This window comes from Acidithiobacillus sp. TH-A117 (assembly GCF_057473465.1).
This window is the reverse complement of the sequence record NZ_JBYCKQ010000047.1, coordinates 1-56,646: the sequence shown is the minus strand read 5'-3', so window position 1 is coordinate 56,646 and position 56,646 is coordinate 1. Positions and strand designations below refer to the sequence as shown.

General features: G+C 56.6%; 54 protein-coding genes (1 of these 54 only partly in view). 25 read left to right on the top strand and 29 right to left on the bottom strand.

The features are described from left to right. The 3 genes from AC2VLR_RS11870 to AC2VLR_RS11860 form a co-directional block, all read right to left on the bottom strand. A protein-coding gene (locus AC2VLR_RS11870) for an acetylornithine transaminase (protein ID WP_486882305.1) crosses the window boundary here: on the bottom strand, positions 1-199 show its start. It extends 968 nt beyond the left edge of the window; the window shows 199 of its 1,167 coding nt (coding positions 1-199); its start codon is at positions 197-199; the stop codon falls past the left edge of the window. After that, the gene (locus tag AC2VLR_RS11865; RefSeq protein WP_486882304.1) at positions 199-1,425 is read right to left on the bottom strand and encodes an aspartate kinase; all 1,227 of its coding nucleotides are present in this window, start codon (positions 1,423-1,425) and stop codon (positions 199-201) included. Before AC2VLR_RS11865 ends, AC2VLR_RS11870 begins: the two co-directional genes overlap by 1 nt. 165 nt (positions 1,426-1,590) lie before the next feature. Then, positions 1,591-1,800, bottom strand: a complete 210-nt coding sequence (locus tag AC2VLR_RS11860) for a YgaP family membrane protein (RefSeq protein WP_486882303.1) — start codon at positions 1,798-1,800, stop codon at positions 1,591-1,593. Between the two features lie 220 nt (positions 1,801-2,020). Between AC2VLR_RS11860 and tal the strand changes: the two genes are divergently transcribed. Continuing rightward, positions 2,021-3,112 (top strand): transaldolase, encoded by a 1,092-nt coding sequence (tal, locus tag AC2VLR_RS11855; protein WP_486882302.1) that lies wholly within the window; start codon positions 2,021-2,023, stop codon positions 3,110-3,112. A 31-nt stretch (positions 3,113-3,143) separates the two neighbouring features. On the opposite strand, the gene AC2VLR_RS11850 is transcribed toward tal, so the two are convergent. Next, positions 3,144-3,917, bottom strand: coding sequence for an enoyl-ACP reductase FabI (locus tag AC2VLR_RS11850; RefSeq protein ID WP_486882301.1), 774 nt, complete (start codon positions 3,915-3,917; stop codon positions 3,144-3,146). Positions 3,918-3,940: 23 nt separating this feature from the next. After that, positions 3,941-5,764, bottom strand: a complete 1,824-nt coding sequence (locus tag AC2VLR_RS11845; RefSeq protein WP_486882300.1) for a LysM peptidoglycan-binding domain-containing protein — start codon at positions 5,762-5,764, stop codon at positions 3,941-3,943. Positions 5,765-6,016: 252 nt separating this feature from the next. On the opposite strand from AC2VLR_RS11845, the gene gltX reads away from it, so the two are divergent. The 8 genes from gltX (at position 6,017) to AC2VLR_RS11805 (ending at position 15,159) form a co-directional block, all read left to right on the top strand. Further along, positions 6,017-7,417, top strand: a complete 1,401-nt coding sequence (gene gltX / locus AC2VLR_RS11840; RefSeq protein ID WP_486882299.1) for a glutamate--tRNA ligase — start codon at positions 6,017-6,019, stop codon at positions 7,415-7,417. A gap of 143 nt (positions 7,418-7,560) precedes the next feature. After that, entirely contained in the window at positions 7,561-9,498 is a 1,938-nt protein-coding gene (locus AC2VLR_RS11835) for an aconitate hydratase (protein WP_486882298.1), read from the top strand. Then, the gene (gene icd, locus AC2VLR_RS11830; protein WP_486882297.1) at positions 9,495-10,784 is read left to right on the top strand and encodes an NADP-dependent isocitrate dehydrogenase; all 1,290 of its coding nucleotides are present in this window, start codon (positions 9,495-9,497) and stop codon (positions 10,782-10,784) included. Before AC2VLR_RS11835 ends, icd begins: the two co-directional genes overlap by 4 nt. 10 nt (positions 10,785-10,794) lie before the next feature. Continuing rightward, the gene (sucC, locus tag AC2VLR_RS11825; protein WP_486882296.1) at positions 10,795-11,958 is read left to right on the top strand and encodes an ADP-forming succinate--CoA ligase subunit beta; all 1,164 of its coding nucleotides are present in this window, start codon (positions 10,795-10,797) and stop codon (positions 11,956-11,958) included. A gap of 1 nt (position 11,959) precedes the next feature. Beyond that, entirely contained in the window at positions 11,960-12,304 is a 345-nt protein-coding gene (locus AC2VLR_RS11820) for a hypothetical protein (protein ID WP_486882295.1), read from the top strand. After that, positions 12,301-13,173, top strand: a complete 873-nt coding sequence (sucD, locus tag AC2VLR_RS11815; protein ID WP_486882294.1) for a succinate--CoA ligase subunit alpha — start codon at positions 12,301-12,303, stop codon at positions 13,171-13,173. Before AC2VLR_RS11820 ends, sucD begins: the two co-directional genes overlap by 4 nt. Beyond that, a complete protein-coding gene (locus AC2VLR_RS11810) occupies positions 13,173-14,834 on the top strand; it encodes an NAD+ synthase (protein WP_486882293.1) in 1,662 nt (553 codons plus the stop codon). The genes sucD and AC2VLR_RS11810 overlap by 1 nt, the downstream gene beginning before the upstream one ends. Next, positions 14,821-15,159 (top strand): P-II family nitrogen regulator, encoded by a 339-nt coding sequence (locus AC2VLR_RS11805; protein ID WP_215843800.1) that lies wholly within the window; start codon positions 14,821-14,823, stop codon positions 15,157-15,159. The genes AC2VLR_RS11810 and AC2VLR_RS11805 overlap by 14 nt, the downstream gene beginning before the upstream one ends. A 55-nt stretch (positions 15,160-15,214) precedes the next feature. Here the strand turns inward: AC2VLR_RS11805 and AC2VLR_RS11800 are convergent, their stop codons facing one another. Then, entirely contained in the window at positions 15,215-15,991 is a 777-nt protein-coding gene (locus AC2VLR_RS11800; RefSeq protein WP_486882292.1) for an outer membrane protein assembly factor BamD, read from the bottom strand. Between AC2VLR_RS11800 and rluD the strand changes: the two genes are divergently transcribed. The 8 genes from rluD to def are packed head-to-tail and all read left to right on the top strand — an operon-like array spanning position 15,990 to position 21,711. Then, positions 15,990-16,949, top strand: a complete 960-nt coding sequence (gene rluD, locus AC2VLR_RS11795; RefSeq protein ID WP_486882291.1) for a 23S rRNA pseudouridine(1911/1915/1917) synthase RluD — start codon at positions 15,990-15,992, stop codon at positions 16,947-16,949. The two genes, AC2VLR_RS11800 and rluD, sit on opposite strands and share 2 nt — an antisense overlap. After that, positions 16,939-17,688: a peptidoglycan editing factor PgeF gene (gene pgeF, locus AC2VLR_RS11790; RefSeq protein ID WP_486882290.1), complete on the top strand. Its 750-nt coding sequence runs from the start codon at positions 16,939-16,941 to the stop codon at positions 17,686-17,688. Before rluD ends, pgeF begins: the two co-directional genes overlap by 11 nt. Positions 17,689-17,694: 6 nt before the next feature. After that, complete coding sequence (locus AC2VLR_RS11785) at positions 17,695-18,246, top strand: cupin domain-containing protein (RefSeq protein WP_486882289.1); 552 nt, start codon at positions 17,695-17,697, stop codon at positions 18,244-18,246. Next, positions 18,243-19,415 (top strand): RuBisCO large subunit C-terminal-like domain-containing protein, encoded by a 1,173-nt coding sequence (locus tag AC2VLR_RS11780; protein ID WP_486882288.1) that lies wholly within the window; start codon positions 18,243-18,245, stop codon positions 19,413-19,415. Before AC2VLR_RS11785 ends, AC2VLR_RS11780 begins: the two co-directional genes overlap by 4 nt. After that, on the top strand, positions 19,415-20,071 hold the full coding sequence (locus AC2VLR_RS11775; RefSeq protein ID WP_486882287.1) for an HAD-IB family phosphatase: 657 nt from the start codon (positions 19,415-19,417) through the stop codon (positions 20,069-20,071). The genes AC2VLR_RS11780 and AC2VLR_RS11775 overlap by 1 nt, the downstream gene beginning before the upstream one ends. Further along, positions 20,061-20,684 (top strand): methylthioribulose 1-phosphate dehydratase, encoded by a 624-nt coding sequence (gene mtnB, locus AC2VLR_RS11770; RefSeq protein ID WP_486882286.1) that lies wholly within the window; start codon positions 20,061-20,063, stop codon positions 20,682-20,684. The genes AC2VLR_RS11775 and mtnB overlap by 11 nt, the downstream gene beginning before the upstream one ends. After that, a complete protein-coding gene (locus AC2VLR_RS11765) occupies positions 20,681-21,202 on the top strand; it encodes a glycine cleavage system transcriptional repressor (RefSeq protein ID WP_486882285.1) in 522 nt (173 codons plus the stop codon). Before mtnB ends, AC2VLR_RS11765 begins: the two co-directional genes overlap by 4 nt. Then, positions 21,202-21,711 carry a peptide deformylase gene (gene def, locus AC2VLR_RS11760; protein ID WP_486882284.1) on the top strand — a complete coding sequence of 170 codons (510 nt, stop codon included), beginning with the start codon at positions 21,202-21,204 and terminating at the stop codon, positions 21,709-21,711. Before AC2VLR_RS11765 ends, def begins: the two co-directional genes overlap by 1 nt. Positions 21,712-21,754: 43 nt before the next feature. Here def and rfbB read toward each other — a convergent pair whose 3' ends face one another. The 19 genes from rfbB to leuS form a co-directional block, all read right to left on the bottom strand. Next, positions 21,755-22,882: a dTDP-glucose 4,6-dehydratase gene (gene rfbB / locus AC2VLR_RS11755; protein ID WP_486882283.1), complete on the bottom strand. Its 1,128-nt coding sequence runs from the start codon at positions 22,880-22,882 to the stop codon at positions 21,755-21,757. A 20-nt stretch (positions 22,883-22,902) separates the two neighbouring features. Further along, positions 22,903-23,772 carry a dTDP-4-dehydrorhamnose reductase gene (gene rfbD / locus AC2VLR_RS11750; RefSeq protein WP_486882282.1) on the bottom strand — a complete coding sequence of 290 codons (870 nt, stop codon included), beginning with the start codon at positions 23,770-23,772 and terminating at the stop codon, positions 22,903-22,905. A gap of 110 nt (positions 23,773-23,882) precedes the next feature. Continuing rightward, positions 23,883-24,311, bottom strand: a complete 429-nt coding sequence (locus tag AC2VLR_RS11745) for a hypothetical protein (protein ID WP_486882281.1) — start codon at positions 24,309-24,311, stop codon at positions 23,883-23,885. Continuing rightward, entirely contained in the window at positions 24,311-24,643 is a 333-nt protein-coding gene (locus tag AC2VLR_RS11740) for a DUF3579 domain-containing protein (protein WP_486882280.1), read from the bottom strand. The genes AC2VLR_RS11745 and AC2VLR_RS11740 overlap by 1 nt, the downstream gene beginning before the upstream one ends. Before the next feature lie 63 nt (positions 24,644-24,706). Then, positions 24,707-25,255 carry a dTDP-4-dehydrorhamnose 3,5-epimerase gene (rfbC, locus tag AC2VLR_RS11735; RefSeq protein WP_486882279.1) on the bottom strand — a complete coding sequence of 183 codons (549 nt, stop codon included), beginning with the start codon at positions 25,253-25,255 and terminating at the stop codon, positions 24,707-24,709. After that, positions 25,252-26,136, bottom strand: a complete 885-nt coding sequence (gene rfbA, locus AC2VLR_RS11730) for a glucose-1-phosphate thymidylyltransferase RfbA (protein WP_486882278.1) — start codon at positions 26,134-26,136, stop codon at positions 25,252-25,254. The genes rfbC and rfbA overlap by 4 nt, the downstream gene beginning before the upstream one ends. Next, entirely contained in the window at positions 26,126-27,034 is a 909-nt protein-coding gene (gene galU, locus AC2VLR_RS11725) for a UTP--glucose-1-phosphate uridylyltransferase GalU (protein ID WP_215843784.1), read from the bottom strand. Before galU ends, rfbA begins: the two co-directional genes overlap by 11 nt. A 72-nt stretch (positions 27,035-27,106) precedes the next feature. Further along, positions 27,107-27,796, bottom strand: a complete 690-nt coding sequence (locus AC2VLR_RS11720; RefSeq protein WP_486882277.1) for a DUF502 domain-containing protein — start codon at positions 27,794-27,796, stop codon at positions 27,107-27,109. Positions 27,797-27,853: 57 nt separating this feature from the next. Then, positions 27,854-29,242: a sigma-54-dependent transcriptional regulator gene (locus tag AC2VLR_RS11715; RefSeq protein WP_486882276.1), complete on the bottom strand. Its 1,389-nt coding sequence runs from the start codon at positions 29,240-29,242 to the stop codon at positions 27,854-27,856. 1 nt (position 29,243) lies between these two features. Continuing rightward, positions 29,244-29,768: a hypothetical protein gene (locus tag AC2VLR_RS11710; protein WP_486882275.1), complete on the bottom strand. Its 525-nt coding sequence runs from the start codon at positions 29,766-29,768 to the stop codon at positions 29,244-29,246. Continuing rightward, positions 29,768-31,279 (bottom strand): sensor histidine kinase, encoded by a 1,512-nt coding sequence (locus tag AC2VLR_RS11705; protein WP_486882274.1) that lies wholly within the window; start codon positions 31,277-31,279, stop codon positions 29,768-29,770. The genes AC2VLR_RS11710 and AC2VLR_RS11705 overlap by 1 nt, the downstream gene beginning before the upstream one ends. A 122-nt stretch (positions 31,280-31,401) precedes the next feature. Next, entirely contained in the window at positions 31,402-33,081 is a 1,680-nt protein-coding gene (gene recN, locus AC2VLR_RS11700; protein ID WP_486882273.1) for a DNA repair protein RecN, read from the bottom strand. Next, complete coding sequence (locus AC2VLR_RS11695) at positions 33,082-33,969, bottom strand: NAD(+)/NADH kinase (protein ID WP_486882272.1); 888 nt, start codon at positions 33,967-33,969, stop codon at positions 33,082-33,084. It abuts the gene before it with no gap. Between the two features lie 99 nt (positions 33,970-34,068). Further along, positions 34,069-34,791, bottom strand: coding sequence for a type III pantothenate kinase (locus tag AC2VLR_RS11690; protein ID WP_486882271.1), 723 nt, complete (start codon positions 34,789-34,791; stop codon positions 34,069-34,071). Positions 34,792-34,801: 10 nt separating this feature from the next. After that, positions 34,802-35,800: a biotin--[acetyl-CoA-carboxylase] ligase gene (locus AC2VLR_RS11685; RefSeq protein WP_486882270.1), complete on the bottom strand. Its 999-nt coding sequence runs from the start codon at positions 35,798-35,800 to the stop codon at positions 34,802-34,804. Further along, the gene (locus AC2VLR_RS11680) at positions 35,781-37,037 is read right to left on the bottom strand and encodes a glutamate-5-semialdehyde dehydrogenase (RefSeq protein ID WP_486882269.1); all 1,257 of its coding nucleotides are present in this window, start codon (positions 37,035-37,037) and stop codon (positions 35,781-35,783) included. The genes AC2VLR_RS11685 and AC2VLR_RS11680 overlap by 20 nt, the downstream gene beginning before the upstream one ends. 88 nt (positions 37,038-37,125) lie before the next feature. Continuing rightward, positions 37,126-38,157: a DNA polymerase III subunit delta gene (gene holA / locus AC2VLR_RS11675; protein ID WP_486882267.1), complete on the bottom strand. Its 1,032-nt coding sequence runs from the start codon at positions 38,155-38,157 to the stop codon at positions 37,126-37,128. A gap of 2 nt (positions 38,158-38,159) precedes the next feature. Continuing rightward, the gene (locus tag AC2VLR_RS11670) at positions 38,160-38,678 is read right to left on the bottom strand and encodes an LPS-assembly lipoprotein LptE (protein WP_486882266.1); all 519 of its coding nucleotides are present in this window, start codon (positions 38,676-38,678) and stop codon (positions 38,160-38,162) included. Beyond that, entirely contained in the window at positions 38,675-41,140 is a 2,466-nt protein-coding gene (gene leuS, locus AC2VLR_RS11665) for a leucine--tRNA ligase (RefSeq protein WP_486882265.1), read from the bottom strand. Before leuS ends, AC2VLR_RS11670 begins: the two co-directional genes overlap by 4 nt. 174 nt (positions 41,141-41,314) lie before the next feature. Between leuS and AC2VLR_RS11660 the strand changes: the two genes are divergently transcribed. After that, entirely contained in the window at positions 41,315-42,118 is an 804-nt protein-coding gene (locus AC2VLR_RS11660) for a DNA-formamidopyrimidine glycosylase family protein (RefSeq protein WP_486882264.1), read from the top strand. 72 nt (positions 42,119-42,190) lie between these two features. On the opposite strand, the gene AC2VLR_RS11655 is transcribed toward AC2VLR_RS11660, so the two are convergent. Continuing rightward, positions 42,191-42,658: a rhodanese-like domain-containing protein gene (locus tag AC2VLR_RS11655; RefSeq protein ID WP_486882263.1), complete on the bottom strand. Its 468-nt coding sequence runs from the start codon at positions 42,656-42,658 to the stop codon at positions 42,191-42,193. 291 nt (positions 42,659-42,949) lie between these two features. Here AC2VLR_RS11655 and AC2VLR_RS11650 point away from each other — a divergent pair, with 291 nt between their 5' ends. After that, entirely contained in the window at positions 42,950-43,714 is a 765-nt protein-coding gene (locus tag AC2VLR_RS11650) for an EAL domain-containing protein (RefSeq protein WP_486882262.1), read from the top strand. 212 nt (positions 43,715-43,926) lie between these two features. Here AC2VLR_RS11650 and AC2VLR_RS11645 read toward each other — a convergent pair whose 3' ends face one another. From AC2VLR_RS11645 to AC2VLR_RS11635, 3 genes are all read right to left on the bottom strand, one after another. After that, positions 43,927-44,940: a zinc-binding alcohol dehydrogenase family protein gene (locus AC2VLR_RS11645; RefSeq protein WP_486882261.1), complete on the bottom strand. Its 1,014-nt coding sequence runs from the start codon at positions 44,938-44,940 to the stop codon at positions 43,927-43,929. Between the two features lie 290 nt (positions 44,941-45,230). Further along, positions 45,231-46,343, bottom strand: coding sequence for a ribonucleotide-diphosphate reductase subunit beta (locus tag AC2VLR_RS11640; protein ID WP_486882260.1), 1,113 nt, complete (start codon positions 46,341-46,343; stop codon positions 45,231-45,233). A gap of 20 nt (positions 46,344-46,363) precedes the next feature. Further along, positions 46,364-49,216: a ribonucleoside-diphosphate reductase subunit alpha gene (locus AC2VLR_RS11635; RefSeq protein WP_486882259.1), complete on the bottom strand. Its 2,853-nt coding sequence runs from the start codon at positions 49,214-49,216 to the stop codon at positions 46,364-46,366. Between the two features lie 319 nt (positions 49,217-49,535). Here AC2VLR_RS11635 and tldD point away from each other — a divergent pair, with 319 nt between their 5' ends. The 6 genes from tldD to secG all read left to right on the top strand — a co-directional run bounded on the left by tldD (position 49,536) and on the right by secG (position 56,538). After that, the gene (gene tldD, locus AC2VLR_RS11630) at positions 49,536-50,981 is read left to right on the top strand and encodes a metalloprotease TldD (RefSeq protein ID WP_215843763.1); all 1,446 of its coding nucleotides are present in this window, start codon (positions 49,536-49,538) and stop codon (positions 50,979-50,981) included. A 96-nt stretch (positions 50,982-51,077) separates the two neighbouring features. Further along, a complete protein-coding gene (ftsH, locus tag AC2VLR_RS11625) occupies positions 51,078-53,003 on the top strand; it encodes an ATP-dependent zinc metalloprotease FtsH (protein WP_486882258.1) in 1,926 nt (641 codons plus the stop codon). 53 nt (positions 53,004-53,056) lie between these two features. Then, complete coding sequence (gene folP / locus AC2VLR_RS11620; protein ID WP_486882257.1) at positions 53,057-53,869, top strand: dihydropteroate synthase; 813 nt, start codon at positions 53,057-53,059, stop codon at positions 53,867-53,869. Next, positions 53,866-55,206, top strand: a complete 1,341-nt coding sequence (gene glmM / locus AC2VLR_RS11615; RefSeq protein WP_486882256.1) for a phosphoglucosamine mutase — start codon at positions 53,866-53,868, stop codon at positions 55,204-55,206. The genes folP and glmM overlap by 4 nt, the downstream gene beginning before the upstream one ends. Positions 55,207-55,326: 120 nt before the next feature. Continuing rightward, on the top strand, positions 55,327-56,100 hold the full coding sequence (gene tpiA / locus AC2VLR_RS11610) for a triose-phosphate isomerase (RefSeq protein ID WP_486882255.1): 774 nt from the start codon (positions 55,327-55,329) through the stop codon (positions 56,098-56,100). A 3-nt stretch (positions 56,101-56,103) separates the two neighbouring features. After that, positions 56,104-56,538 carry a preprotein translocase subunit SecG gene (gene secG / locus AC2VLR_RS11605; protein WP_486882254.1) on the top strand — a complete coding sequence of 145 codons (435 nt, stop codon included), beginning with the start codon at positions 56,104-56,106 and terminating at the stop codon, positions 56,536-56,538. Positions 56,539-56,646 lie beyond the last annotated feature (108 nt).

Below are 56,646 nucleotides of genomic sequence, written 5' to 3'. Positions count from 1 at the left end.
ACAGATTGGAAGTATGCAGCAGGGTGCCGGCCTGGGACTGTAACGCCGCCGTGACGGCCGGGTGGCAGTGGCCGAGGCCCACTACGGCAATGCCCGCCAGGGCATCCAGATAACGGCGCCCCTCAGTATCGTAGAGCCAGACTCCCTCACCCCGGCTGAAAGCCACGGGTAGGCGGGCATAGTTGTGCATGAGTGTCATCAGACCGGAGCCTCCCCATCCAGAGCAAAGGCCGCATGCAGGGCACGCACGGCCAGTTCCAGATATTTTTCTTCGATGACCACGGAAATCTTGATTTCCGAAGTGGAAATCATCTGGATATTAATATTTTCCTTGCCGAGGGTTGCGAACATGGTCGCGGCGATGCCCGCATGAGAGCGCATCCCTACGCCCACCACCGAAACCTTGACGATATGATTGTCGCCCCGGACATCTTCCGCGCCCAGTTTGGTGGCCACTTCTGCGAGAATGTCCCGGGCCTTGGCGTATTCATTGCGGTCAACCGTAAAGGTGAAGTCGGTTTTACCGGCTTCGGAAATGTTCTGCAAAATGACGTCCACGTTGATGTTGGCATCAGAAACGGGGCCTAGAATGGAATAAGCGATGCCTGGATGATCAGGAACCCCAATCATGGTGAGTTTGGCTTCGTTACGGGAGAAGGCGATGCCAGAAACGCGGGGAGCTTCCACAGAATTTTCCTCATTGGTAACCAGAGTGCCCGGGCCATCCTGAAAAGAGGACAATACCCGAACAGGAACATTGTATTTCATGGCAAATTCGACAGAGCGCGTTTGTAATACCTTGGCGCCGAGACTGGCCATTTCGAGCATTTCTTCAAAAGTAATGCGGTCGAGGCGTCTGGCCCGGGATTCCACGCGCGGATCAGTCGTGTAAATACCATCTACATCGGTAAAAATATCACATTCATCGGCATGGAGGGCAGCCGCCAAGGCCACGGCGGTCGTGTCTGAACCGCCCCGTCCCAAGGTGGTAATATTACCGTGCGGATCCACGCCCTGAAACCCGGCGACAACGACGATTTTTCCGGCTTCCAGTGCGGACCGGATTTTGTGGTCTTCAATATGCTCGATACGGGCCTTGGTATGGGCAGAGTCCGTCGTAATCGCCACCTGGGTACCCGTAAACGATACGGCGGCTTGTCCCATTCCCTCCAACGCCATACACAATAGGGCAATGGTCACCTGTTCTCCGGTACTGAGCAGGGTGTCGAGTTCGCGCTCGGCAGGGTCGGCTGCCATGGCGCGGGCCAGTTGCAGGAGACGATCCGTTTCGCCGGACATGGCCGAAACCACGACAACTACCTGATGCCCGGCGCGATGGCTGGCCATGACTTTTTCGGCAACCGCACGAATGCGCTCCGGGTTGCCCACAGAAGTTCCACCAAATTTTTGTACGATGAGTGCCATTTGAGTAATTTCAGAAAAAATTAAGGGCAAATGATAAAGCCTTGACGCACTTTCGTACAGGATGGGTAACGGGGCGCATCAAAAGTACCCCTGTGAGCACCGCAGCAGCGTCGAGGAGGAACACCTCTAAGTTGTCGAATGCGGTATCCCCGGATAAGACGGTTATCAGGGTTGCAGTTTGGTCGGATTCCGGCTTTTCTTGAGGAGGCTGTACAGCGGACAATATCCCCAAACACCCGTCGCGATAAGGAGTAAGCCGGAAAAGGTCCACTCACGGTAAGGAAAGGGATTGACGAAATAAATCAGAAAAATAATGGCGCCGAAGTAAATCCGCAGCCAACGCTCGGTGCTGTTCATGTTTTTGGTGATTTTCATGATCTTGCCGTCCTTAAATGAGAGGGCTGGGTATGAATATTAGGCTGCTTCTGTCCTTACCGCAAGCGTTCGAATGGGCACTGAGGTGTCGATATTTACGGCATGATCTCTGGCCCTGGTCTACACTGAATATCAGGGGTTGGGCCATTGCTTGGCCTGAGAGTGGCTGGCCGGGATGTAGCGAGAAAATTTTTGATGAACTGTTCGGGGAGATTGAAGAATGACAACCGATTTGCATGCTTTGCACCAAGAGGTCGGCCAGAGTATCTGGCTGGATAATTTATCCAGGACGCTGATTCATGATGATATTCTCAAGCAGTATATCAACGGGGATGGAGTGAGTGGGGTAACTTCCAATCCGAGTATTTTCCAGAAGGCCATCCACTCCAGTCCTTATTATCGAGATGATTTGCGCCAGTCGGCAGAATCCGCAGAGCGGCTGTATGAGCAGTTGGTGTTGCAGGATTTGCGCATGGCCTGTGATCTTCTCCAGCCGGCCCATCAGGCCAGTGCTGGTGATGACGGCTGGGTGAGTTGGGAAGAGTCTCCGCATCTGGCCAAGGATGAAGCGGCCACAGTAGCCGAAGCCCGCCGTCTGCGAGGTTTGGTGCGGCGCGACAATCTGCTCATCAAGGTGCCGGCTACTCCCCAGGGGATTGCCGCTTTGCGTACCCTGATTGGTGAAGGTGTATCTGTGAATGTCACCTTGATGTTCGGCCTGGATCACGTGCGCAAGGTTTTTTCTGCCTATCAACAGGGACTGGCTCACTGGGTAAAACAGGGGGGCGATCCGCGCAAGGTCAAGGCAGTGGCCAGCCTGTTTCTGTCCCGGGTGGATACGCTGGTTGATCAGCATCTTGAAAAAATCGCGACGCCCGAAGCGCTGGCTCTGCGCGGGCGGGCGGCAGTAGCCATGGCCAAGGTGGCGTACAGTGTCTATCAGGAAACTTTCCATGGAGAGGGATTTGCGGAGCTGGCCAAGGCGGGTGGACGCCCCCAGTATCTGCTCTGGGCCAGTACCAGCACCAAAAATCCCGCTTACTCAGACCTGCTTTATGTAGAACCTTTGATGGGACCGGAAACCATCAATACTCTGCCCGATGAAACCCTGAATAAATTACGGGATCATGGCCAGATAGCGAATCGCATCACGGAGGGCATGGATGCCGCACAGGCGACCATGAACCAGCTCGAATCACTGGGCATTGACATGGACCAGGTCGCTGCACAATTGCAGGAAGAAGGACTTGCCGCCTTCTCTAAAAGCTTTGAAGAAATGCTCGCAGAGGTGGGCAAGGCGGTGGCCGGATGATGATTCCGGCCAAATAAAGGGCAAGAAGCGCCTAAAACCCGACGGTATTGAAGCCGGCATCCACATAAGTGATTTCGCCGGTAATGCCTGAAGCCAGGTCGGAGCAGAGGAAGGCGGCAGTGTTCCCCACTTCTTCCTGGGTCACATTGCGATGCAGTGGGGCATGCTCGGCATAGTGATCGAGGATTTTGCGGAATTCGCTGATGCCGCTGGCAGCCAGGGTGCGAATGGGGCCAGCGGAAATAGCATTGACGCGGATGCCATCACTCCCCAGGGAATAAGCCAGATACCGAATGCTGGCTTCGAGACTGGCCTTGGCCAGGCCCATGACGTTGTAGTTGGCCATGGCCCGCTCGGCACCAAGGTAGCTGAGGGCCAACAGAGCTCCCTGGCGACCCTGCATCAAAGGATGCATGGCCTTGGCCATAGCGGTGAAGCTGTAGGAAGAAACTTCGTGGGCAATGCGGAAGCCTTCACGGGTAGTGGCATCCAGATAGCTCCCGCTGAGTTCCTCCTTGGGCGCAAATGCGGCGCCATGAATACCAATATCCACACCACCCCAAAGTGAGTGGATATGCTCCATGGCGGCCTGCAATTGCTGATCATCCATCAGATCCAGTTCCAGAGGTTCTGGAGCGCCGATTTGCCCGGCCAGCTCTTCCACCCGGCTTTTGGTGCGCTCACCCTGGTAGGTCAGCAATACTTCTGCTCCCTGGCGATGCATGGCCTGGGCAATTCCCCAGCAAATGGAACGATCATTGGCCACACCCACGATGAGTGCCTTTTTGCCTGCCATGAAACCCATAATAGAAACCCCTTGCTTAAATATTAGCGTGTGTAGATGGTGAGCCGGGAACCGGGTTGAATGTCGCTGGCGGAGGCCAGACGATTCCATTGAATCAGGGACTTGGGCTGGACATGATACTGCTGGGCGATCTGCCAGAGGGTATCGCCCTTGCGCACAATATAGGTGGTGGCGCGGGGCTGGGTGGCGGCGCGTTCCTGACGGGCGCTGATGGCGGCCACAGCGGTTTCCGCAGGAATATTCAATACCTGACCGGGATGAATAACCGACTGTGCAGTGAGATGGTTGGCCCGGGCAATGGCATTCATGCCGACACCGGCCCGCTGCGCAATCTGCCAGAGACTTTCGCCGGGACGAACCGTCAATTGGCGATGACTGCGGGCTGCAGTATAGACGGGAGCTGCCTGGCCGCCATTAACCGTGAGTTTCTCGCCGACTTGAAGGTCATTGGCCGAACGGATGTGGTTCCAGCGCATTAGATCCTGGACGCTGACACCGGCACGCTGGGCCAGCCCCGAAAGGGTATCACCGGAATGGACGACGAGATGCTGCTGCTGTGCAGGGGTTGTGTAAGTCGTATTTTCCAGGTGGTGACCCCCATAAATCACCAGTTGCTGACCCACTTGCAGGTCGCTGGCAGAGCGCAGGTGATTCCACTGCTGGATTTGTCTGACACTGACCCCGGCGCGCATAGCGATTTGTGACAAGGTATTCCCGGGATGGACGGTCAAATGGCTGAGTGCCGGAGGTGGCGGGGCAACGGGGCGCGCCACCGGAGTTGCGAGGACAGTGGGTTGCGGACTGGGTAAAGCCTGGGCCGCAGCCTGCTGGGGCATGGTCAATAAGGCGGTTTTCAGGGTGGCGGCTTTGTCCTTGGGAACCACCAGCTGATAGTCGGCGGGCACCATCCCGTAACTGATACCGGCATTGAGATGCTGCAACTCTGTCACCGGCACATTCATCAAATTGGCGGCTACATTCAGGGCGACGGATCGGGGCGTGGTGACTACTTCGACATGGGCGGTATTGGGAATGTAAGGCAGACTGATATGGTAAGCTTGGGCGTTTTTGATGACCTGGGCCAGACCCAGCAGTTCGGCCACATAATTTTCAGTTTGTTCGGGAAGGTTCAGGTCCCAGAAATCCGTGGGTCTGCCGGCGGCCACATTTTGCTGAATGGCGGCCGAAACCGTACCCTGCCCGGCATTGTAGGCCGCAATGGCCAGTAGCCAGTTGCCGCCAAAGTAATTGTACAGATAAGACAAATAATCCAGGGCGGCATGGGTGGAAGCCGTCAGGCTCAGGCGCGGATCACCATAACGGGTATTTTGCAGGCCGAAACTGCGCGCAGTTCCGGGCACAAACTGCCAGAGTCCGGCGGCGGCGGCGGGAGAAAAAGCCTTGGGGTTATAGCCACTTTCGATGGCTGGCAACAGGGCCAGTTCCATGGGCAGGCCCCGCTGGGAAACCGCATTGACCACATAGTAGAGGAAGGGGCGGGAATTACCGAGGATTTGTTCGAGTTTGCCTTGATGCTGTAAAAACCAGGTACGCCATTTATCTACTTCAACCCGGGACACATTACTGAGTCGCAAGCCCTGGTCAATGTTCGTCCAGACGTTACCTGAGCCGCTCTGGTCACCAAATGCGCCTGCCGCTTCAAATTGCTGAAGTGTCGCAGCAAGGCTGTCGCCAGAAGTGTCTGGATTGCTGACAGCAGCTGTGGCAACCGGGGCTGAATTCTGCAAGTCACTTTGTGGCAGGCCTATGATTTGACTGTTTGCCCAAGCCATAGGAATGCTCCCTAGCGCCACTACAGTGGCGATAGCGATAATTCGCTTGTTCATGTTGCTCCTTCCAGGGCGGGTGCAATCCACAATCGGGCGTCCCGCAGACGTTACCCATCACAGATATCATTCATAAACAGCAGCTTGGTATAGGCTTTGCTTGCTGTCTTAAGGGATAGTAAGCAAAACCCGCGTCTCGAGTCAAACAACTTTTTGACGGAAGTCCATCCCCTGTCCGCTGCGCTGAAGGATACCGGATGCAGGGCTGGCCTGTTATGCTTTGGCTTTGCTTATTGCTGCAGGTTGATTGCCATGTCTGTTCGTACCCGTTTTGCACCCAGCCCCACCGGTTATTTACATATTGGTGGAGTGCGTACCGCCCTTTATTCGTGGTTACATGCCCGTCGTTTGGGCGGGCGTTTTGTGTTGCGCATTGAAGATACGGATCTGGAGCGCTCCACGCCCGCAGCAACGGCAGCTATTTTGGAGGGTATGGCCTGGTTGGGGCTGGACTGGGACGAAGGACCCTTTTACCAAACCCAGCGTATGGACCGCTATCGGGAAGTGCTGGCGCAGATGCTGAAAGAGGGCAGCGCCTACTACTGCTATTGCAGTCGCGAAGAAGTGGATGCCATGCGCGAAGAGCAGCGTGCCCGGGGCGAAAAGCCGCGCTATGACGGCCGCTGCCGGACGCGGAGCAGTGCGCGCGAGGGGGTGTCTCCGGTGATTCGCTTTCGCAGCCCGGATACCGGGGAAACGGTGGTCGAAGACCTGATCCATGGCCGGGTCAGCTTCCAGAACAGCGAGCTGGATGATTTGATTATCGCCCGCTCCGACGGGACGCCCACCTACAATTTTTGCGTGGTGGTGGATGACTGGGATATGGGCATCACCCATGTGATTCGTGGCGATGATCATCTCAATAATACGCCGAGACAAATACAGATTTTACAGGCTTTAGGCGCCGAGTTGCCGGTTTACGCTCATGTGCCCATGATTCTCGGTCCGGACAAGCAGAAGCTGTCCAAGCGTCATGGCGCTGTCAGCGTGCTGGAATATCGGGAACAGGGTTTTCTGCCCGATGCGCTGCTCAATTTCCTGATCCGTCTGGGCTGGTCCCATGGCGACGAGGAGGTCTTCAGTCGCGAAGAGATGATCGCTTTTTTCCGGATTGACGCGGTCAACAAGGCCGCTTCGGCTTTCAATCCGGAAAAACTGTTGTGGATCAATGCCCAGCACATGCAACGCCTGAGCCCTGAAGGATTGGCGCAGCATCTACGGCCATATCTGGATGCCCAGGGCGTAACAGAAGCTCTCCTCGCCCATGGGCCGGAGCTGTCAGCGGTGGTTGCCTTGTTGCAGGAGCGGGCCAAGACGCTGGTCGAAATGGCCGTTGCCGCGAGCATGTTTTATGTGGCTCCCGCATCTGGCGACAGCAAGGATGTGGAAAAACATCTGCAAGGACAGGCTGCCTTGCTGGACAGTCTGATCCATCACCTGGAGGCTTTGCCAGTCTGGACGGCAGCCGCCGTTCACAGTGCTATTCAGGAGTTGGCAGTCAGTCATGCAGAGGGAAAAATGGGGAAGATCGCCCAGCCGCTGCGGGTGGCTGTGGCAGGGCGGGCGGTTTCTCCGCCGATTGATACGACCCTGGCTCTTCTGGGTAAGGACCAAACCCTGGCCCGCTTGCGCCATGCCATGACCTGGATGTAGCCAGCTTCCTGATTTGCCAGTGCGAAAAACTGGCCGTTTGGGCAGATAAAGGCATTGCTAATGCTTGGCGTCGGCCTTTGCATTTGCGATGATGGAGTCAAGCACAGTTCCCGACCGCAAATTCCAGCTCAGGAGATCAGCTCATGGCTATGAACGTCACCCAGAAAATTATTGCCGCCCACCTGGTGAGTGGTTCCCTCAAGGCGGGTAGTCCGATAGCAATTCGTATTGATCAGACCCTCACCCAGGATGCTACCGGGACCATGGCGTATCTACAGTTTGAGGCCCTGGGTCTGCCCCGGGTGCGTACCGAGCTGTCAGTCTCCTATGTGGATCACAACATGCTGCAGTCCGGCTTTGAAAACGCCGATGATCACCGTTTCCTGCAGAGCTTTGCCGCCAAGTACGGGGTGCATTTCAGCCGTCCGGGAAATGGCATTTGCCATCAGGTTCACCTGGAACGCTTTTCGAAGCCGGGAGGCACCTTGCTGGGTTCTGACTCCCACACCCCGACTTCTGGGGGGGCAGGGATGCTGGCCATTGGCGCGGGCGGGCTGGATATTGCCCTGGCCATGGGCGGTTTGCCTTTCAACCTGAATATGCCCGAAGTAGTGGGCGTCAAACTGACCGGAAAATTGCAGCCCTTTGTCAGCGCCAAAGACATTATTCTCGAAGTATTGCGCCGCAAAACCGTGAAAGGCGGGGTAGGCAAGGTGTTTGAATATTTCGGCCCGGGCGTCGCCCATCTGAGCGTGCCCGAGCGCGCCACCATTACCAATATGGGCGCGGAACTGGGGGCCACTACCAGCGTTTTCCCCAGCGACGCTGTGACCCAAAGCTACCTGACGGCACAGGGTCGGGAGACGACCTGGTCCGAATGGGTGGCTGATACTGATGCCACTTACGACGAGGTTCTGGAAATTGATCTGGACAGCCTCGAACCCTTGATTGCCTGTCCCCACAGCCCCGATAATGTCAAAAAAGTGCGGGAAGTAGCAGGTACCAAGGTCGCTCAGGTGGCCATCGGTTCCTGCACCAATTCTTCCTATACCGACTTGATGACCGTGGCGCAGATGCTCAAGGGCAAGGTGGTTGCCGATGGTGTCAGCCTGGGGGTATCTCCGGGTTCCCGTCAGGTCATGGAAATGGTCACCAAGGATGGCGGCTTACTGGACTTCATTGGCGCCGGTTCGCGCATTCTCGAATCAGCTTGCGGTCCCTGCATCGGCATGGGTTTTGCGCCGCCGACCCAGGGGGTTTCCGTACGTTCCTTCAACCGCAACTTTTACGGACGTTCCGGCACCAAAAACGCCGAAGTCTATCTGGCCAGTCCGGAAACCTGTGCAGCCTGTGCCTTGACTGGCGAAATTACCGACCCCCGCGACCTGGGACTGGCACCCATTCATGTGCCCCTGCCCGGACAGTTTCTGGTGGATGACCGCATGGTGCTTGCTCCGGCTCCTGAAGGCAGTGACGTGGAAATCATCCGTGGCCCGAATATCGCCAAATTGCCGACCGGCAAGGCAGCCCCGGCGCGTCTGGAAGGCGAGGTGCTGATCCGTCTCGAAGACGACATCACCACCGATCACATCATGCCGGCGGGGGCCAAGGTGCTCCCCCTGCGTTCCAACCTGCCCGCCATCTCCGAATTTGTATTTCATATGGTGGACGAAACCTTCCCGAGCCGCGCCAAGGCTTCCGGTGGTGGTTTTATTGTGGCCGGGCATAATTATGGTCAGGGTTCCAGCCGTGAACATGCGGCCCTGGCGCCGCGCTATCTGGGGGTGCGGGGGGTGCTGGTGCAGTCCTTTGCCCGGATTCATCTGGCTAATCTCATCAATTTCGGGATTTTGCCCCTGACTTTTGTGCACGCCGAGGATTATGCCAAGGTCAAGGCGGGTGATCGGCTCAGTCTCGATCTGACCGGGCTGGCCCTGGGAAAATCCCTGATGCTCCGCGATGATACCCAGGGTCTGGATATTGAAGTCATGCCGCAACTGGCCAGCGATCGGGATCTCGAACTGATTTTGAAGGGTGGTGCTTTGTCCTGGGCGAGCGAACAACTGGAGCAGGTATCATGACGACGCATATCCACAAGCCCTCAAATGGAAGTCCCCTGACCGTCCGCGACGGGGTATTGCAGGTGCCCGACCAGCCCATCATTCCCTTTATAGAAGGGGATGGTATTGGTTGCGACGTAACCCCGGCCATGCGCAGCGTCGTCGACACAGTGGTGCAGAAAGTCTATGGCGGCCAGCGGCAGATTGCCTGGATGGAGTTGTATGCCGGGCAAAAAGCCGTGCAGCTTTATGGCGAAGGCCAGTATCTGCCCGATGAAACCATGGCCGTCATCCGGGAATACAAGGTGGCGATCAAAGGACCTCTGGAAACTCCGGTGGGTGGGGGTATTCGCAGCCTGAATGTCGCTCTGCGTCAGGATCTGGATTTGTATGTCTGTTCGCGGCCGGTGCGCTACTTTGCGGGCACGCCCAGTCCCATGCGCCATCCCGAAAAAGTGGATATGGTCATTTTCCGGGAAAACTCCGAGGATATTTACGCAGGTATCGAATGGCCGGCGGGTAGTCCCGAAGCTGAAAAAGTCATCCGTTTTCTTCGGGAAGAAATGGGCGTCAAAAAAATCCGCTTTCCCGACAGTTCGGCCATCGGTATCAAGCCGGTTTCCCTGGAGGGTTCGGAGCGCCTCATCCGGCGGGCCATACAGTACGCCCTGGAGCAGGGCAAACCCTCGGTCAGCCTGGTGCACAAAGGCAATATCATGAAGTTCACCGAAGGGGGGTTCCGTGACTGGGGGTACGCGCTGGCGGAAAGGGAATTTGCCGGACGGGTATTCACCTGGAAGCAGAAGGCCGCCATCAGCAAGGCCGAAGGCAAGGCGGCCGCGCAAGAGGCAGAAGCCCGGGCAGTAGCCGACGGCAAGCTGATCATCAAGGATGTCATTGCCGATAATTTTCTGCAGCAGATCCTGCTGCGCCCCGAAGACTACTCGGTAGTGGCCACCCTGAACCTCAATGGTGATTATGTTTCCGATGCCCTCGCCGCTGAGGTGGGTGGCATCGGCATGGCGCCGGGTGCGAATCTTTCCGACACCCATGCCATTTTTGAGGCCACCCACGGTACTGCCCCCGATATTGCCGGACAGGGCAAAGCCAACCCCAGCTCCCTGATTTTGTCGGCGGTCATGATGCTCGAACATCTGGGCTGGAAAGAAGCCGCCGAGGCTATTGTCGAGGCCATGAACGACGCCATTGCGGCGGGTGAGGTGACCGGGGATCTGGCCGCCTTGCGCGGCGATGTGCCAGCCTTGCCGACCAGCGCATTTACTGCGGCACTGATCCGGCGTTTTTGAAGGAATCTGCATGAATCTGCATGAGTATCAGGCCAAGCGATTGCTGGCCGAAGAAGGGGTTCCGGTTCCGCGTGCCATACCTGCCTTCTCTGTGAAAGAGGCCGTCAATCAGGCCCGTGAACTGGGTGGTCCGGCCTGGGTGGTAAAAGCCCAGGTCCATGCCGGAGGGCGGGGCAAGGCTGGCGGAGTGCGGGTCGTCCACAGTGTTGCTGCCGTGGAAAAGGTTGCCCAGGAGTTGCTTGGCAAGCGACTGGTGACCGCCCAGACCGGTTCTCAGGGGCAGCATGTGGCGGCCTTGCTGATTGAAGAACCCAGCAGCATTGCCCGGGAATTGTATCTGGCCCTGCTGGTGGATCGCGGTCAGGCGCGGATGACCTTTCTCGCCACCCGGGAAGGGGGGATGGATATTGAAGAGCTGGCCGCCACACGACCCGAAGCCCTGATCAAGCTGGTGGTGGATCCACGTAGTGGTTTTCTGCCCTTCCAGGCCCGGCAGCTGGGATTCCAGTTTGGTCTGGATGCCAGCCAGGTGCAGCAACTGACCCGGATCATGCAGGGCATGTATCGTCTGGCCCTGAAGCTGGATGCCCTGATGGTGGAAATCAATCCGTTGGTAGTCACCAGTGATGGTCGCCTCCTCGCCCTGGATGCCAAGCTGGTCATGGATGACAATGCCTTGTACCGGCACCCGGAATCCGACGAGCTGTTTGATTCCACCCAGCAGGACGGAAGGGAAATCACCGCTCGACAGTTTGGACTGAACTATATTTCCCTGGATGGCAATATTGGTTGCATGGTGAATGGCGCGGGACTGGCCATGGCGACCATGGATATGATCAAACTGCATGGTGGTGAACCCGCCAACTTCCTCGATGTGGGCGGTGGTGCGGCAGCCGACAAGGTGACCCAGGCTTTCAAGCTGATTTTATCGGATACCCGGGTGAAAGCGATTCTGGTGAATATTTTTGGCGGCATCACCCGCTGTGATTTGCTGGCGGAAGGCATTATTCAGGCGGCCGCCGAGGTGGGTATTCATCTGCCGGTAGTGGTCCGTCTTGAGGGTACCCGCAAGGAGGAAGGAATGGCCTTGTTGCAGGAGAGCGGTCTTTCATTGATTACGGCTGATGGACTGACCGATGCTGCTGTGAAGGCCGTGGCGGCCGCGCAGGGCTAAGGTGTCCATCAATATTCTCTGGTTGCAGCGTTTGTGGCCGGTATTGCGCAATTCCGGTCCGTTGATTACTCGTCTGGCTGATGTCTACGTCAAACGAGGAGCCGATCAAAAATCGGCAGAGCGCATGGCGGAAATGGCCGTGCTGCTTGACCAGATTCTCGATGAGCGCCTGAAAACCGTGGCCCAGGTGGACGACCTGGAGCGTCTCCGCCAAGACCTCGCGGACTTGCGGTCAGACCTGAAGCAGGCTCGCCCCATGGTGCGGCGCCATCCCTACATACTGCTTCTGCTATTGGGTGAAGCCGTGATTATTCTGCTGTTGATTCTGATTTTGGTGCATATATGAGCATACTGCTGTCTCGCGATACCCCCATTATCTGCCAGGGTTTTACTGGCAAACAGGGAACCTTTCACTCCCAGCAGGCCATAGCTTATGGTTCGCGGATGGTCGGTGGAGTGACTCCCGGCAAAGGCGGCAGTCGTCATCTCGACTTGCCGGTATTTGATACGGTGGTGGATGCGGTGCGCGAAACAGGTGCGGAGGCCAGTGTCATTTACGTGCCTTCGCCCTTTGCCGCCGATGCCATCATCGAAGCGGCGGCGGCCGGCATCGAGTTGATTGTCTGCATTACCGAGGGCATTCCCGTGCATGACATGCTCATGGTCAAACATTATCTGGCGGGCTCTGCCGTGCGTCTGATTGGTCCCAACTGTCCGGGCATCATTACTCCGGGGCAGTCGAAAATCGGGATCATGCCCGGCTCCATCCACCGCAGCGGCAAAGTCGGTATTGTCTCCCGTTCCGGAACCCTGACCTATGAAGCCGTGGAGCAGACCACCCGTCTGGGGTTGGGTCAGAGTACCTGTGTAGGTATTGGCGGTGACCCCCTGATTGGCATGAGTTTTGTCGAAGTGCTGGCGCTTTTTGAAGCGGACCCGCAAACCGAGCTGATTATCATGGTCGGAGAAATCGGTGGGCGCATGGAGGAAGAAGCGGCCCAATTCATCCAGTCCCAGGTGCGCAAACCGGTGGTCGCTTTTATTGCCGGGTCCACGGCGCCCAAGGGCAAGCGTATGGGGCACGCCGGGGCGATTATTGATGGTAATGCCGGCACAGCTGCGGCCAAATATGCGGTTCTGGAAGCCGCTGGAGTGCATTGTGTGCATTCTCCGGCGGAGCTGGGTGCGCGGGCTGCGGCCTTGCTGGAGGGCTGATGCGCGTCGCTCTGGCGCAGTGTAATGCCTGGGTCGGTGATATAGACCGTAATGTGGCCATGATTCTGGCGGCAGCCCAGGAGGCCAAGGCGGCTGGCGCCGATTTGCTGTTGACCCCGGAGCTGGCCTTATGCGGTTATCCGCCCGAAGATTTGCTCTTGCGTGAAGATTTTCTGCAGAGTTGTGATGAGGCTTTGCACATGCTCGCGCTGCAGGCGCCTTTGCCCGTGCTGCTGGGGCATCCCCAGCGGATCGATACCAAGCTTTACAACAGCGCCAGTTTGTTGCGAGGAGGACAAGTCGAGGCGGTTTATCACAAGCACTGTCTGCCCAATTATGCCGTTTTTGATGAGTTGCGTTATTTTACGCCGGGTACGCAAGCGCTGGTTTTTGATTGTGCAGGTATTACCTGCGGGGTGGCGATCTGCGAGGATGTTTGGTGCGGTTCGGCAGTGGCCGAGGCTGCTCTTGAGCGGGGTGCGGAGTTGCTGCTGGTGCTCAATGCGTCCCCCTACCATCGCCATAAGCAGGGGGAGCGGGAGTCCCGCCTTGCCGCTCTGGCGATGCAGACAAAACTGCCCATTTGCTATGTGAATCTGGTGGGTGGTCAGGATGAGCTGGTTTTTGACGGGCGTTCTTTTGTGCTGGACGCCTCGGGTCGGCTGGAAAGCCGGGGACCACTGTGCCAGTCAGCTCTCCTGCTGACGGATTTTGCGCGGGGTTTCCAGGGTCTGCAGGTGAAAAGTGACGCGCCTCCCGTTGAGTCGGAAGATATGGTGGCTGAAGTCTATGCCGTGCTGACCCTGGGAATCCGCGATTATGTCCGTAAAAATCATTTTCCCGGTGTGGTGCTGGGTCTCTCGGGAGGGGTCGATTCAGCCCTGACCCTGGCTATTGCCGTCGATGCCTTAGGTCCAGAACAGGTCCACGCCCTGATCATGCCCTCCCGATATACTGCTGCCATGAGTGTGGAAGATGCGGTTGCCGAGGTGGAAAGTCTGGGTGTTTCCCATGATCTGCTGTCCATCGAACCGGTTTTTCAGGCTTATCTTCAGGAGCTGTCGCCCCTCTTTACTGGACGTGGGCCGGATACTACCGAAGAAAATCTGCAGGCGCGGGTGCGTGCCGGTTTGTTGATGGCTTATTCCAACAAGTTTGGTCACCTGCTGGTCACAACCGGCAACAAAAGTGAAATTGCTGTCGGTTATGCCACCTTATATGGCGATATGGCGGGTGGTTTCGCCATTATCAAGGATATTCCCAAAACCCTGGTGTATCGCCTGGCCCGTTACCGTAATGCCCTGTCAGCCGTCATTCCCGAGCGGGTGTTGAGTCGGGCGCCATCTGCCGAGCTGGCCCCGGATCAGCGTGATCAGGACAGTCTTCCGGACTATGCAGTGCTGGATGCCATCATTGCCGCCTACGTCGAAGAAGATCGCTCTGCAGAAGATCTGGTTGCTGCCGGCTATGCCGCCGACACGGTGCGGCGGGTATTACGTTTGATTGATCGTGCTGAATATAAAAGAAGGCAGGCCGCTCCCGGTGTCCGTATCAGTACCCGCGCATTCGGGAAAGATCGGCGCTATCCTATTACCAACGGCTACGCTTCCTGGGGTGGCCACCATAAGCTGAACGAGGAGCAACACCATGAAGAAAATTGAGGCGATCATCAAGCCCTTCAAGCTCGATGATGTGCGCGAAGCTTTGCAGGAAATTGGCCTGGCGGGAATGACGGTGACGGAAGTGAAAGGCTTCGGGCGCCAGAAAGGCCATACGGAACTATATCGGGGTGCGGAATATGTGGTGGACTTTTTGCCCAAGCTCAAGCTGGAGGTAGTGGTGGGCGATGAGATGGCGGATCGCGCCATTGAAGCCATCGAACAGTCTGCGCGCACCGGCAAAATTGGCGATGGCAAGATTTTTGTGAGTGCCGTGGAAAGGGTAATTCGCATTCGCACCGGCGAGGAAGGCCCCGAAGCCGTCTGATTCGGGCTACTACAACGCTGCCGGGCGCAGTGAGTGGTGCCCGGCAAATTTTGTACTAGCCGTTTTTGCCGAGATCCCCTAGATACCGGCTTTGGGGATAATTATAGGCCAGCACCTTGCGCACGGTTTCGGCCTGATTCTGCAGGTTCAGATGCCGGTAGGAGCGGACCAGATAATACAGGGCTTCCTGCCGTGCTGGACTGAGCTGGAAGCGGGTCACGACAGTGTTGCAGCGATTGGCTGCGGCCACATAGGCGTGGCGCACATAATAAAATTTGCAGATATCCAGATTACGCTTGCCGAGAATATCGATGATTTTGGCCATGCGCAGGCGCGCATCGACAGCATAAGGGCTGTTTGGCCAGCGCCGTGCCAGGGTATCAAGCGCGTTGAAAGCTTCTTCGGCCGGTTTGGGGTTCCATTCGGCACCCTGAATGCCTTCATAATAGGCAATGCCTTTCAGGTACCAGGCATAATCCACATGGGGATTGGCCGGATGCAATTTGATGAAGCGCTCGGCGGCTGCCGCAGCCGCTTCGGAATCTCCGCTCTTGTAGTAGCTGTACGCCGTATTCAGTTGCGCTTGTTCGGCATAAGGGCCATAAGGATAGCGGGTTTCCAGCTCTTCGTAGTGACGAATGGCCGAGCTGTAATCGCCGCGTTCCATGGCTTGTTTAGCCGGCTGGTACATGGCGGCGGCGGATTCATGATTCTGTGCAGCCTGATCGTCTTTGTGGGGATTGCTGGCACAACCGGCCAGAAGGGCAGTGCAACAACAGGTAATAAGTAAGCGTTTGCGCATGAAGGACAATAGTCTATAGTGGCGAGCCATGAGCGATGATACTACGGGACTTCCGATGATTTTGCCAGTGGATCAAGCCGGTGAACGACTGGATGCGGTGTTGACTGCCCTGCTTCCAGATGTCAGCCGTAGCCGGATCCAGGCCCTGCTGAAAGGCGGGCATATTCGCGTGAATGGCACGGCGGAAAAACCCAGCCTGCGTATTCAGGGAGGCGAGGCGGTAGATATTGACTGGCCGGAAAGTGAACCCAGCGCCTGGGTGGCCCAGGATATTCCCCTGCATATTGTGTTTGAAGATGCGCAGATTCTGGTCCTGCACAAGCCGGCCGGGCAGTTGACCCATCCCGGTGCGGGACATGCGGACGGTACGCTGGTGAACGGTGTGCTGGCGCATTTGCCGGAGAATGCCTATCTCCCCCGTGGCGGTATTGTCCATCGTCTCGACAAGGACACTACCGGGCTGCTGGTGGTTGCCAAAACCGAGATGGCGCGGCAGTCCCTCATTGATCAGTTGGGTGACCATACCATGCATCGCGAATATCTGGCCCTGGTCAATGGCCCGATGACCGGCGGTGGACGGGTGGATGAACCCATCGGCCGCCATGCCCATGATCGCTTGCGGATGACCGTTCGGGCAGATGGTCGTCCTGCCCAGACGGACTTTCGCCTGGTCGAACGCTTTCCCCGCCATAGTTATTTGCGCCTGCGTCTGGCCACCGGGCGCACCCATCAGATTCGCGTACACATGGCCCATATTGGTCATCCTCTGGTCGGCGATCCCGTTTATGGGGGGCGGATGACCGTGCCCCAGGGGCTGGATGCCGAGGGCTTGGCGTATTGGCAGCAGTTTCGGCGGCAGGCCCTGCATGCCTGGCGACTGAAGTTGTATCATCCGGAAAACGAAGAACTCATGAGCTGGGAAAGCCCGCTTCCCGAGGACATGGAAACACTGCTGGATTTGTTGCGGCAGGTCCGCCGTGCGCGCTGACTCCGGTTCCATCCGGATACCTGACTGGCCCCTGCCCAAAGGCGTTCACAGTGCTTTTACCCTGCGCCACGGTGGATACAGTGGTGGCCCTTATGACAGCTTCAACCTGGGCGATCATGTGGGGGATGATCCCGAGTCGGTGGCGAAAAACCGGCAGTATCTCGTCGAGTTGCTGAGCTTGCCGGGGGAGCCGCAGTGGTTGCGGCAGGTGCACGGTACGGACCTCTTGCAGATACCCGCTGATTCCCATGTCAGTTCTGCCGCTGTGGCCGATGGGGCGGTGACTCATGTTGCCGGACCGGTGCTGGCGGTGCTCACGGCTGACTGCCTGCCGGTACTAGCCTGCAGTCGTGATGGCCAGCATCTTGCGGCTTTTCATGCGGGTTGGCGGGGATTGCTGGCCGGGATTCTGGAAAAAGGCGTGGCCGCTCTGGGGGTGCCCGGTGAGGAAGTTCTGATATACTTAGGGCCAGCCATTGGCTCTGGGGCTTTTGAGGTGGGCCCGGAATTGCGGGCGGCTTTTCTGGCGGAGGACCCCGGTTCCGACAGTGCCTTTCGGCCGGGCCAGGGGGATCGCTGGTGGGCCGATATTTACCAGCTGGCCCGGCAGCGTCTGCAGCGCGTTGGGGTTACCGCCATTTATGGCGGGGACCGGTGTACTTTCAGTGATAGCGATTTTTTTTCGTACCGACGTGATGGCATAACTGGACGAATGGCATCTTTGCTCTGGAGGGAATGAATCATTATGGCGACGTTGCGCAGAGCCGGCGATCCGGCATTGGTGTCAGATCCGGCGACCATCGCTGAAGTATTGGCAGGGCTGGGGGTCATACTCGAAACCCTGCCCGTGCCGACTGATGGGCAGACCCTTGCCTTGCTGGCCGCACCCGAACTGGATGACGCCGAACAGGCTCGGCTGCTGGAAGGGCTGGATGACGTTTTCCAGCGCCTGCAGACAGAAAAAGGCTATCAGGAACGGGATCTGGTCGTGCTCTACCCGGGGCATCCTCAGCTGGAGGCCCTCAATACCCGTTTTCATCGTATCCACACCCATGATGATGAAGAGGTCCGCTATATTGTCGATGGCGAGGGAGTGTTTGGTTTCGTATTGTCCGATGACTCCCAGGTCGAGCTGACCGTGGTAGCGGGTGATTACATTCATGTGCCTGCCCATGTGGAACACTGGTTTCACCTCAATCAGCGGCAGCGTATCAAGGCGGTACGCTATTTCAGCGCCCGGGGCGGCTGGACACCCCTGTACACTGATCGCCCTCTGCAGGATTTCGCCCGCCCATGAGCCACGTTATTGAGGTGGATTACCAATTCCCTGCTGGTGTGGATGCCGTCCGTCAGGCCCAGGCCATCGCCATCGGGCAGACGGCGGGAACCTGGGACGCCCGCTTTCAGCACCGGGAAGCGCAACTTCGTGGGCATCTGGCTGAGCTGCGGGATATTCGCAGCTTACCCACCGGGCAGCAGCTCGCTACCATCGCTTTCCCGGCAGAAAACGTCGATGGCCGCATGGGCAGTCTCCTGACCATGATTTTCGGCAAATATTCCCTGGCCGGTCCGGCCAAGGTCATGGCCATCCGCCTGCCTGTGGATTATGGGCAGGCCTGTCGTTTTGGTCTGGCGGGTATCCGCAAAAAACTCCATGTGGCAGAACGTCCCTTGGTCATGGCTATTTTCAAGCCTGCCCTGGGTTTGAGTGCCGAGGATCACGCTGAAATTCTTGCCGAAGTGGCCATGGCGGGCCTGGATATCATCAAGGATGATGAAATTCTGCCCGATCTTCCCTCGGCAGCCACCCTGGCTCGCTGGGAAGCCTGCGCACCGATTATCGAAGCGCGCCGGGATCGAACTGGACGGGATCTGCTGTATGCCATGAATCTTTCCGGAGATGCCCGACAGGTGCAGGAACTCGCCCGGCAACTGGTGACACGGGGTGCCAATGCCCTGCTCCTGAATGTGCTGGCCTACGGATTTCCCATGCTGGAAGCCCTGGCCACTGATCCGGAAGTGAACGTCCCGATTTTTGCCCACCCCGCCCTAGCGGGTGCCTGGTGCGCCGCCCCGGATCATGGTTTTGCCTATCCCGCCCTGCTGGGCACAGCCATGGCCTACGCGGGTGCCGATGCGGTGCTGTATCCTGCCCATTATGGCAGCCTGCCTTTTCCGGAAGCCGATGAGCAGGGCATTGTTCAGGCCTTGCGGGCCCGGGGCGTGGCTCCGGTACCGTCGGCGGGCGTGCATCCCGGTATGCTGAATGCCATTCTCAAAGATTACGGAAAGGACGTTATTCTCAATGCCGGAACGGGCATCATGGATCATCCCATGGGGCCAGCCAGTGGTGTGTTGGCCTTCCACGAAGGTCTGGAGCGCTGGCAGGAAGGTGCCTCCTGGCAGCTTTCCGACCTACCTGCCGGTCCCTTGCGCGCGGCCGTCGAAAAATGGGGGAATGCCTGATGCTTGCCAAGGCCATTTTTTGCGACTTTGACGGCACCATCACGGAAATAGAAATATTTGTTGCCTTGATGCGCCATTTTGCCCCTGAGTCCGCCGCCGCTATTCTGCCGGAAATTTATGCCCAGCGCTTGAGTCTGCGGGAGGGACTGCCCCGCATACTGGAAGGCATTCCCTCCCGGCGCTGGCCGGAAATGGAAGATTTCGTGCGCGATACCGTCTTGCGCCCCGGCCTGGTTACCCTGCTGGATGCCGCCCGTCAGGCCGAAGTACCGTTTATTGTCGTCACCGGCGGTTTTACGCGCATGGCGGAAATCGTTCTGGCCCCTTACCGCAGGGCTATTCACGCCATTCATGGTCTGGAAGTGGACCTTACCGGACCGAACCTGCGGGTTTTTTCACCCTGGCAGGATACCCGGGAGCTGGTCGCCAAACGTCAGGTCCTCGATCACTATCATCCGGCTACCGCTGTGTGTATCGGGGACTCCATTACCGATCTGCGGGTGGCCAGAGACTGTCCGCTGGTCTGTGCCCGGGATCGTCTGGCCCAGTATCTGGAGGCGGAAGGCAAGGCTTTCATACCTTTTGAAACCTTCGATGATGTCCATGCGGCACTGGCAAGGCAGGGATGGTGGCAGGAGCAAAGTTATGCACAGTGAAGATTTACGCCAGGAATTGGCGCGCGCTGCGCGGAGTTTTCAAGAAAGGGGCTGGATGCTGGGAACCGCTGGCAATTTATCAGCCCGGGTGTCCGATGCTGCCTTCTGGATTACCGCCAGCGGGCGTCCCAAGGAGCTGCTGACGCTGGATGATTTTGTGTCCGTGAACCTGCAGGGGGAAGTGCTGGCCGCGCCTGCTGACCGCAAACCTTCGGCAGAAACGGCCATCCATCGGGTAATTTATCGCCATGTCTCTGATGCCCGGGTGATTTTTCATGTGCATTCCATTGAAGCCAATCTCTGCGGGCATTTTGCCAGAAATGGACAATTGCGTTTGCCGCCCTTGGAGATGCTCAAGGGCTTGGGCGTTCCCGATGCGGAACCCGAAGTGGATCTTCCGGTGTTTGCCAATCATCAGAATGTGGCCCGGATTGCCGAGGATATGGATGCGGCCTTTGCGCAATCCCTTCCCCGGGTACCCGGTGCCCTGATTCACCAGCACGGGGTGACCGCCTGGGGACAGGACCTGCTGACCGCTCGACATCATCTGGAATTGCTGGAATATTGTTTTCGTTATCTCGTACAGGCCAAAACTATAGGAGTTCAGGTATGAGTCAAGCGCTTCTCACTGTGATTGGCGAAGATCGCCCCGGAATTGTTGCAGCCGTCACCCAGGCGCTGTTTACGGCGGACTGCTCCATTGGTGATGCCTCCATGATGCGTCTGGGCGGGTATTTCACCATCATGCAGGTCATCGATTACAGCCGTGATCTGGGTTCGGTGGAAATGGCCCTGGACCCCGCCATCAAACGCCTGAATTTGCGGGTGCATCTGGATCCGATCCCGAGTGTGGCCGTTGCGGCAGATCTTCCCAATACCCGGGTCACGGTTTACGGTGCTGATCATCCCGGCATTGTCGCCGGGGTAACTGGTGCCCTGGCTGCCATCGGCTTTAATGTGATTGATCTGGAAAGTGAAAGTTCCGGCAGTGCCGAGCGTCCTCTCTATGTCATGGTCATTCAGGGTTATGCTCCTGATGGTATCGAGAGCGTGCGTCAGGCGGTCCTGCCCTTGCGCGAAAAAGAAGGCATCGAGGTGGGCGTACATCCCCTGGAAGCGGCGGTTTTCTGATGGCGGTTCTGTCCATTCTGACCTATCCCGATGCTCGTCTGCAGCGCAAGGCCGAACCTGTGCAGGCTTTTGATGATGCACTGCAAAAATTTGTCAGCGATCTGACGGAAACCATGTATGCCGGTCCCGGAGGGGTGGGTATTGCCGCTCCGCAGGTAGATCATCCCCAGCGTATCGTGATCGTCGATGTGCGCCCCAAACTGGGTGAGGATTGTCATGGCTTGATGGTACTCATCAACCCTGAACTGCTGGCCTGGGAGGGCATGGCGGTGGGTCGTGAGGGTTGCATGTCCGTGCCGGATTTCACCGGCAATGTGATCCGCGCCGAACGCATCCAGGTGCAGGCTCAGGACGTATTCGGCCGCGAGCGCAGCTACGAATGTGAAGGCTTTGAAGCCCGGGCGGTCCAGCACGAAATGGATCACCTGGACGGCTTTTTGTTTCTGGATCGTCTGGTATCGCGCAAAACCGACTTGTTCCGACGCAAGAATTATCAGAAATCGCGATAAATTATAGAGTATTGGGTATTGCTGGGCGGGAGGGCTATGGCCCTCATCCTGCTCCGTATTGCTGATCCAGCCAGTTCCGGTAACTGCCATCCATGACTTGCTGCCACCACTGGGGATGCTCCAGATACCAGAGGATGGTGTCCTGGATGCCGGTGGGAAAATCCACGGCGGGCGCAAAGCTTAGTTCGCGGGTGATTTTGCGGGCATCTATGGCATAACGGCGGTCATGGCCGGGCCGGTCGCGGACATATTCGATCAGCTCCGCGCTTTTGCGCCCCAGCGCGGGGGCAGCATGAGGATATTGGGTAGCCCAGCGTGGCTGGCTGGCAAACAGTTCATCCATGCTCCGGCAGATCAGTTGCACAATGTCCAGATTGGCCCACTCATTACAGCCGCCAATATTGTAGCTCTCGCCTTCCTGACCCCGTTCGAGAATGGCCGCGATTCCCCGGCAGTGATCTTCGACATAGAGCCAGTCGCGAATCTGCTGACCATCGCCATAAATGGGGAGGGCCTTGTTGTGCAGAATGTTAACGATGATGAGGGGAATGAGTTTTTCCGGAAAATGGAAGGGACCGTAATTGTTGGAGCAGTTGCTGGTGGTGGTGTTCAGGCCATAGGTATGCTGATAGGCGCGGACCAGATGATCGGAACCGGCCTTGCTGGCGGCATAGGGAGAATTGGGGGCATAAGGGGTGTCCTCGCGGAAAGGCGGATCCCGGGGGGCGAGAGTGCCATACACCTCGTCGGTGGAAATATGATGAAAGCGATGGGGAATGGGACCCTCCGGGCCGTCCAGCCAGAAGGCTTTGGCGACCTTGAGCAGAGTGTGGGTGCCGACGATGTTGGTCTGAATAAAGGCGTCGGGATCATGAATGGAACGGTCCACATGACTTTCTGCGGCGAAATGCACGATGACGTTAATGGTATGGCTGCGCAGGCTGTTTTCTACCAGCGTGGCGTCATTGATATCGCCATGCACAAAATGGAAACCAGGGTACTTTTCCAGTCCCTCCAGATTATGGGGATTGCCGGCATAGGTAAGGGCATCGTAGGCGATCAGTGTTCCCTGGGGATGAGTCTCCAGCCAGTGATGACAGAAATTACTGCCGATGAAACCGGCGGCACCGGTGACCAGCAGGCGTTTTTCGGCAATGGATGATGTGCTCATGGGGGTGAGATCTCCTGTATTTATTCTGAATCGTTGTCGGTCAGCATCTGGCGAAGGGCTTGCCGCCAGTGCGGCGCAGCCCCCAGTGCGGCATAACTGGCACTTTTATCCAGTACTGCGCAGGCAGGGCGGCGGGCGGGGGTAGGATAGCTGCTACTGGCAATCATCTGCAGGGGAATGGCGCGAGACAGCAGCCCGAGGGCCAGGGCTTCTTCCTGAATGGCGACGGCAAAGTCATACCAGGAAGCCACGCCCGCATCGGTCCAGTGCTGAATGCCGTGGAATTCGGGTTGTTCGCCTGCCCGCCAGATGGCTGCGGCCAGTCCCGCCGCCCAGGTGGGGCTGCCCAGTTGGTCTCCCACCACGCCGAGGCTTTCTTTTTCCTTCATCAGCCGCAACATGGTTTTCACAAAGTTTTTACCGTGGGCGCTATACACCCAGGCAGTTCTGAGAATCAGCACCTTACTACCGAGGATGCGCTCCACTTCGACCTCCCCAGCCGCCTTGCTGGCACCGTAAACCCCCAATGGTCGGCGCAGACTGTCGGTAGGGTAGGGGGTGGGTCGGTGGCCATCAAAGACGAAATCGGTGGACAGATGAATGAGTCGGGCACCTTGTTCTGCAGCAGCTACGGCGCAATGGGCGGCTCCGTCACGATTGATGGCGTAGGCTTTTTCCGACTCAGATTCGGCCAGATCCACCGCCGTGTAGGCAGCAGCGTTGATGATCAGATCGGGATGAAACGAGGCGGCTATCCCGGAGATCTGTTCCTGGTTGCTGATGTCTGCCTGGGCACGGGACAGGGCCAGCAGTTCAACAGATTCAGGAAGCTGACGCTGAAGCTCCCAGCCCACCTGACCATGAGATCCGAAAAGTAGGACACGCTGCATACCCTTTCTCCCTTGTTGATTGCGTCCGTTTATTTAGTCAGAACGGCCTGTTGGCGCGTAGAGAAATTCATAAAAGTTATCCATGGGCATACCCTGGGTATCATAACCCGTCACCGGACCTGATGATGTTTGACGCCCACTGCCACCATGCAGGCGCGCTGCTTGGGGAGGGCCGCAGCGGCCACAAAAGCAGGGCGTGTTTGCCCGCAGGCAGGATGGGGATATTCCTGATTCAGGCGGGTGATGAGCTGGTCAGCAATCAGTTGGGCTTGTTGCGGGCTTGTGGCGGCAAAGGCGCGATGATCCTGCCAGGCTCTGGCAATGACATTGCGGGCATCTGCTGAACTGGCCGAAGCCATGGCTTCCCGGTGCAACTGGTCGATGGTTTCCAGAGCAGCATAGAGATCCGTGCGGGCGCTGCTCTGCTGATCGATGACATGGACGCTGAGCATAATGCTGAGCACGCCATAGAGGACAATCACTGCGCCCAGCGCCCAGGCAAAACGGATCCGACTGGATTTTTCGGGACGCTTCGTCATCAGGAAGGACGCCGTTGCGCCGGACGCGCCCGTCGACGGCCAGGACTTTTTTGACGGTCGCTGATGCTACCCTCCTCATGACGGACCTGCAAACGGTTTTCTGCGGCAAAGCGCATGATTTCCGCAAAGGCCTCGGGACGGATTTCTTCCAGGCTTTCATCCATGATGATGGCTGCATTGCCGTTGATGTTGGCTGGCTCAATCAAGGGGAGATAATGAATTTTGTGGTCAGCACCGAAATGGGCGAGGCCCACCCCTTCAATAAGCATTTCTGCCCAGGCCGAGGGACGGAACTTCCCCCCGCTTTCGGTTACCCCGTCAATGATGATCATGGATACCGCTGCTCCTCGGGAAAGTGGGCGATGATACCGCCCTTTGCGCAGACAATGAAGAGTTCACGAATAGGTATCTGCCTTGTTGAAAGCAGAACCGGCGGCATCCTTGGCGGCCAACTGCGGCATGGAGCCTGTTGGTATGGGCCAGGTGATGGCAATGTCGGGATCATTCCAGATGATGCAGCGTTCCGCTTCCGGGGCATAAAATTCGGTGGTTTTATAGAGAAAATCGGCAACGTCACTCTGGACGTAAAAGCCGTGGGCAAAACCCGGAGGTACCCAGAGCATTTGGTGATTTTCCGCAGAGAGGGTGGCGCCGACCCACTGCCCGAAAGTGGGTGATGAGCGGCGTAAATCAACGGCCACGTCAAAAACGGCTCCGGAAACCACCCGCACCAGTTTCCCCTGGGGTTGTTGAATCTGGTAGTGCAGGCCGCGCAGTACCCCTTGTTGGGAGCGACTGTGGTTGTCCTGTACAAAATCGAGCTTCAATCCGGCCTCGGCAAACTGCCGCTGGTTCCAGCTTTCCATGAAAAATCCCCGGCTGTCCCCAAATACCCTGGGGGTGATGAGCAAAACTTCGGGAATGCGTAATTTTTCAATATTCAAAACAGACTTCCTTCTTCGAGAAGGCGCAGCAGATATTCACCGTAACCACTTTTTTTCAGAGGTTCCGCCAGACGGATCAAGGCATCGGCATCGATGTAACCCATGCGATAGGCGATTTCTTCGGGACAGGCGACTTTCAGACCCTGACGCTCTTCCAGGGTACGAATGAACTGTCCGGCATTGAGCAGATCAGCATGGGTGCCCGTATCCAGCCACGCTGTTCCCCGCCCCAGGACTTCCACATGCAGGCGTTTTTGTTCGAGATACAGACGGTTGAGGTCGGTGATTTCCAGTTCTCCGCGTGCCGAAGGGCGGATTTCCCGGGCCATGCGGCTGCCATCAGCATCATAAAAATACAGTCCGGTGACGGCGTAAGAAGAACGCGGTTTGGCCGGCTTTTCTTCAAGACCGATGGCAATGCCCTGCTGGTCGAATTCCACCACGCCGTAGGCTCTGGGATTGGCGACGTGGTAGGCAAAAATCGTCGCGCCATTTTCCGCCTGATTACATTGCTGCAGGGATTCACTGAGGTCATGGCCGTAAAATACATTATCACCGAGGACCAGCGCCGAAGGACTACCCGCCAGAAATGCCTCAGCAATGAGCAGAGCCTGGGCGAGGCCATCCGGCCGCGCTTGTTCGGCATAGCTGAACTCCAGACCCCACTGCTGACCATCCCCCAGTAACTGCTGAAAACGCGGCAGATCATTGGGGGTGGAAATAATCTGGATCGCGCGGACACCGGCCAGCATCAGCGTAGCGAGAGGATAATAAATCAGTGGCTTGTCATACACCGGCATGAGCTGTTTGCTGACAGCCTGGGTGAGGGGATACAGACGGGTGCCGGAACCCCCGGCAAGGAGAATACCCTTACGCTGCATTGCCGCTCTCGGCATCGACTTTGCCACGGCTCTGACAGAGGCCATTCATGTACTCGGTAAAATCAGAACCCACTTCGGGGTGCAGCTTGCCGAAGGCAATAGTCGCCTTGAGATAGCCCAATTTGTCACCACAATCAAAGCGTTCGCCAGCAAAACGATAGGCCAGCACCTGGCGCTCATTGAGGAGATGGGCGATGGCATCGGTCAGCTGAATTTCACCTCCGGCACCTTTTTGGGTTTTTTCCAGAAAATGAAAGAGGCGGGCCGGGAGAATATAGCGGCCCACGACGCCCAGATTGGAAGGGGCTTTTTCCGGCTTGGGCTTTTCAACAATACCGCTGACCTGGAAAATCCGCTCGTCCCAGGGGCGGGCATCGACCACGCCGTAGCGGGTGGAGTGTTCACGGGGGATTTCTTCGACGCCGAGAATCCCGGCCTGATAACGATGGTGTTGTTCGACCATCTGTGCGAGTACGGGCGGCTCTCCGAGCATGAGATCGTCGGCCAGCAGTACGGCAAAAGGTTCATCACCCACCACCGGTTTGGCCATCAGCACCGCATGACCGAGGCCCAGCGGATAAGGCTGACGTAAAAAAATGGTGCTGACATGGCTGGGTAAAATGCTTTGGACTTGTTCCAGAAGGGCTTTCTTGCCGCGTTTTTCCAGCTCATTTTCCAGTTCGTAAGATACATCAAAATGATCTTCAATGGCGCGTTTGCCGCGACCACTGATGAAAATCAGTTGATCACAGCCCGCCGCAATGGCTTCTTCGACGGCGTACTGAATGAGGGGTTTATCCACAACCGGCATCATTTCCTTGGCGCTGGCTTTGGTGGCAGGCAAAAAACGGGTACCTAATCCAGCTACGGGGAACACTGCTTTACGGACTTCAGCCATGGTTCATCTCCTTTATGAATGAGACGAGTATAACCAAGACCACCCGCTGGCCGCAAAGCGTTGTGTCTGGATCTATGCGAGTCGGTCAGTATCAGATTCAGCGATTTCCGGAGTGATGTTGTTCCCAGGTCTTTCCCGGGAGACTTTTCCGCCACCCACCCCGCCGGCCATGGCAAAGCGCAAAGCCTGTTGCGGGGTCATGTCCGGCAGTGGAATGATTTTTTCGCGGGGGATCAGGCAGGTGAATCCGCCAACGCCATAGCTCATGGGAATAAAAACCGCGACGCAATCTTCAGGAAGATGGGGCAGCTCTTGCAAACTGTCGCGGGTAACCAGCCCGATGATATAACCCATATCGCCACCCTGTCGGACCAGAACCGCGCTGCGAAAGCCGCGGTCAGCACCGCCGAACAATAAGCCCACCGTTTCCTGGATGGTGCTGTAAAGGCTGTGCAATACGGGGATGCGCGCCAGCACCTTGTTGAGCCATTCAAAAATCCAGGCAGTCAGAACATGGGAAGCGAGAAATCCGACCCCCAGAATGGTCAGCAAGGTCAGTACCAGTCCCAGGCCGGGAATGTCGATGCCAAACAGGGCCTTGATGGGTGCTTCAAAAAGGTTGTTCAACCAGCCGCCAATCCATAGAACCACATAAATGGTCAAACCAATGGGCAGGGAAATGAGCAGGCCCTGGGCAAACCAGCGGCGCAGATGCCAATGCTGAAAACGGGATTTTGGCGAAACTGGTACCGGTAGCGTCATAAGGATGCCGAATTAAAAAAGTGACTTACACCATAATTGCCCGAAATCTGCGGATGATCAAGAAAGGTCATCGCGTTCTTCCAGGTTTTTGAAAAGTTGCGGAGCCAGACCATGTTTGCGCATGAGTTTGTAGAGATCGGTGCGATGTCGACCGGCAATCCGCGCTGCCCGGGAAATGTTGCCGTCGGTGGCGCGCAGCAGGTTTTCCAGATACACCCGCTCAAAAGCTGTTTTGGCATCCTGTAGAGGCGGAAAGGCACTGGATCCGCCTTGCCGTCCGGCATCGGGAATGGCTTCACCGGCGACCCAGCCTTTTTCGGTGACGGCGGCGGCAAAGCTGACGGCGTTTTCGAGTTCCCGCACATTGCCGGGCCAGGGCCTTTGCATCAGTTTATCCATGGCCTCGGGACTGAAGCCGAGGATGTTGCGGTCCAGACGCTGACTTTCCCGATCCAGAAAATGCTGGGCCAGCAAGAGAATATCTTCGGGGCGTTCGCTGAGGCTGGGCACCCGCAGGGGGATGACGTGCAGGCGATAATACAGGTCTTCACGGAAGGCGCCGCTGGCCGTGAGGGCATGAATATCCTGATGCGTAGCGCTGATGATGCGTAAATCCACGGATATTTCGGTTTTGCCACCAATCGGCCGCAAGGTACCTTCCTGCAGCACTCGCAGGAGTTTGACCTGTACGGCCAGAGGGAGGTCGCCGATTTCATCCAGAAACAAGGTCCCTCGGTCAGCACTGCGGATCAGGCCGACATGATCCTGAGTGGCCCCGGTAAAAGCGCCTTTGACATGGCCAAACAGTTCACTTTCGGCCAATTCCGAGGGGATGGCCCCGCAATTGACAGCAACAAAGGGTTGACTGTGACGGGCGCTGGCTTCGTGAATGGCGCGGGCGACTCGTTCCTTTCCGGAGCCACTTTCTCCAGAAAGGAACACGCTGGCCGAGGAGGCTGCTATCCGTGAAATCTCATCCACCAGACTGGCCATGACCGGGCTGCGGTGAAGAATGCTCTGTCCCGTCTGGGCACGCAGTTCCGCACGCAATTTACCCAACTCGCGGCTGGCATGGCGTTGCGCCAGGGCCGCAGTACAGAGGGTTTGCAATTCTTCATTGCTGAAGGGCTTGCTGAGATATCCGAAAGCCTGAGCACGCATGGCCTCAACGGCGTTGGGAATGCTGCCATGGGCGGTCAGCAGGATGACGGGTAAATCGGGGTCGCGGGCCTGGACGGCTTGCAGAACGGCCATGCCATCCATGACCGGCATGCGCAAATCAGTGATCACTAAATCCACGCCTTCCTGGTCCAACAGATCCAGTCCTTGCTGCGGATCATGGCTGCTCAGTACCCGATAATTCTCACTTTCCAGCCATAAACCCAGCAGCCGCAAAAAATCCGGATCATCATCCATAATGAGAATAGTGGGCATGGTTTCCGGCATCTCAGGGTTTCCGCTGATCAGGCGTTTTCAGGGATTTTTCCGCATGTTGCTGGAGCAGAGTTTCCAGTTGTTGCAGGCGTGATTCTGCAGCGCTGGCCGCTTGTTGTGCCGCCCGGGTTTGTAGCTGGCTGTGCTGCATGCGGGATTGGCACTGGTGTAGCAGCATCTGGTTTTCCAGCAGGGCTTGCACGGTACGCCGCAAAGGCAAGGTCTGGATGGCCATATCCTGATTTTGGGCTACCAGCTCCAGTTCACGGTCGGCATTGCCCAAAGCGGTTTTGTTGAGGGGGCCGCTACGCAAGTAGCTGTTCGCCAGGGCCAGATGGATCCGGGCACAGGCTAGGGAGTTGGCCATCCCGCAATTGTGGAGAGCCTGAAGCAGCGTGGTTCTGGAGGCGTTGCTCAGATCTGGCAGCGCCACCTTATGGGGTGGCGGAGGCGGTGCCGGCATGGCGGCACAGGCACTGAGCAGCAAGAGGCCGCTCAATCCCACCAGCCAGCGTCCCTGAAGGAGCATGTGCGACATTAATAGGGGGCCTTTTGTGCGGAGGATGGTAAGCAGATTTCAGCTTGGAGCCCTCCCTGTGAACGGTTCTGAATCCTGATCCAGCCGTTCTGGGCGGCCACCAGTTCGCGGGTGATGGCTAATCCCAGGCCGGTTCCTCTGGGTAGACTATTACTGACCGGCACTTGATAAAAACGTTCAAATACCCGCTCCAGCAGGGCTTCGGGAATTCCGGGTCCCTCATCTTCCACCTGGAACAGCACACCCTGCTCATCGCTCATGGCATGGACACGGATTTTTCCGCCGGCAGGGCTGTATTTGTGGGCGTTGCTAACCAGGTTGCTGAGAATCTGGCGCAGGCGTTGTGGATCGGCATAAACCTCCAGCTTGTCGTTACTGCTGCTGCAAAGCAGGGTTTGCTGTTTTTTTTCCGTCAATGGCCGCATGCGCTTGTGCAGGTCATCAAGAATTTCGGACACGGCAAGCATTTGCGGCGAAAACTCCAGAGACTGCGCCTGCAGGGCATGCATGTCGAGCATTTCCTGAATGGCTGCGTACAATTCCTTGACCTGACGCACCACGATTTCGAGGACTTCGCGCTGCCGTGGGAGCAGTGGCCCGATGCGCTCGCTGAGCAACAGTTCACTGCCGGACCGGGCAGAAGCCAAGGGTGTTTTCAGTTCATGGGAAACCTGGCTAAGAAATTGATGGCGCAGGCGTTCTTCTTCACGGAGCCGGGCCTGCATGCTTTCAATGCTGCGGGCAAGATCCCGCAATTCCTGGGGACCATCACTGGCCACATGAGTGAATTTGCCGGCACCGATGTCCTCAAGGGCCAGACGAAAATCCCGGAGGGGTCGGGTCAATGCAGTGGCCACTCGCCAGGGGATCAACAGGCTGAGCAGGGCGGTAATGGCGACCAGGGCATAGAGCAGCTCTACGGCCTGGTCGCGGGCTGCTGCCGCTGCCTCTCCCTGCTGTAGAAGCAAGTCCTGCATGGCTCGATGCACTTGCTGAAAACTTTGTTCAACCAATGCCTTGGTATTTGGGATCCGGAGCGCTACAGCATGTCCCAAGTCGGAAGTTGTACCGGCGCTTTGAACGTAATGGTTCAGACTGTTTTGCAAATGTTCCAGCGCGCTGCTCAGGGCGGGATAGGCCGTTGCGCTGGTCTGAATGGTCCGCAGGGTCGTTTGTTCGTGGGCAATGAGCTTGGCAAAGGTTTTTTCATAGCCGGCATGGGGAAGTATGCGGGCCAGATCCTGATAAAATTCAGCCTGACGTTGCTCTCCATGAATTTCGAGCAATTGCTTTTGCAGCGGTAGCCCAACGGTAACCAGGGTATTGCTGCTGTTACCCAGGGTGTGGATAGCCTTGACGGCTACCCATACCACGCCGGCAACCAGAAAGAGGATGAGGATGGCAAACAGCAGTACGCGGCGGGGAATCGAAATGGCCTTACCCTGCGTTTTGTGCTGAGGAGCCCTAGAGTCCCGTTCTGTCCCGAGTTTTTCCATGAAATCCGTTGCCATTCACTCCACCCTATCCAGCACCCTGACATTTTTCACCACTGTTTGCCAGTCAGTGTATGCGACCCTTGTGCTCCGGCCTAGTGTAGAAGATCGGCTACAGGCGCGCAGTTGTGACCCGAGTATTAGTCGTCCACATTGGCCAACAGTGTCGCCGCTGCTTCGCGTACAGCGGCATTGAGATCAATACCGCCCAGCATGCGGGCAATTTCCAGCTGGCGCTGGCTCTCTGGCAGGCGCTGGATATTGCTGAGGGTCTGTCCATCGATAATCTGTTTTTCGATGTGCAGGTGCTGGTGGCCCTGGGCTGCGACCTGGGCCAGATGGGTGACACAGAGAACCTGCTGGCGGGTGCCGAGGCGACGCAGCAAGCGACCTACCCGTTCGGCCACCGCTCCACCAATACCTACATCCACTTCATCAAAAATCAGGGTGTCCATGCGCTCGGGTGCTGCGAGAATGACCTGCAAGGCCAGGCTGATGCGCGACAGCTCCCCCCCGGAAGCCACTTTAGCCAGGGGTTGGGCCGGATGCCCGGGATTGGCGGTAATCCAGATTTCGGCCTGATCCCAGCCATGACTGCGCCAGATTTTTTCATCTTCGGGATGACTCTGCAGACGTAATTCCACTTCGGCGTGAGGCATCCCCAGTTGCCGGATCTGCTCGGCCACTGCTGCTGCCAGAGCCTGCTGTTGGGCTTGCCGGGCTATGCTGAGCGCGCGACTGTGCGCGATATAAGCGGTTTTAGCCTGCAGCAGCGCCTCTTCGGCGCTGCGCAACTGACTCTCCAAGTCTTCGCTGCCCTGCAGTGCCTGGCGCAGGGTGTTGCGTTTGTCGATCAGACCCGCCAGGTCGCAATGATACTTGCGCTGCAGATCCTGCAGCTGTTGCAGGCGGCGAGCAATACTTTCCAGCCTTTCCGGATCCGCTTCCAGATCGGCGAGATAGGCGTGCAGGCTGGCGATACTTTCTTCGGTCTGAATCAGAGCGCCGTTCAGTAATTCGGCATTTTCCTGCAAGTACTGATCATGTTGACTGGCTACACTGAGATGCCGCTGGGCTTCTGCCAGTGCCCGGCTGGCCGGGCAGGCCTCGCCTTCCAGGCGATCCAGGGCGGCCTGCACATGTTCGCGCAGCTTTTCGACCGCGCCGAGCCGTTGTTCTTCGCTGCGCAGGCTGTCCCATTCTTCTTCCTGCAGTGCTGCGGCTTCCAGCTCCTGCAATTGAAAGCGTTGCCAGTCGGCCTGCTCGTTCTGATGGATTTGCTGCGTGCGCAAATCTTCACAGCGCCGGGCTTGTTGCCGCCACTGCTGATGGCTGTCGGCCACCTGATCGAGGATTTCTGTGGATCCGGCAAACCGGTCCAGAAGCGCCAGTTGCCGGTCAGGATGGAGCAGTTTCTGGTGTTCATGCTGACCCAGCAACTCGATCAGATGTTCACCTAATTCCCGAAGCTGAGTGAGAGTGACGCTGCAACCATTGATGAAGGCGCGGCTGCGACCATTGCGTTGGATGACCCGGCGCAGCACACAGATGCCCTCAGCGCTGTCCATATCCTGTTCACGCAACCATTGGCGGGCTTCATGCTCAGGATCCAGAGCATATTCTGCGCTGATTTCGGCCTGTTCGGCGCCGTGGCGGATACTGTCTGCGTGGCCCTTGTCACCGAGCAGCAGGGCAATGGCATCGACCAAGAGGGATTTCCCGGCACCGGTTTCGCCGGTCAGAACGGTCAGGCCGGGTTCCAGATCAATACTGACACTGTCAATCAGGGCAAAATTGCGCACCTGTAAACTGAGCAACATTCAATCTTCTCCCGGAGTTTCGGCCCAGTGCAGTTTTTCGCGGAGTATCTGAAAGAAGTTTTTTTCTTCCGGATGAATAAAGCGGGCGGTACAGGGGGCGCGGCGAATGCGCATTTCATCGCCGATAGCCAGGGGGAAGCTGCTATGACTATCCAGACTGAGTGCGGCAGGCTGACGGCAGGCGGTCAGACGTACCCGAATTTCGACGCTGTCGGCTACTACCAAAGGTCGTGCGGTAAGGGTGTGCGGACAGATGGGAACCAGCAACAAGGCTTCCAGACTGGGGGACAAGATGGGGCCACCGGCGGACAGAGCGTAAGCCGTAGAACCGGTGGGGGTGGCGATGATGACGCCATCTGCCCGCTGGGTATAGACAAACCGGCCATCCATGTGGACGCCCAGTTCGATCATGCTTTCACCGCAGCCTTTGTGAATGAAGATTTCGTTGATGGCCAGGCCGCTGTGGATTTGTGAATGATCGCGCCACAATTCTGCGTGCAATACCCGGCGCTGATCCTGCTGGTAGTGGCCTTCCAGAATAGGCGGAAGCGCTGTTTCTATTTGCTCTATGGAGAGATCTGCCAGAAAACCGAGGCGTCCCTGGTTGATCCCGAGAATGGCTACTCCATTGCTGGCAGTATTTCTGGCGGTACCCAGGAGGGTCCCATCACCACCGATAGCGATGACCAGATCAGTTTCTGCCCGGGTTTCCGCAAAGGCTAACCGCTGCAGACCCAGATCGTCATTGATCTCATGGGAGCATTGGGTTTCGATGAAAACTTCAAGGCCCAGGGATTGAATGAAGTCGCGCAATTTCCGTAACCCCGGTAGCACCGAAGGATCCCGGTATTTGCTGACGAGCAGAACGCGCTGGAAGGGCTGAGTCATGGGAGTAGCCTACATGGGGGCGCGGTAAACGCCAAGAGGAAAATAGGGTGAATGATAGTACTTGACCGTTAGCGGACCGACGCTCCTGACGGGCCATGACTAGCCCTGCAACCATCCATAAAATCCACGCAGCAGCAAATCCGGTACATGGCGACTGCCGGGAATCTGTGTCTGCCAAAGATCGGCATCGCCACCGGTCAGCAATACCTGTGCGTCCGGGGATATGCGCTGAAAATGCTGGATAGCACCCTGCAAGGCATCGACAAACAGATGGAAGACCCCGGACTGGATGGCTGTGCCGGTATTATTGCCCAGTTCCGGCGCCGGTATGGGTAGTTCCATGTCAGGAAGCAGGGCGGTACCCAGGTAAAGGGCGTGCAGGCTCATGGTGATTCCCGGCAGGATTCTTCCCCCCTGAAAGCGTCCTTCGGCCCATAAATCAATGGTAATGGCCGTACCCATGTCGATGATGATGCTGCTTTGGGAGGGGAAATCCCGGGCTGCCGCGAGCAGGCAGCAGCGGCGGTCAAAACCCAGGCTCTCAGCGGGCGTGTAGTTGTTGGGAATATGTCGCTGAAATACGGCCAGATCGGGTTCCCGCAAGCGGCCAGGCGGTAATAGTTCGCGCCAGTGCTGCATGGCCTCGGGAACGACGCCACCCAGGGCAAAAACATCTTCTTCCCGCACGGGGCAGATCTGTTCCCACTGTTGCAAAATGTGGGCAGGATGCAAGGCAGTAGCCACGCTGATGCTTTGGAATTGCTGGCCATCTCCGCTATGGGCCAGCAGAGTCCGGGTATTGCCTACGGCGATCAATAGCATGCGATCACCATCATGATACCAGCGGGCGCAGACTGACGTCGCCGGCACTCAGCCAGACCGGAGCCTTGCCGGACTCCTGGACCTGCAACCGGCCATCTGCTCCGATGCCCCTGACCTGAGCGGGATAATGACCCCGGGCGTCACTGATCTGAACGATTGCATCCACCATGGGGGCGGCGGCTTCTGTCCAAAGAGGCAGGAAGGCTTGCAGGCCCGCGTGGTCAAAGCGGGCAAAATCTGCCTGCCAGCGCTGCAGAATCTGTCCAGCCAGGGTGCTGCGCGACAGGTTGACATGGAGTTGCGCCAGGCTCACGGCGCTGTCCGGCAGGGAGGCGTCGTGGTGTACATTCAGTCCCAGTCCCAGCACCAGCAGATTGGCCGCATGGGCTGGTGATGCACGGAACTTGGTTTCATGGAGCCTGGTTTCATGGGGCAGGGATTGCTGGTTGAGGCGTCGGGTTTCCAGCAATATACCGCCCAGCTTGCGGTCGTTGACCCAAATATCATTGGGCCATTTGATCCAGAGCCCCTTGACGCTATTTTTCAGTACCTGAAATACGCTGAGGCCGGCGACCAGGGTCAGGGCGGGATTGATCTGGATTTTTTGTGACCAGGCCATGCTCATGGCCAGGTGCAGGCCGAAAGGCGAAGACCACTGGCGGGCTCTGCGTCCCCGTCCGGCCCACTGGCTTTCCGCCAGACAAATACCCTGGTCGCCCGGGTTGCTGAGTAATTCCGTATTGGTCGAGGCACAGGCTGGCAGAACCCGGATGCGGCTTTCGGGAATACCCGCAGCATCCGCAATTTCCGCAGCATTGAGAGGCGCGTGGGGATATTCCAGAAAGAGGCTATCACCAGACCGGCGCAGGGGAATGCCCCAATGATGGGCTTCCTGCAGCAGGGCGTAGGGTTCAGCCAGCGTGGCAGCAGCCACAGACGGACTATGACCCAGATTCTCCAGCAGCTGTTGCAGTGCCGCAGTGGGAGCTTCAGGCGCGGATATGACCATCTCCCAGAACAATCCATTTTTGCAGGGTCAGGCCTTCCAGGCCAACCGGACCACGTACATGCAGGCGGTTGGTGGAAATACCGATTTCCGCGCCCAGACCGTATTCAAAACCATCGGCGAAGCGGGTGGAGGCATTGACCATCACCGAGCTGGCATCGACTTCGCGCAGAAAGCGGCGGGCATGGGTATAGTTTTCGGTCAGGATGGATTCGGTATGCTGCGACCCGTAGCGATTGATGTGGGCGATGGCCGCATCGAGATCGTCCACGATCTTGAGCGAAATGATGGGAGCCAGATATTCGGTGGCGTAGTCTTCCTCGCTGGCGGCCACAGCACCAGGCAGCATGGGCAGGCTGCGCGCGCAGGCCCGTACTTCGATGCCTTTTTCCTGCAGAGCCTGGACAATGGGCAGCAGCAAATCATCCATGCGACTTTGATGAATCAGCAGGCTTTCGGCCGTATTGCAGGTGCCGAGGCGTTGGGTTTTGGCATTGACCACCACCTTCAGGGCTTTGCGGGCATCGGCTTCGGCATCCACATACACATGGCAGTTGCCATCCAGATGCATGATGACGGGTACGGTGGCATCGGACTTGATACGGGACACCAGACTTTTCCCGCCGCGCGGAATCACTACGTCCACATGCTTGTCCATGCTGATCAGCAGGCCAACCGCCTCGCGATCAGCGGTATTGACGTACTGCACCAGATCCAGGGGTAAACCGGCCTTGCCCAGGGCTGCCCGCAGGCGCTCGGCTATGGCCATGTTGCTGTGCAGGGACTCCGAACCGCCGCGCAGGATGACGGCATTTCCTGACTTGACGCAAAGCCCCGCTGCGTCTGCCGTGACATTGGGGCGGGACTCGTAAATCATGGCAACCACCCCCAGCGGAGCACGCATGTGACCCACCTGGATACCACTGGGGCGATAGCGCAAATCCGTGATTTCCCCCACCGGGTCGGGGAGGGCCGCGATTTGTTCAAGACCCTGGGCCATTGCTTCGATGCGCGCGTCGTCGAGGCGCAGGCGATCGATGAAGGCGGTATCTTTACCGGCTTCTTCGGCACTGCGCAAATCCTTGCGGTTGGCGCGCTGCAAATTATCGGCATCGCGGCGCAAGAACTCGGCCATCAGTCGCAGGGCCTGGTCCTTGGCGGCGCTGTCTGCACTTTGCAGGCGACGTTGGGCTATGCGCGCCCGTTCGCCGATTTTTTCCATTTCCTGGTGTAACTCCATGATTCATTCTCCTCTGCGGTGTCTGCCATCTGGCAGACATGAGATCAGCGAAGATCCGCTATGGCGCTGCGAGGCCGTAGCGTGGGGATCAGTTCGCGCGGATGTTCTCTCTATTGTGCCGATCTGCGGCGCTTCCGGCAATTCGCAGGCATAAATCGGTCAATGCCGGCCAGATGGGCGTGGGATCCTGACCCTTGATGCGCGCGTCAATGTCGAGGCATTCGCGGATGCCGGCCAGCAGTGACGCGCCGCTCAAGCGCTTGGCCGCATGCCGCAACCAGGCCTGACGCGGGGGAAAAATCCGGTTCTGGCGAAAAAACTGTTCGGTGTCCATATGTCCACCGCGCAACTCGGCGAGAATGCGCAAATCTTTGTGCAATGCCCAGAGGCAGAGGGCGGGTTCTCCGTCGCCACTGCGCAGACGGTCGATAATGCGCAGAATCTGTGGCGCTTCGGCGCGGAGGCTGGCGTCGGCCAGATCATAAATCGTGAACTGACTACTATCAGCCAGCACATGGCGAATGGCCCGGGCATCGATGGTCTGGCCGGGATGAATTTGTTGCAGACGCAAAATAGCCTGATGGCAGGCGCTGAGATTGCCGGCACCGAGGTCCGCCAGCAACTGGATGGCGTCGCGATCGGCGGAGATTTTTTGCAGGGCAAGGCGTTGCTCAATCCAGCGGATCCAGTCTGCTCCTTCGGGGCGATACAACAACAGAGTCTGTCCCTGACTTTCCAGGGCCTTGAACCAGGCGGTTTTCTGGGTGTTGGCATCGGGGCGTGGACCACTGAGAACGAGCAATGCATCAGGGGCAGGCGAAGCCAGCCAGTATTGCAGGGCGCCTACTCCTTCCTTGGGGATTTTGATGCTGTCCAGGCGCAGGAGCAGCAGCCGTGGTTCAGCAAACAGTGAGCCGGCATCCCGTTCATCCCGAAGGGCTTCCCAGGGGGCGGCGGAATGATTCAGGCGCTGGCGCTGGGCAAAACCCTGGGCTGCCGCCGCCGCACAAAGGGCGTCTTCGGCTTCCTGCAGGAGCAGGGGTTCATCGGAGAACAGCCCGTAAACCGCCGCCAGCTTGCCCTGCAGATGTGCCGACCACTGCCCCGGCTTGAGACGCATCTTCAGTCCCGGGGCTGGCGGACGGCCGGACTGTTCAGCACCCGCCGGAGAATCTGCCGGGCGCCCTGATCCATCAGTAATCGCTCGACACGAATCTGCTGTTCATTGGTGGCCAAGGGGTTGCCACTGTTATAACTGAAGCTGTTTTCCACCAGCAGGGATTGGACAGGCAAAAGCACTTTTTTCTGCTGATCCATCACCCTGAATTGCGCATGCAGGGTATCCAGAAATTCCAGGGCAACCCCACTGCTGGGACTGATGCTGATGATGCGCTGGGAGACATAGGCATTGTCAATTTGCAGGAGCGGCCCATCGTTGCGACCAATATTGCCCTCCCGTTGCAATTCCCGATGCACGGCTTGAGCCAGGGCGCCGCCACTAGGGCCGTTACCGGAAACACGCATTCCCTGTAGGCTGGATGGAATGCTCCCCCCCGTCTGCAGATGAAACCCGCAACCCGCCAGGGCGAGCAAGAGCCCGCTGATGAGCCAGTAAGCCCAGCGCTGGCGCAGCCAGCTCATCCCAGCACCAGATTGACCAGCCGGCCCGGCACCACGATGACCTTACGCACGCTTTTGCCTTCCAGATGGCGCTGCATGGCGGGGCTACTCAGTACGGCTTTTTCGATGCTGTCATTATCTGCTCCGACAGGGAAATCCATACGTTCCCGCAGCTTGCCGTTGACCTGAATGACCAGGGTCAGGATATCCGATTGCAATGCTTCGGGATCGGCCTCCGGCCAGCCGGTCTGGGTGAGCGGGTTTTTTTGACCCAAAGATTCCCAGAGAATTTCGGTCAGGTGAGGGGCAAAAGGCGAAAGCATCAGGACGATGGCGCGCAGTCCCTCTCCCAGAACCGCACGCAGATCGGCGCTGGCCTCGGGAGTGATTTTCATGAGGCTGTTGCTCAGTTCCATGATGGCGGCAATGGCCACGTTGAAATGATACCGACCTTCCATGTTACGGCTGACCCTTTCGATGCACTGGTGCACCGCCCGGCGCAAATCTCTTGCCTCTGTCGACAATTCCACTGGTATGGGCAGGGTAGCGGCCCCGTATTCATGGACTAGGCGCCAGATGCGGCTGAGAAAACGATGAGCGCCCTCGACCGCTGCATCGGACCATTCCAGATGTTGTTCGGGAGGGGCCGCGAATAAAATGAAAAGACGTGCGGTATCCGCTCCATAGCGATCAATGAGTCCCTGGGGGTCCACAGTATTGCCCTTGGACTTGCTCATTTTGCTGCCGTCTTTCAAGACCATGCCCTGGGTGAGCAATTGCCGGAACGGTTCATCGTGGGCCTTGTCGGCGGGCAGTAACCCCACATCCCGCAGCAGGCGATTAAAAAAACGGGCATAAAGCAAATGCAGCACGGCATGTTCGACACCGCCCACATACTGGTCCACCGGTAACCATTGGGCCGCCCGTTCATCGAGCATATTTTCCGCATCCGGGCAGGCGAAGCGGGCGTAATACCAGGAGCTTTCCACGAAAGTATCCATGGTGTCGGTTTCCCGCCGCGCCGGAGCCGCACAACGCGGGCAGGGTACATTCAGGAATTCCGGGTCATCCAGCAAGGGCGAACGGGGATCCTTGAGCTGGTAATGGGTCGGCAAGCGCACCGGCAAGTCCGCTTCAGGAACCGGCACAACCCCGCAATGTGCGCAATGAATCATGGGGATGGGCGTTCCCCAGTAGCGTTGCCGGGAAATGCCCCAGTCGCGCAGACGGAAATTGACGGTTTTCTGTCCCAGCCCCTTTTCACTGACCGCCTGGGTGATGCGGCTTTTGGCCGCTTCATTGTCGAGTCCATCAAAGGGACCTGAATGCACCAGGATGCCTGCGCCAGTGTAGGCTTCTGTCATGGTATCTGCGGCTGGAACGGCGCTGTCTGCGGCGATGACGACCTGAATCGGCAGACGATATTTGCGGGCAAATTCAAAGTCGCGCTGATCATGGGCCGGAACGCTCATTACTGCGCCCTCACCGTATCCCATCAGTACAAAATTGGCCGCCCAGACCGGCAGTTCTGCGCCCGTTAAAGGATGCTGGACAAGAATGCCGAGGGGGTGACCTTCCTTCTCCTGGGTTTCGATGCTCGCTTCTGAAACTGAACCGTGACGGCAGCGTTCCAGAAATTTGGCCAGATCCTTGTTTTGTTCTGCCGCTTGCACGGCAAGTGGATGTTCCGGCGCTACGGCCAGATAGGTAGCGCCCATCAGGGTGTCGGGACGGGTTGTGAAGACCTTGATGACACCCTCTCCACTGCATAGGGGAAAATGGATTTCCGCGCCTTCGGAACGGCCAATCCAGTTGCGTTGCATGGTCAGCACCTGCTCCGGCCAACCTTCCACTAGAGTATCCAGACCCTCCAGCAGTTCTTCGGCATAAGCAGTAATGCGCAGAAAATACTGCACAATTTCCCGGCGCTCGACGGGTGCTCCGGAGCGCCAGCCACAACCATCTACCACCTGTTCATTGGCGAGGACTGTCTGATCCACCGGGTCCCAGTTGACGGTACTGAGCTTTTGATAAACCAGTCCCTTTTCCCAGAGTTTAACGAACAGCCATTGTTCCCAGCGATAGTAGTCGGGGGTGCAGGTGGCCAGTTCTCTTGACCAATCATAGGCCAAGCCCAGGCGCTGGAGTTGACCGCGCATGTGGGCGATGTTATCCATGGTCCACTGGGCAGGCGCCAGGCCATTTTTCAGGGCGGCATTTTCCGCAGGCAAGCCAAAGGCGTCCCAACCCATGGGCTGGAGTACGTCTTTCCCGCGCATGCGCTGATAACGGGCAATGGCGTCGGCAATACTGTAATTGCGCACATGGCCCATGTGCAGTTGTCCCGAGGGATACGGGAACATGGCCAGGGCATAGAACTTGTCTTTGCCGGGTACGCCGGGGGCGCGGAAAATCTGCTGGTCTTGCCAGCGTTTTTGTACCGCAGGCTCAAGGTCCTGGGGAGAGTAGGCGGGAATATCCATGAATTCTGTCGTTCAGCCCGATATGTTGAAGTGGCACAAAGGTTGCCACAGGCACCGGAGTGGCGCAATCTTCCGGGACGAAATGGGGGCTTTTGGGCTTTGCCATTGGCGCATGATGGTGCGCAGGTTAGACTAGTCAGTAACCGGAATTAAAAAACCACATATGGAGAAAGCATGGCTGAATTGCCGGAACTGGAATTACTCAGACAAAAATTACGCCGCAATATCCTCAACAAACGGGTGAATGTGTTGCAACTGCATAATGCCAAAGGCGAACTGCAGGCAGATGCAGCAGGCATCGAGGAAGCGGCTTTCAAAGGCAAGCCCATTACCGATTTGCATCGTTATGGTCAGTACCTGTTCCTGGAGCTGGCGCGCAAGGATATTCTTGCCATGCAGCTGGGCGGCGAACTCAGTGTCGAGCTGGAGCGCGGGCCGGCGCAGACCGAAAGTGAAGAAGAACTCCGGGCAGTGCTGGAAATCCAGATCAATGGTCACCAGCGTCTGCGCCTGCATGGAACCCAGTTGGGCAATCGTCTGCGCATGCTCGATGAAAATAGTGATGTGGATTTTCTGACCAAGCTGGGACCGGATCCCTTGATGGTGCAAGGGGAGGGCTTGAGTGTTTTGCGCGAAGCCCTATCGCGGCGGCGCAGTGCCCTGCGCAATATTCTGCTGGACGACGCCTTTACTCCGGGCATCGGTGCCGTATGGGCTGACGAAATTCTCTATCAGGCGCGCCTGCGCCCCGATCGCACGGCTCCCAGCCTTAGTGACGAAGAGCGCGACCGCTTTCTGGAACAGATCCCGAAGGTCCTGGATCGGGCGGTACGCTGTCAGGCCAAAACCAATTTGCTTCCCAAAACCTTTCTCACCCGGCACCGGGAAGACAATCATTGTCCGGGTTGCGGCGGAGCTCTGGAGACCTTGTCGGTGGGTGGTAAAACCGCGTTGTTTTGTCCGGTCTGTCAACAATAATTCTGACTTTATCGAGCTTTCCGGGTCGCGTATGAGTTTGCCCCGCACCGACCCGGATTGCCCTGGCGGACTTTATTTATGCTTCCAGGGTAAGCCGCTGGCTTTCCAGCCCTCCACCTTGCCACGCTGGCCCTGGGGATCGTGCTTGCCCTCAAAACCCCCCAGAATGTTGTAGCAGTGCTGATAACCCAAGTCGGCCAGATGTTCGGCAGCCGCCAGGGAGCGCCCGCCGGTACGGCATAAGAGCAGCAGGAGATGCTTTGGCTTGGCCGTTGCCGTTATCTGTTGGTCAAAGTCCGGGTTGGGCGTCATGCCGGGATAATTTTGCCAGGGAATATGCTTGCTTCCTTCAATGAAACCGACAAAATCCAGTTCCGGGTGGGAACGTACATCCACCAGCATGGCGTCAGGATGGTCGCGGAGCAGGGTGTGAGCCTCCTCCGGAGTCAGGTCCCCGGCATGGCGCTTGCCAGCCGCCTGGGCACGCTCGTGAGCTTTTTCCAGAATTTCGGTGCTCGTCATGTTTGCTGTCATGGTCATTTTTGTCTCCTTGTATGGCCGTTTATGGGGCTTGTCATTCAACCATATTAGACTATATCACTACCTTGCTTAGGGAGGCAGTTCGGCGATCTTCGTTGCCGATGTTCCAAGCATGGGGTAACGGTCTTTACGAAGTTTTGAATGAATATAGATCTTGAAGAGCGGTCTGAAGTAAGTGGTTTGAGATATTTCCCTTGAAAACCAACCAACCGATTGGTATGTTACTGGGTGCACTGTTCTTGGTTGGTGAGATGATCCAAAGTATGTTAGTTGTGAGGAGATAATCTACGTATGAGAAACAAGCAAGAAGTTAAAGTTAAACCATGTAATCAATGCGCCGAAAATAATGATCTTGGTTTTGATTTTACGATGGCCTTCCAGCCGATTGTGAAATATTCTTCTAAAAACATATTTGGTTATGAAGCCTTGGTTCGTGGCTTGAATGAAGAGTCGGCTTATTCTGTTATAGCTCAAGTAAATGAAAATAATGTATACCATTTTGATCAGCTTTGTCGGGTTAAAGCAATTTCTTTAGCAGCAAAGCTTGGCATCGATTCAATGCTGAGCATTAATTTTCTTCCAAATGCGGTTTATCGTCCTGAGCTTTGTATAAGAACAACTCTTGAAGCGGCTAAGGAGTTCAGTTTTCCGGTTCATCGGATTATGTTTGAGTTTACTGAGGTTGAAAAAGTAAAGGATAATAGCCATCTCAAAAATATTGTTGAATACTATAAGCAATCCGGTTTCTTGACAGCTATTGATGACTTTGGTGCCGGCTATTCTGGCTTAGGTTTGCTCGCTGGATTCCAAACAAATATAATTAAGTTAGATATAGATCTGATCCGTAATATTCAGAATGACCCTGTACGCCAGATAATTCTTAAAAGCTGCTTGTCAATGTTCTTTGAACTCAATATCACACCTCTTGCTGAAGGTGTCGAAACTCAAGAAGAAATGCTTTTCTTGTTTGATATGGGCATTGATTTAATGCAAGGCTTTTATTTTGCAAAACCGGGTTTTGAAATGTTACCCAAGGTGGATTTTGATCTGCTGTAAAAATTAGCGATAAATTCAACTGAATTATGCTGCTTGGGGGTTTCCGGATAGGAAAATATTAGCCATATTCGGCAATCTTTCCAAATTTTTGGGCAGGATAATACATTGCAACAATCGTAAAGCCTGAATTTATGTTGACATTGGGATTGCTGTTCGATAAGCCAAGGTGATAACTTTAATTTGTGATATATGTTCGCTTTTTAAAGAGGTCGCTAGTGCTTAAAATGGATGACTATTTTCCCATGGTGATGGCCTTGACTGAGAAGAGAATATGCCTGTGCAAATGCAGCTTCATGAAAACCGTCAATAATTCTAGTTGTCGTATGACGGATTTTCCCTTCATCTACAAGTGCTGCAACTTCTGCGAGGATTGTCTGTTGCCGCTGGATGTCGGGCGTAGTGTACATAGTCCGGGTAAACATGAATTCCCAATGAATGCTAATACTTTTTTGTTTGAAGGGGATGATATCAAATATTTCGGGATCGTCGATCAGGCCAAGATGTCCCTGTGGAGCCATTAGGGCGGGAAGTTGTGAGGCATATGTTTCTGAATGGGTTGTGCAAAAAACAAAGTTTGGCTTTACTAACGATTGAGAAATCCAGGTTTCTGAAAAGGCTGGCGTATGATCCACTATCATGTGCGCCCCAAGTTCCAAGCACCAGGCTTGACTCTCAGGCCGCGAAGCTGTGGCAATTATTTGCAGGTCGGTGAGCCTTTTTGCTAATTGGACAGCCATGGACCCTACACCACCCGCAGCCCCGATTATCAGTAATTGATCATTATGTTGGGATCGTTGCTGTATCTGGAGGCGGTCAAAGAGCATTTCATAGGCTGTCAGCGCTGCCAGGGGTAAGGAAGCCGCTTCGGCAAAACTCAGGCTTTGTGGCTTGCGGGCAACAATACGCTCATCCACCAACTGAAACTCGGCATTACTTCCTGGTCGTTGCATCTCACCAGCGTAGTACACAGCATCTCCAGGTTGAAACAAGGTGCAAGACTCGCCGACGGCTACCACGACTCCGGCGGCGTCGAAACCCAAGATACGTTGTTCTCCGGGAGAAGGTTGTACTCCAGCCCGTATTTTCAGGTCGACGGGATTCACTGACACGGCATGAACCTCCACGAGTAAATCGTGACCTGTCGGTTGAGGAGTAGGGACTTTTACGGCATAAAGCTGGGTGGAGGAGGATTGATATAAAGCAGTATCAAAGGCAAAAGCACGCATCGTCATTCTCCCAGAAGATGAATTAACATAAATGTTAGCGGTATAAATTGCTTTGACAAGTGCGCACACCTACGTTGCTGAGGTGCTTTATTTATACTGAGAGTCATCAAGTGTGTCTTCATACGAATTCAGATTGTTGCTACCTGATATTACCCAAAGAATATTGACCCAGCAGTTAAGGGGGGCTAGAAAAAGGCGGCTTAATCACACATAAGATTTATGTGAAAATCCCGCCAAAACTGGAGGAATACATTCTCAACGAATACCGGCAAAGCGCAAATTGGTTGACATCAATCCCAGCTCAACGCTCCCCCGGTTTGATATTCTGTCACCCGGGTTTCAAAAAAGTTTTTCTCCTTTTTGAGATCCATCATTTCGCTCATCCAGGGGAAGGGGTTTTGCACACCCGGATACTGTTGGGGCAGGCCCAGCTGGACTAGGCGCCGGTTACCGATGAATTTGACGTAATCCTTGAATATCGGGGCATTGAGGCCCAGCACGCCACGCGGCATGGTGTCGTCGGCGTAGGCACATTCCAGTTCCACCCCGCGCCGGATCAGGTCGATAATTTCCTGCTGGAAGGCTTCCGTCCAGAGTTGCGGGTTTTCGGCTTTGATCTGGTTGGCCAGATCCAGGCCAAAATTGCAGTGCATGGATTCGTCGCGAAGAATGTACTGATACTGCTCGGCAGCGCCGACCATTTTATTCTGCCGACCCATGGCGAGAATCTGGCTGAAACCGACATAGAAAAAAGTACCTTCCATGATGGCGGCAAAAACAATCAGGGAACGCAGCAGTTTCTGGTCATTTTCCAGAGTGCCGGTCTTGAAGTGGGGGTCCGCGAGAATGTCAATGAAGGGCATGAGAAACTGGTCCTTGTCACGTACCGACGGTACTTCGTGGTACATGTTGAAGATTTCTCCCTCATCCAGGCCAATGGATTCCACAATGTACTGATAGGCATGGGTGTGAATGGCTTCTTCAAAGGCTTGACGGAGCATGTATTGCCGGCATTCAGGTGCGGTGATGTGGCGATAGGTGCCCAGCACAATATTGTTGGCGGCGAGACTGTCGGCGGTGACGAAAAAGCCGAGATTGCGCTTGACGATCCGCCGTTCATCTTCGGTGAGACCTTTGGGATCTTTCCACAGGGCAATATCCCGGGACATCTGGATTTCCTGGGGCATCCAGTGGTTGGCGCAGGCTGCCAGATACTTGTCCCAGGCCCACTGATATTTGAATGGCACCAGTTGATTGACATCGGCGCGGCCGTTGATGATGCGCTTGTCCTCGGCCCGTACCCGGGCGAAGCGGATGCTTTCATCTTCGGGCAAGGATGCTGGCAAATCATTCAGGCTGCTGCGCAGCGGCTCGGGACGCAAACGGTTTTCAAAATTCAACATAATGGTACATTCTCCTCTGCTTATTGGCAGGCTTCACAGGTGGGATCATCAATGGCACAGGCCTTCGGCTGGTGGCCGGGCACGGCATTGAGAGTGCCTGTTTGTACAGTAGATTTTTCCGCCGCTGTAGCGCCCAGCGAACGGAGGTAATACGTGGTTTTCAGGCCACGCTTCCAGGCCAGACGATAGGTTTCGTCAATTTTCTTGCCGGAGGGCTGCCCAAAATACAGATTCAGACTCTGCGCCTGGTCCAGCCATTTCTGACGGCGTGCCGCTGCTTCCACCAGCCAGTCCGGATCGGTTTCAAAGGCGTTGGCATACAGGGGTTTGAGCGCGGCAGGAATGCGATCCACGGGCATGACGGAACCGTCAAAATATTTGAGATCATTGACCATGACTTCATCCCAGAGACCCTGACGTTTGAGGTCGTGTACCAAATAGCTGTTCACCACCGTAAATTCGCCGGAAAGATTGGATTTGACGTACAGATTTTGATAAATGGGTTCGATGCCCTGACTGACGCCGACAATGTTGGAAATGGTCGCCGTGGGCGCGATGGCCAGGCAGTTGCTGTTACGGATACCCTCGCGGACCTTGTTGCGCAGCGCGCTCCAATCGAGACGATAGCTGCGATCCACATCCACCCCATGCTCACGGCTGGCGGCAAGTACTTCAATGCTGTCGATGGGTAATATGCCCTGACTCCAGAGCGAACCCTGAAAACTGGGGTAGCTGCCACGTTCCCGGGCCAGATCCGCCGATGCGTCCAGGGCATGGTAGGAAATCACTTCCTGGCTGATATCGGCAAATGCCACCGCGGCCGCCGAGGCATAGGGTATGCGCATTTCCAGCAGGGCGTCGGAAAAGCCCATCAGACCGAGGCCCACCGGGCGATGACGGAGGTTACTGTTACGCGCCTTGCTGACCGCGTAGTAGTTCATGTCGATGACATTGTCGAGCATGCGCATGGCAATCCGGATGGTGCGGCTCAGCTTGTCCGTATCCAGTAGTGCCAGCAGATCTTCGGGCGTGCTCTCGGTGCGCAGGGCGGGAACATCAGTCAGGGCCGTGGTTTTCAGGTGCGCCACCAGATTGACGGAGCCGAGGTTGCACACGGCAATTTCCTTGTCGTTGGTGTTGAGGGTGATTTCCGTACAGAGGTTGGAACTGTGGACGACACCCACATGCTGCTGAGGACTGCGTAGATTGCAGGGGTCCTTGAAGGTAATCCAGGGATGCCCGGTTTCAAAAAGCATGGTCAGCATTTTCCGCCAAAGCTGAATGGCCGGAATTTTTTTGTAGAGTTCGATTTCGCCGGCATCGGCCAAGCGCTCATAGTGTTCGTAGCGCGCGCGGAATGCGGAGCCGGTCAGGTCATGGAGGTCGGCCGTTTCATTGGGGCTGAAAAGGGTCCAGGCGCTGTTGCTTTCCACCCGCTCCATGAACAGGTCGGGAATCCAGTTGGCGGTGTTCATGTCGTGGGTACGACGCCGGTCATCGCCGGTATTTTTGCGCAGCTCAAGAAACTCCTCGATATCCATGTGCCAGGTTTCGAGGTAGGCGCAGACCGCGCCCTTGCGCTTGCCGCCCTGATTGACGGCGACGGCGGTGTCATTGACGACCTTGAGGAAGGGAACCACTCCCTGGGATTTGCCATTGGTACCCTTGATGAAAGATCCCAGCGCCCGCACCGGAGTCCAGTCATTACCCAGGCCGCCGCTGAATTTGGAAAGCAGGGCATTTTCCTTGATAGCCTCGTAAATATCGTCCAGATCATCTCCCACGGTGGTCAGGAAGCAGCTGGATAATTGCGGACGCAGGGTGCCGGAATTGAACAGGGTCGGCGTTGAGCTGACGAAATCGAAGCTGGAGAGTACTTCATAAAAAGCGATGGCGTGTTCTTCCCGATCGACCTCATTGATGGCCAGACCCATGGCGACGCGCATCCAGAAGGACTGAGGCAGTTCAATATGGCGATCACGCACATGCAGGAAATAACGGTCGTAGAGAATCTGCAGGCCCAGATACTGGAAATTGAGATCCCGCTCCGGTTTCAGGGCTGCCGTGATCCGGTCCAGATCATATTGTCCCAGGCGGGGATCAATCAGTTCATGGGCAATGCCGGTTTGCAGATAGTCCCGGAAGTATTCGGGATAGCGCAGGGCCATTTCAGCTTGGGTAGCGGCTTCTCCCAGCACTTCCCAGCGGACCCGATCGAGCAGCAGACGCGCAGAAACATAGGCGTAGGCAGGATCGCGCTCGATCATGACCCGGCTTGCCAGAATCGGCGCCTGAAAAAGCTCATCTTCACTGATGCCGTCGTAGAGATTTTTGCTGGTATTGTTCAGCAGCATATCCACGGAAACGGCTTCGCCGAGACCGCTGCAGGCTTCTTCCAGCACCGCGCGCAGGCGCTGCATATCGAGAGGGCGCTGGCTGCCATCGGGATATTTCACCTGGATTTGCGGGATATCGGTGAGGGGTGTGGCAGCGTTCTGCTGGCGACGCTCACGGGCGCGCTCTTCACGATAGAGCACGTAGGCTCTGGCTACTTCATGTTCCCCGGCCCGCATCAAGGCCAGTTCTACCTGATCCTGAATGTCTTCAATATGAAAGGTGCCGCCACCGGGCTGGCGTCTTTGCAAAGCCTCGATGACCTGTCCGGTCAGACGGGTCACCAGATCGCGCACCCGGGCGCTGGCTGCACCGCTGCCGCCTTCCACGGCCAGAAAGGCTTTGGTCATGGCGATATGAATTTTGCTGGCATCAAAGGTGACTACCGCATTGTTGCGGCGGATTACCTTGTAGTGGCTGGCTTCTGAAGGATCGTAGGCGGGATTGCTGACAACGGCTTGAGCGGCAGGGTTGGGCATGTGAAGACTCCGAAGCAGGGCGAAAGGGGCCAGGAAAGAGCAGCGTGCAGGGCACGCGACGGGCACCCGGGAAAACAAATGCTTGCCAGACGCCTCATCTACTAAATATAGTCCTGCTGAAGCTGTTGTCAACTACATATTGTGGATGAGAGCGTGGATAACTGTGTGACAAGATGTGGATAAGGTGGCCAGCACAATCATTTTTCAAGGATTTCGAGATGTTTTCTGGGATGAGATTTCCCATCAATAAAACTGGACTTGTTCTAAACGGGTTCTTGGGCGCATACTGAGCCCATAGATATGCTAGGAAGGATCAAATATGACAGCTTCAACCCTGGATATAGCACGCGCCACTTTGTTTGCACCCGGCGGCATCAGCGAAGGGGAGCTGGAAAAAGTGTTTGGCCGATTATCGCACCGGGCTCTGGATGATGCGGATTTGTATTTTCAATACAGCCGCAGCGAAGGTTTCAGTCTGGAAGAAGGGGTGGTCAAAAGCGGTAGTCATTCCATCGAGCAGGGTGTGGGCGTGCGCGCCATCAACGGTGAGCGGCAGGGGCTAGCCTATTCGGATGAAATTGCCGTGGATGCCCTGTTGACAGCCGCTGACGCGGCCCGGGCCATTGTCCATCAAAGTGGAGAAAACCGGGGGCTGGTCTGGCAACGACGTCAGGGTCTATCTCTGTATCAGCCCACCGATCCACTGGCTTCCATTCCCAATGAAGAAAAAATTGCCTTGTTGGAGCGGGTAGAGCGCGCCGCGCGGGCGGTGGATCCGCGTATTGTTCAGGTCATGGCCAGCCTCAGTGCGCGCTTCGAAGCGGTGTTGGTGGCCCGGCTGGATGGCACCATGGCGGCAGATGTGCGGCCGTTGGTGCGTCTGCATGTTTCAGCCATTGCCGAGCAGGGCGGGCGACGGGAGCAGGGTAGTGCTGGCGGTGGTGGTCGCTTTGATTATCAGCACTTTTTGGAAGGGCAGATGGCGGAAGATTTCGCCCGGGAAGCCGCTCGCCAGGCGCTGGTCAACCTGGAGGCCGAAGCCGCCCCGGCCGGCAGTATGGACGTGGTGCTGGGTCCGGGTTGGCCGGGAATCCTCCTGCATGAAGCCATCGGCCATGGTCTGGAAGGGGATTTCAATCGCAAGGGTACCAGCGCCTTCAGTGGCCGGGTCGGTGAGCGGGTGGCGGCGCCGGGGGTAACGGTGGTGGACGATGGCACTCTGGAAAATCGCCGGGGCAGTCTCAATGTGGACGACGAGGGTACGCCCACCCAATGCACTACTCTGATTGAAGACGGCATCCTCAAGGGTTATCTCCAGGATACTCTCAATGCCCGTCTGACTGGTACCCGTTCGACGGGCAATGGTCGCCGCGAGTCCTATGCGCATCTGCCCATGCCACGGATGACCAATACCTACATGCGCGCGGGTGATCGGGATCCTCAGGAAATCATTGCCAGCGTCCGCCGTGGGCTGTATGCAGTCAATTTTGGTGGTGGTCAGGTGGATATTACCAACGGCAAATTTGTCTTTTCCGCATCAGAAGCCTATCTGATTGAAAATGGTAAAATAACCCGGCCGGTAAAAGGGGCGACCTTGATTGGCAATGGACCGGATGTGCTGACCAGGGTTGAAATGATCGGCAATGATCTCCAATTAGACACAGGTGTAGGCACTTGTGGCAAGGATGGTCAGAGCGTGCCGGTAGGGGTCGGTCAGCCTACCCTCAAAATACGCGACCTGACGGTCGGAGGAACCCAGGGATGAAAAAAAGGTTATTGTCAGTAGCTTTACAGGGGGCTAACATCAAAGTGTCTGTCCATCTTGAATCAGGTCCAAATTCTCCCTTGCGGGGGGTAACTTATGAATAATGTCTTAAAAAACGTGTTGTTGTGGGTGGCTATAGGGGTCATCCTGATGCTGGTGTTTCAGAACCTCAATACGAGCAGTTCAACGCCGGCTCAGGCCATGGATTTCTCAACCTTTGTGAACAGCATCAAGCAGGGCCAAGTGGCCGATGTGAATATTGATGCCAATCATGTCACGGGCAGCCTCAGTTCGGGGCAAAAGTTCAGCGTCTATACGCCGACCAATGATACCCAACTGGTCCCCCAGTTGCTGGCGGCAGGGGTGAAAATCAATGTCAAACCCCCGGCAGGTCAGTCCATTCTCCTGTCCATCCTGATTTCCTGGTTCCCCATGTTGCTCCTCATCGGCGTCTGGATTTTCTTCATGCGGCAGATGGGCGGCGGTGGCGCGGGCGGTCGTGGCGCCATGACATTCGGGCGTAGCAAGGCGCGGATGCTCACCGAAGAAAACAACAAGGTGACTTTTGCCGATGTGGCTGGTGTGGAAGAAGCCAAGGAAGAGTTGGCGGAAATTGTCGACTTCCTGCGCGATCCCCAGAAGTTTCAGCGCCTCGGCGGGCGTATTCCCAAGGGCGTGCTGTTGATGGGTTCACCGGGTGCGGGCAAGACGCTGTTGGCCCGGGCCATCGCTGGTGAAGCCCGGGTGCCGTTCTTCTCCATTTCCGGTTCTGACTTTGTGGAAATGTTCGTGGGTGTCGGTGCTTCCCGGGTGCGGGACATGTTCGAACAGGCCAAGAAACATGCGCCCTGCATTATTTTCATCGACGAAATTGATGCGGTTGGGCGTCAGCGTGGTGCCGGCCTGGGTGGTGGCAATGATGAACGTGAGCAGACCCTCAATCAGTTGCTGGTAGAAATGGACGGTTTTGAAGGTACGGAAGGCATCATTGTGGTGGCGGCTACCAACCGTCCCGATGTGCTGGATCCCGCTCTGCTGCGTCCCGGTCGTTTTGACCGCCAGGTCACGGTTCCGTTGCCGGATATTCGCGGTCGTGAGCAGATTCTCCAGGTACACATGCGCAAGGTGCCCATTACGCCTGACGTGGATCCCAAGGTCATTGCCCGGGGCACTCCGGGTTTTTCCGGAGCCGACCTGGCCAATCTGGTCAATGAAGCGGCCTTGATGGCAGCCCGGAAAAGCAAGCGTCTGGTGGACATGCATGACTTTGAGAATGCCAAGGACAAAGTCATGATGGGTGCCGAGCGCAAGTCGGTGGTGATGAGCGACAAACAGCGTGAGACCACGGCTTACCATGAATCCGGTCACGCGGTGGTAGCCAAACTGCTGCCCGGTACTGATCCGGTGCACAAGGTCACCATCATTCCGCGCGGTCGGGCTTTAGGGGTAACCATGCAGTTACCGACCGAAGATCGCTTCAACTATGAGCGGCTGGAAATTCTCAGCAACATCTCCATTCTCATGGGCGGGCGTATTGCCGAAGAAGTTTTCCTGAACCAGATGACCACCGGTGCGGGCAATGATATTGAACGCGCCACCGACTTGGCCCGGAAAATGGTGACCCAGTGGGGCATGTCCAGTATTGGTCCCATGGTCATTGGTGAAAAGGAAGAAGAGGTATTCATCGGGCGGGAAATGACCAAACACAGTAACATTTCCGAACAGACGGCCATGACGGTGGACGGAGAAATCCGCAACATCATTCGTGAACGTTATGACATTGCTCGCAAGCTTATCGAGGAAAATCGCGATAAGGTGGAGGCCATGGCCCAAGCGTTGCTCAAATATGAAACTCTGGATTCCAATCAGGTGAGCGACATCATGGCCGGGCGTGATCCGCGTCCGCCAGTGGATGGGGCCGGAAGTTATCCCGGCATGCCTTCTGACGGCAACGCGGCTAGTCCGGACAAAACCGGCGGCCAGCCTCTGCCTGGTCTGAATCCCGGAGAGCATCCCGTTTGACCGTAACGCTGAACTGCAATGGGCGCCCGCTGTATTTGGGGCGCCCTTGTGTTATGGGGATTTTGAATGTTACCCCCGACTCTTTTTCCGATGGCGGCGCTTTTATTTGTCGGGATCAGGCCGTCATGCGCGCCCGCCAGATCTGGGAGAGTGGTGCTGACATCATTGATATTGGTGCTGAATCGACCCGTCCCGGCGCTCCCGCCATATCTGCCAGTGAAGAAATGGAGCGTCTGCTGCCGGTTGTGGAAGCAGTAATGGCTGCAGTGCCTTTGCCGGTTTCCATAGACACCTACAAGGCATCGGTCATGCGCGAAGCCTGGTCTTTGGGGGCTGGCCTGATGAATGATGTGACGGCACTGCGCGGCGATCCCGATTCCCTGGCGCTGCTCGCAGAGTTGCAGATTCCTGTCTGTTTGATGCACATGCGCGGCACACCCAGGAATATGCAGGGGCAAACCCGCTATACTGATCTGCTCGGCGAGGTACAGGATTTTTTCCGGGAAAGAATATCGGCTTGTGAAGCAGCCGGTATTCAGCGCGAGCAATTGCTGCTGGACCCGGGATTGGGTTTTGCCAAGGATTTACAGGGTAACTGCCTGCTCTTGCAGAATCTGGAAGATTTGCAGACCTGGGGATTACCGATTCTGGTTGGTGTCTCGCGGAAAAGCATGATTGGTACCCTGTCGGGGGTGTCGGAGGCCGCCCGGCGGCTGGGGGGAAGCATTGCCGCCGCACTGTGGGCTGTGGCCCATGGTGCCCAGGTGCTGCGGGTCCATGATGTCGCAGAAACAGTGCAGGCCATCAGGGTCTGGACAGGTATACAAGAACAGGGCGCAGCGCAGCCCTTGAGGATAGCACCATGAGCAGAAAATGGTTTGGCACAGATGGCGTCAGGGGTCGGGTTGGCGATTCGGTGATTCATCCGGAATGGGTATTGAAGCTGGGTTGGGCAGCGGGGCATGTGCTGACCGCCGGAGTGAGCGGGCGTCCCCGGGTGGTCATAGGCAAGGATACGCGGCTGTCCGGTTATTTGCTGGAATCCGCCCTGGAGTCCGGCCTTGCCAGCGCCGGGGTGGACGTGTTGCTGGTTGGTCCCCTGCCCACACCAGCCATTGCCTATCTGACCCGCACCCTACGCGCCGATGCGGGCATTGTTATCAGCGCTTCCCATAATCCCTATCAGGATAATGGCATCAAGTTTTTCTCCGGAAACGGCTACAAGCTACCCGACGCCCAGGAGGAAGCTATCGAAGCCTGGATGGATCGACCCATGCTGGTTTCGGCTTCCGAACAACTGGGCAAAGCGCGGCGGATAGATGATGCCGCCGGTCGATATGTGGAGTTTTGCAAGACCACCTTTCCGGCCAATCTGGATTTGCGCGGCCTGCATCTGGTGGTGGACTGTGCCCACGGCGCCAATTACAAGGTGGGTCCCATGGTGTTCCGGGAATTGGGTGCCGCGCTGACTTTGTTGGGTGTAGAACCTGATGGCATCAACATCAATGCAGGAGTCGGCTCGACCTGCCCGGAAATTCTCCAGGACACGGTGCGTAGTAGCGGGGCAGACCTCGGCATCGCTTTTGACGGGGATGGCGATCGCCTGATTCTGGTAGATGAAAAAGGCGAAGTGCTGGATGGTGATGAACTCATCTGGTTATTGGCGCGGGATATGCAACAACAGAATGCTTTATCGGGCGTGGTGGGCACGCTCATGAGCAATCTCGCCCTGGAACAGAGTCTGGCTGATCTGGGGGTGCCTTTTGTACGCAGTGCCGTGGGTGACCGCTATGTACTGGAAGCCATGCAGCAGTATGGTTTTACTTTGGGTGGGGAATCTTCGGGGCATATTATCACTCCTGCCAATACGACCGGGGATGCCATACTGGCGGCCTTGCGGGTGTTGGCCATTATGCGCAGACAGCACAAAAGTCTGGCAGAGCTGCGCGCCGGCTATCGACCTTACCCCCAGGTGCTGATTGGGGTTCGGCTGGCAGATGCACGACAGTTGCTCGATCATCCGGCAGCCCGAAAGTACATTGCGGCGGCGGAACAGACTCTGACCGACCAGGGCCGCCTGCTGGTCCGGCCCTCAGGTACAGAGCCTCTGCTGCGTATCATGGTGGAAGCGAAATCGGCGGAACTGGCAGACCGGGTTGCCAGAAAACTGGCAGCAGAGTTGGAGATCCTCGCAGCAGGGTGAGCCTGCCAGACAATGAATGTCAAAGGCAGTGCTGTCAAAATTGACCACTGCCCAGCGAGTCTTTACACTCAGTCGCACATTAGATGATTATGACATATAGCTGAAAAAGGAAGATTCGATTTGCGTCCCACCATGGTTGCCGGAAACTGGAAGATGAATGGCCTCAGTGCCGATGCGGTCCATCTTACCCAAGCCATTCTCAGCGCCGGGCTGGAACAGATGCGTCCGGAAGTAGTGCTGTTTCCGCCCTTTACTCTACTGCATGCCGTTTCCCAGGAAGCCAAAGGCACGGCGTTACGTTGGGGCGGGCAGAATCTTTTTTGGGAGGCCAATGGTGCCTATACCGGTGAAATATCGGGAGCGATGCTCAGGGATATGGGTTGTCGCTACGTTTTGGTGGGCCACTCGGAAAGAAGACAGATTTTTGCAGAAAGTGATGATCTGGTCGCTCACAAGATCAAGGCAGCACTGACTTCGGGCTTGATACCCGTGGTTTGCGTGGGCGAAAGTGCGGCAGAGCGGGAACAGGGGACAACGGAACAAGTTCTGCAGCGCCAAGTGGAAGCCATATTACCCCTCTTGAATCGGGAGGCCAGCCAGCCCAACCTGATTATTGCCTATGAACCTATCTGGGCTATTGGTACGGGGCTGAGTGCCAGCCCGGAACAGGCCCAGGCTGTGCATGCTTTTATCCGCAACCTGATCGCCGGTTATTCCAGCCAATTGGCCAAGCGGATCATTTTGTTGTACGGAGGCAGCGTCAAGGGAAATAATGCTGCAGCGCTGTTTAATCAGGCCGATATTGATGGTGCCCTGGTAGGCGGAGCATCCCTGATCGCCGGAGAATTTATCCAGATTTGTCGTGCTGCCGAGTCGGCAGAGCGAGGAGGTTGATTGATGTACACCGTGTTGTTGGTGTTTCAGGTCATTATCTGCGTTGTACTGGTGGGCTTGGTCCTGATTCAAAAGGGGCAGGGAGCGGATATGGGCGCTGCCTTTGGCGGAGGCGGTTCGCAAACCGTATTTGGCGCCCAGGGTGCAGGCAACTTTCTGAGCCATACCACCGCAGTAGTGGGGGCGATTTTCTTTTTGAACAGTCTGGGTCTGGCTTATCTTTCGGATCACGCCGCGTCCAGCATGACTTCCGGGATTGCCTTGCCGAGTAAGGCTCCTGTGACCAGCACTATGCCGGTGAAACCCGTCAGTAACGCGCCCGGTACCCAGCCCGCCGCAGCCGCAGCTACATCAGCTGCTCCCGCACTGACAAGCCCTGCACAGAAGCCGAAGTCGGCAACGCCGGTTTCTGCTGCAAAATCACCTGAGAAGCCTTGACGTAACTGGCAGGTCATGAGAAAGTTTTAAGACTTCGGCCGAAGTGGTGAAATTGGTAGACACACCGTCTTGAGGGGGCGGCGGCGCAAGCTGTACCGGTTCGAATCC

Excerpts from the sequence above, each read along its gene's own strand:
- rluD (WP_486882291.1), top strand. The coding sequence starts at position 15,990 with ATGAGCGATGATACTACGGGACTTCCGATGATTTTGCCAGTGGATCAA.
- sucC (WP_486882296.1), top strand. The coding sequence starts at position 10,795 with ATGAATCTGCATGAGTATCAGGCCAAGCGATTGCTGGCCGAAGAAGGG.
- AC2VLR_RS11800 (WP_486882292.1), bottom strand. The coding sequence starts at position 15,991 with ATGGCTCGCCACTATAGACTATTGTCCTTCATGCGCAAACGCTTACTT.
- AC2VLR_RS11865 (WP_486882304.1), bottom strand. The coding sequence starts at position 1,425 with ATGGCACTCATCGTACAAAAATTTGGTGGAACTTCTGTGGGCAACCCG.
- icd (WP_486882297.1), top strand. The coding sequence starts at position 9,495 with ATGACGACGCATATCCACAAGCCCTCAAATGGAAGTCCCCTGACCGTC.
- rfbD (WP_486882282.1), bottom strand. The coding sequence starts at position 23,772 with ATGCAGCGTGTCCTACTTTTCGGATCTCATGGTCAGGTGGGCTGGGAG.
- leuS (WP_486882265.1), bottom strand. The coding sequence starts at position 41,140 with ATGGATATTCCCGCCTACTCTCCCCAGGACCTTGAGCCTGCGGTACAA.
- tal (WP_486882302.1), top strand. The coding sequence starts at position 2,021 with ATGACAACCGATTTGCATGCTTTGCACCAAGAGGTCGGCCAGAGTATC.
- sucD (WP_486882294.1), top strand. The coding sequence starts at position 12,301 with ATGAGCATACTGCTGTCTCGCGATACCCCCATTATCTGCCAGGGTTTT.
- AC2VLR_RS11765 (WP_486882285.1), top strand. The coding sequence starts at position 20,681 with ATGAGTCAAGCGCTTCTCACTGTGATTGGCGAAGATCGCCCCGGAATT.
- rfbB (WP_486882283.1), bottom strand. The coding sequence starts at position 22,882 with ATGAGCACATCATCCATTGCCGAAAAACGCCTGCTGGTCACCGGTGCC.
- glmM (WP_486882256.1), top strand. The coding sequence starts at position 53,866 with ATGAGCAGAAAATGGTTTGGCACAGATGGCGTCAGGGGTCGGGTTGGC.
- AC2VLR_RS11805 (WP_215843800.1), top strand. The coding sequence starts at position 14,821 with ATGAAGAAAATTGAGGCGATCATCAAGCCCTTCAAGCTCGATGATGTG.
- tldD (WP_215843763.1), top strand. The coding sequence starts at position 49,536 with ATGACAGCTTCAACCCTGGATATAGCACGCGCCACTTTGTTTGCACCC.
- AC2VLR_RS11670 (WP_486882266.1), bottom strand. The coding sequence starts at position 38,678 with ATGAGCTGGCTGCGCCAGCGCTGGGCTTACTGGCTCATCAGCGGGCTC.
- AC2VLR_RS11810 (WP_486882293.1), top strand. The coding sequence starts at position 13,173 with ATGCGCGTCGCTCTGGCGCAGTGTAATGCCTGGGTCGGTGATATAGAC.
- AC2VLR_RS11690 (WP_486882271.1), bottom strand. The coding sequence starts at position 34,791 with ATGCTATTGATCGCCGTAGGCAATACCCGGACTCTGCTGGCCCATAGC.
- AC2VLR_RS11835 (WP_486882298.1), top strand. The coding sequence starts at position 7,561 with ATGGCTATGAACGTCACCCAGAAAATTATTGCCGCCCACCTGGTGAGT.
- AC2VLR_RS11640 (WP_486882260.1), bottom strand. The coding sequence starts at position 46,343 with ATGTTGAATTTTGAAAACCGTTTGCGTCCCGAGCCGCTGCGCAGCAGC.
- ftsH (WP_486882258.1), top strand. The coding sequence starts at position 51,078 with ATGAATAATGTCTTAAAAAACGTGTTGTTGTGGGTGGCTATAGGGGTC.
- mtnB (WP_486882286.1), top strand. The coding sequence starts at position 20,061 with ATGCACAGTGAAGATTTACGCCAGGAATTGGCGCGCGCTGCGCGGAGT.
- AC2VLR_RS11635 (WP_486882259.1), bottom strand. The coding sequence starts at position 49,216 with ATGCCCAACCCTGCCGCTCAAGCCGTTGTCAGCAATCCCGCCTACGAT.
- AC2VLR_RS11720 (WP_486882277.1), bottom strand. The coding sequence starts at position 27,796 with ATGACGCTACCGGTACCAGTTTCGCCAAAATCCCGTTTTCAGCATTGG.
- AC2VLR_RS11745 (WP_486882281.1), bottom strand. The coding sequence starts at position 24,311 with ATGACGAAGCGTCCCGAAAAATCCAGTCGGATCCGTTTTGCCTGGGCG.
- AC2VLR_RS11645 (WP_486882261.1), bottom strand. The coding sequence starts at position 44,940 with ATGCGTGCTTTTGCCTTTGATACTGCTTTATATCAATCCTCCTCCACC.
- secG (WP_486882254.1), top strand. The coding sequence starts at position 56,104 with ATGTACACCGTGTTGTTGGTGTTTCAGGTCATTATCTGCGTTGTACTG.
- AC2VLR_RS11680 (WP_486882269.1), bottom strand. The coding sequence starts at position 37,037 with ATGGAGTTACACCAGGAAATGGAAAAAATCGGCGAACGGGCGCGCATA.
- folP (WP_486882257.1), top strand. The coding sequence starts at position 53,057 with ATGGGGATTTTGAATGTTACCCCCGACTCTTTTTCCGATGGCGGCGCT.
- galU (WP_215843784.1), bottom strand. The coding sequence starts at position 27,034 with ATGGCTGAAGTCCGTAAAGCAGTGTTCCCCGTAGCTGGATTAGGTACC.
- AC2VLR_RS11740 (WP_486882280.1), bottom strand. The coding sequence starts at position 24,643 with ATGATCATCATTGACGGGGTAACCGAAAGCGGGGGGAAGTTCCGTCCC.
- AC2VLR_RS11785 (WP_486882289.1), top strand. The coding sequence starts at position 17,695 with ATGGCGACGTTGCGCAGAGCCGGCGATCCGGCATTGGTGTCAGATCCG.
- AC2VLR_RS11705 (WP_486882274.1), bottom strand. The coding sequence starts at position 31,279 with ATGGCAACGGATTTCATGGAAAAACTCGGGACAGAACGGGACTCTAGG.
- AC2VLR_RS11715 (WP_486882276.1), bottom strand. The coding sequence starts at position 29,242 with ATGCCGGAAACCATGCCCACTATTCTCATTATGGATGATGATCCGGAT.
- AC2VLR_RS11650 (WP_486882262.1), top strand. The coding sequence starts at position 42,950 with ATGAGAAACAAGCAAGAAGTTAAAGTTAAACCATGTAATCAATGCGCC.
- recN (WP_486882273.1), bottom strand. The coding sequence starts at position 33,081 with ATGTTGCTCAGTTTACAGGTGCGCAATTTTGCCCTGATTGACAGTGTC.
- holA (WP_486882267.1), bottom strand. The coding sequence starts at position 38,157 with ATGCGTCTCAAGCCGGGGCAGTGGTCGGCACATCTGCAGGGCAAGCTG.
- AC2VLR_RS11850 (WP_486882301.1), bottom strand. The coding sequence starts at position 3,917 with ATGGGTTTCATGGCAGGCAAAAAGGCACTCATCGTGGGTGTGGCCAAT.
- def (WP_486882284.1), top strand. The coding sequence starts at position 21,202 with ATGGCGGTTCTGTCCATTCTGACCTATCCCGATGCTCGTCTGCAGCGC.
- AC2VLR_RS11685 (WP_486882270.1), bottom strand. The coding sequence starts at position 35,800 with ATGGTCATATCCGCGCCTGAAGCTCCCACTGCGGCACTGCAACAGCTG.
- AC2VLR_RS11660 (WP_486882264.1), top strand. The coding sequence starts at position 41,315 with ATGGCTGAATTGCCGGAACTGGAATTACTCAGACAAAAATTACGCCGC.
- AC2VLR_RS11710 (WP_486882275.1), bottom strand. The coding sequence starts at position 29,768 with ATGTCGCACATGCTCCTTCAGGGACGCTGGCTGGTGGGATTGAGCGGC.
- AC2VLR_RS11655 (WP_486882263.1), bottom strand. The coding sequence starts at position 42,658 with ATGACCATGACAGCAAACATGACGAGCACCGAAATTCTGGAAAAAGCT.
- rfbA (WP_486882278.1), bottom strand. The coding sequence starts at position 26,136 with ATGCAGCGTAAGGGTATTCTCCTTGCCGGGGGTTCCGGCACCCGTCTG.
- AC2VLR_RS11780 (WP_486882288.1), top strand. The coding sequence starts at position 18,243 with ATGAGCCACGTTATTGAGGTGGATTACCAATTCCCTGCTGGTGTGGAT.
- AC2VLR_RS11845 (WP_486882300.1), bottom strand. The coding sequence starts at position 5,764 with ATGAACAAGCGAATTATCGCTATCGCCACTGTAGTGGCGCTAGGGAGC.
- AC2VLR_RS11695 (WP_486882272.1), bottom strand. The coding sequence starts at position 33,969 with ATGACTCAGCCCTTCCAGCGCGTTCTGCTCGTCAGCAAATACCGGGAT.
- AC2VLR_RS11860 (WP_486882303.1), bottom strand. The coding sequence starts at position 1,800 with ATGAAAATCACCAAAAACATGAACAGCACCGAGCGTTGGCTGCGGATT.
- AC2VLR_RS11775 (WP_486882287.1), top strand. The coding sequence starts at position 19,415 with ATGCTTGCCAAGGCCATTTTTTGCGACTTTGACGGCACCATCACGGAA.
- gltX (WP_486882299.1), top strand. The coding sequence starts at position 6,017 with ATGTCTGTTCGTACCCGTTTTGCACCCAGCCCCACCGGTTATTTACAT.